Genomic DNA, 55914 nt, shown 5'->3' on the forward strand with positions numbered 1-55914 from the left:
CCCGGCCCGGGCGGCACGGGTGCCACGGAAGCCGGCATCCCCGCGACCGTCCTCGACGCCTACAAGAAGGCCGAGACCGCGCTGCGCGAGAAGAAGCCCGGCTGCAACCTTCCCTGGCAACTCCTCGCGGCCATCGGCCGGGTGGAGTCCGGACAGGCTCGTGGCGGCCAGGTCAGGGCCGACGGCACCACCATCAAGCCGATCCTGGGCCCCCAGCTCGACGGCAACGGCTTCGCCCTCATCAAGGACACCGACGACGGCGCGTACGACGGCAACAGCTCGTACGACCAGGCCGTCGGCCCCATGCAGTTCATCCCCTCCACCTGGGCCTGGGCCGGCCGCGACGGCAACGCCGACGGCAAGAAGGACCCCAACAACATCTACGACGCCGCGCTCGCCGCCGGCCACTACCTGTGCCGCAACAACTGGGACCTGTCCCAGCAGGGCGACCTCGACCGGGCGATCCTCAGCTACAACAACTCGCGGGACTACCTCAACCTCGTGATGAGGTGGCTGGAGTACTACCGCAAGGGCACTCACGAGGTCCCGGACGGCACGGGCACGCTGCCCGACAACCGCAGCGACGACGGCGCGGGCGCGAGCCCGACGCCCACCGTCCCGGGCACGACGACCCCGGCCGGTTCGACGCCCAAGCCCGGGCCCAAGCCCGAGAAGCCCGGGACACCGCAGAAGCCCGGCGGTGGCGGCACGACGACCCCGAAGCCGCCCACGACACCGCCTGACACGCCGTCCACGCCGCCGCCCACCACACCCCCCACCCCCACCGACACGGTGGACCACCTGGAGGACGCTGGAACCGGGAAGCTCACCGCCATGGCGGGCGACGCGTTCGACCGGCGGATCAGCACCCGCGCCGAGACCGAGGCGGGCAAGGCCGTCGCCAAGGTCAGGGTGCGCTTCACCATCGTCGGCGACACGGACACCACCTTCACCGGCGGCGAGAGCGTGGCCACGGTCGCCACCAACAGCTCCGGCGTGGCCGTGGCGCCCGCTCTCGAGGCGGGGGAGAAGACCGGCGCCGTCACCGTCCGCGCCACCGTGGTGGGGCGGGCCCTCCCGGGTCTCGACTACAAGGCCACCGTGACCGAGCGCGCGGCCGATGCCCTCGTCCGTACCGGTGACGCCGCGCTGACTTGTGCCCCGGGCGGCGAATTCGCGAACCGGGTCGAGGTGAAGGCCACCTACAAGGGCGCCGTCGCCGACGGCGTCGCGGCCACCGCCACCCTGATCAAGTCGGCGGACGACCCGACCGCCAACGTCAAGGGCCCCTACTTCAAGGACGCCGACGGCAAGACCGTCCGCACCCTCACGGGGCTGAAGACCGACGCGAAGGGCCTGCTGAAGCTGCCCGAGCTGTACGCCGACGACACGGCCGGCACGTTCCTGCTCCGCATCACCACGACAGGCGGGGCGACACTCACGGTCGAACTGACCGTGGCTGCGGCGGCGACGTCCTCGCCGAGCCCGTCGGCCGCCCCGAGCGCGTAGCTCTCAGGTACGACAGACGACGCCCCTCTCGCCCCTCCTGGAAAGGAGGGGCGTCGTTGTGTGTGCAACGTGTTCTCATCTCGGTCGCGCGTTGCTACGGTGCCGAGGAACCTGACGGTGCATCAGTTCTGCCCGTCGCGACCCGTGGGGAGGTTCCGCATGCGCGCCCTCATCGCCGCCGCCACCGGTCTGGCCCTCGCGTTCGCCGTGGTCCTGACACTGACCGCCCTCGGCTCCCCGTCAGGCGGGACGTCCCCGGAACCGCTGCTGACGACCGTGCCCGCACACCCCTGACCGCCCGCCCGGGAGGGAGGCCGAGATGCGCCGCAAGGCCGGCCTGGTCCTGCTCACCCTCGCCGTGTTCTTCGCGGCGCTGTCCCCGCTGCTGCGCTGGTACGCCTTCCCGCGCCTCGCCAAGGTCCCCGCGAACCAGTACCAGGACATGGTCCTGGAGGCGAAGAACGCCACCCTCCTCGACTACGGCACGATGAAGGCGAAGAAGGTCTCCAAGGTCACCATCGTCCAGACTCTCAAGGGCAACGTGGAGGCCTCCGAACGGATCGAGGAGTCGGCGGGCCGGGACGTCGTCGTCTGGGACGGCCTGTCCTACGTCGTCGGCCCCGACGGCAAGATGGTCTCCAAGATCCCCGAGCGCTACATCTTCGACGCCCACACCCAGGAACCCGTGCACGCCACCGGCGAGATGGTCGACGGCGACCCGGTGCGCCGCCAGGGCATCGAGTTCAAGTGGCCCTTCGCGACCGAGAAACGGGACTACGAGTACTTCGACGCCCAAGCCCGCGTCACCGCCCCCATCACCTACGAGGGCACCCGCGACTTCCGCGGCCTGGAGGTCTACTACTTCGAGCAGACCATCCCCTGGACCAAGGTGAAGATCCCCAAGACCCTGCCCGTCAAGGGCCTCACCCCCGAGGCGGTGGCCCAGACCGGCACGACCCGCTGGTACACCACGGTCCGCAAGTTCTGGGTCGAACCCCTCACCGGCGCCCCCGTGTACGGAGAGGAGATCCACCGGGAGGAACTGCGCGGCGGAGCTCTCCTCGGCGACCGCGACAAGGTGACCGCCTTCGCGGGCCACGTGAAGATGCGCGAGGACTACCTCACGCACACCGTCGACCTGGTGAAGTCCCAGCGCCTGCTCATCCTGCTCATGACGTCCTACCTGCCCTGGGGTTTCCTGACCCTCGGCGTCCTCCTGCTGGTCCTCTCGCTGTACCTGGAGGCCCGCGGCCGCCGCCCCTCCGGCCCGGCATCCACGACGGCCGAGGAACCGTCGTCGGTCAGCGCCTGAGCCGCGCGTTGGTGTGCCGCGTCGGCTCGGCACCCGCCGGGTCCTCGGGCCACGGATGCTTCGGATACCGCCCCCGCAGCTCCGCCCGTACGCCTCGGTAGCCGTCCCGCCAGAACGACGCGAGATCGGCGGTGACGGCGGCCGGGCGCCCGGCCGGGGACAGCAGGTGCACGAGCAGCGGCACCCCGGCGACCCGGGGCGACTCCTGGAGCCCGAACATCTCCTGCAGCTTCACCGCCAGCACGGGCTGCTCGGGCCGGGAGTAGTCGATCCGGATCCTCGAACCGCTGGGCACCGTCATCCGCTCCGGGGCCAGCTCGTCGAGCCGCCCCGCCTGACCGGAGGCCCAGGGGAGCAGCCGGGCGAGCGCCTCCCCGGCGTCGATCCGCGCCAGATCGGCCCGCCGCCGTGCCCGGCCGAGCTCCGGCTCCAGCCACTCCTCCACGCGCGCGTGCAGCGCCTCGTCGGACACGTCCGGCCAGGGCTCACCGAGGTGCAGCCGCAGGAACGCGAGCCGCTGCCGCAGAACGCCGGCCTCCGCCGACCATCGCAGCAGCCCGAACCCCTCGCGCCGCAGCCCGTCGAGCAGCGCGCCGCGCACGAGGCCCGGATCGGCGTCACGCAACGTCCGCACGGTCAGCTCGACGGCTCCCAGCCGCTCCACCCGCCGCGCCACGACGTCCCCGCCGTCCCACCCGACCTCGTCCCGCTCCTCCAGCAGGGCCCCCGCGGCGAGCCGGGCCACGTCCTCATCGACCACGGCACCGAGCCGCACCCGCGCGTGCCCCTTCCCGACGGGCCGGTCGGCGACGGCGCAAGCGATCCAGGGGACACCCCGCATCGCGCTTCCGTCGCCTACCTCGGCGCGGGTCCCGGAGACCATGAGGTACGATCCACCGTCACTCCTGGCGATGCGCTCGGGAAAGGCGAGGGCGGCGACGATCCCGACCTGACGCTCTTCCGGGGAGTCCGTCCAGGCCCCGACGCCGGCATCGTGCGGCCGGTTACGGCTGGGAGGGTGGGAAACGCCGGAAATGACGGCCTGCAGCCGCCGAACCTCACTCCGCCACCGCGAGGAATAGGCGTCACCCCCGCGCCGAGCACGACGCAAAGCACCGACCAGATCATCGCCGTACTCCCGCGGAGCCTCCTCGCTCAGCAGGGCGACTACCTCAGAGGCCCGCTCGGCCCCGACGAGGGGCGCGGAGTCGAGCAGCGCCCGCCCCAAGCGTGGATGCACCCCCACCCGGCTCAGCCGGACTCCCCGCTCCGTGGCCCGCCCGACGGAGTCCACCGCCCCCACCGCCGTCAAGACGCCCCGCGCCGCCGCCATCGCCCCACTCGGCGGCCCGTCCAGCAGCGCCAGCCCGGACGCGTCCGGATCCCCCCAGCACGCCACCTGCAGCGCGAACGCCGTCAGGTCGGCCACCTTGATCTCCGGCGACGGATACCGCGGCAGACGCGCGTCCTCGGCCTCCGCCCAGCAGCGGTACACCGCTCCCGGAGCCTCACGCCCGGCCCGCCCCGCCCGCTGCCGCCCGGCGGCCTGCGACGCCCTCACGGTCGTCAGCGCGCTCAGCCCGCGCGCGTGGTCCACCCTCGGCTCGCGCGCCAGACCCGAATCCACCACCACTCGCACCCCGGGCACCGTCAGCGACGACTCCGCGACGGACGTGGCCAGCACCACCCGCCGCCGCTCCCCGGGCACCAGCACCGCGTCCTGCACGGCCGCCGGCGCCCTCCCGTGCACCTGGAGCACCTCGACGTCCCCGAGCCCCCCGAGCTGCCCGGCGACCCGGGCGATCTCGCCCACGCCGGGCAGGAAACACAGCACGTCCCCGTCCCGCTCCGCCAGCGCACGCCGCACCACGGACGCCACATGCGTCAGCAGCGCCGGATCGACCCGCATCCCGTGCGGCGGGCGTACGGGCCGCGCCGGGGGCGCCCACACGGTCTCCACCGGGTGCGCGGTCCCCTGCGCCTTGACCACCGGCGCCCCGCCCAGCAGCCCCGCCCACCCCTGCGCGTCGGTCGTCGCCGAGGCGGCCACCAGCCGCAGATCCGGCCGCAGCGTCTGCCGTACGTCCCACAGGAACGCCGCCGCCGTGTCCGCGTCCAGATGCCGCTCGTGGCACTCGTCGAGCACCACCACGTCGACTCCGGCCAGCTCCTGGTCCCGTTGCAGGCGCTGCACCAGCACACCCGTCGTGACGACCTCCACGCGCGTGTGCCGCCCGACGACCCGCTCCCCGCGCACGGTGTAGCCGACGCTCTCGCCGGGCTTCTCGCCCAGCAGCCACGCCATCCGCCGCGCCGCCGCCCGGGCCGCGATCCGCCGCGGCTCGGCCACGATCACCCGCCGCCCGGGCCCTTCCCCGAGCAGCCCCGCAAGCGCCGGCGGCACCAGGGTCGTCTTGCCGGTACCGGGAGGCGCCACGAGGACGGCGGTGCCGTGCCCCTCCAGGGCGTCGGCCAGGGCGGGCAGGGCGCCGCGTACGGGCAGGGCTTCCAGGGCGTCGTAACGGATCACGCCCTCAGTGTCGTACGCCCGGGAAGACGTCCCACGCGCGCGTGCCTCAGCGCTGGCTGCTCATCGCCTGCATGACCCTCGCGAGAGAGGTCCCACCCGCGCGTGCCGCAGTCCCTCCCTCAGCCTTCGGCCGGGGATGCCCCCGTTTCGCTTCGCTCGCACACGAAGATCGCCGTGCCGGGGATCAGGTTCCCGCGCAACGGCGACCAGCCGCCCCACTCCGCGGTGTTCCAGGCGGGCCACTCCGGCTCCACCAGGTCGACCAGCCGGAAGCCCGACGCGACGACGTCCCGGACGCGGTCGCCGAGGGTGCGGTGGTGCTCGACGTAGACCGCCCGGCCCTCGTCGTCCTGCTCGACGTAGGGCGTGCGGTCGAAGTACGAGGCCGACACCGACAGCCCCTCGGGCCCCGGCTCGTCCGGGAAGGCCCAGCGGATCGGGTGCGTCACCGAGAAGACCAGACGTCCCCCGGGCCGGAGCACCCGGCGCACCTCCCGCAGGACCTGGCGCGGGTCGGCGACGAAGGGCAGCGCCCCGTACGCCGAGCAGGCCAGGTCGAACGAGGCGTCGGCGAAGGGGAGCGCACCGGCGTCGGCGCACACCAGGGGGAAGGAACCGCCGATGCGCAGCGCGTGCTGAAGCTGCCGGTGCGAGATGTCCAGGGCGACCGGGCGCGCTCCCTGGGCGGTCAGCCAGCGCGAGCACTGGGCGGCGCCGGCGCCGATCTCCAGGACGTCCCGGCCCTTCAGCTCCTCCGGCGGGCCGAGCAGCTCGGCCTCCACCTCGTCCAGACCCTCGGGGCCCCACACGAAGCGGTCGTCGCCGAGGAAGGTGCCGTGCTCGACCTGGTACTCGTCCGCGTTGCGGTCCCACCAGCCACGATTGGCCCGGGAGCTTTCCGTGACATCGGCATCGCGCCGGGTGGCCTCGGGTTCGGACGCTTCGGACTCTTGGATGATCGGCTCCCTCGTACTAGTGTGCGGGCTCTTCCGTCAGGCCGGTCCTGGCGGTGTCGCAAAGGGGGCGTCGCGCGCCGCGCGTGGCCTCGAACGACACGACTTGTGCCGGATATGCGGCGTTCGCCCCGCGTGGGCGGCTTCGCGCATTGACCCTGCCCGGCTGCCCCCGTATGCTACAAGTTGCGCTGCGGGCCTGCGCACCTCAGACGTAGCAGGCTGCGCTCGCATCTGTATGTATGTCCCCTCGGTTGTCGAGGCGCCACCGGTTCTGAGTGGCGCTTCCTTGGCTGTCCGGCTTCTGCAGAGCGAAACGGGCTCCCGGCGTAGCAGTACCTACGACTTCAATGTCCGTACCGGAGCCCTTTCCCACATGACGAGCAGCACCGAGACCACCGCCACCACCCCGCAGGTAGCGGTCAACGACATCGGTAACGAGGAAGCCTTCCTCGCCGCGATCGACGAGACGATCAAGTACTTCAACGACGGCGACATCGTCGACGGCGTCATCGTGAAGGTCGACCGGGACGAGGTCCTGCTCGACATCGGTTACAAGACCGAAGGTGTGATCCCGAGCCGCGAGCTCTCGATCAAGCACGACGTCGACCCCAACGAGGTCGTCGCCGTCGGTGACGAGATCGAGGCCCTTGTTCTCCAGAAGGAGGACAAGGAAGGCCGCCTGATCCTCTCGAAGAAGCGCGCCCAGTACGAGCGTGCCTGGGGCACCATCGAGAAGATCAAGGAAGAGGACGGGATCGTCACCGGTACCGTCATCGAGGTCGTCAAGGGTGGTCTCATCCTCGACATCGGCCTCCGTGGCTTCCTTCCGGCTTCCCTGGTCGAGATGCGCCGCGTCCGCGACCTCCAGCCCTACGTGGGCAAGGAGCTCGAGGCCAAGATCATCGAGCTGGACAAGAACCGCAACAACGTGGTCCTGTCCCGCCGTGCCTGGCTGGAGCAGACCCAGTCCGAGGTCCGCCAGACGTTCCTCACGACCCTCCAGAAGGGTCAGGTCCGTTCCGGTGTGGTCTCCTCGATCGTCAACTTCGGTGCCTTCGTGGACCTGGGTGGCGTCGACGGTCTGGTCCACGTCTCCGAGCTCTCCTGGAAGCACATCGACCACCCCTCCGAGGTTGTCGAGGTCGGCCAGGAAGTCACCGTCGAGGTCCTCGACGTCGACATGGACCGCGAGCGTGTCTCCCTGTCGCTGAAGGCGACCCAGGAAGACCCGTGGCAGCAGTTCGCCCGCACCCACCAGATCGGCCAGGTCGTGCCCGGCAAGGTCACGAAGCTGGTTCCGTTCGGTGCGTTCGTCCGCGTGGACGAGGGCATCGAGGGTCTGGTCCACATCTCCGAGCTGGCCGAGCGCCACGTGGAGATCCCGGAGCAGGTCGTCCAGGTCAACGACGAGATCTTCGTCAAGGTCATCGACATCGACCTCGAGCGCCGTCGCATCAGCCTCTCGCTGAAGCAGGCCAACGAGTCCTTCGGTTCGGACCCGGCCTCGGTCGAGTTCGACCCGACGCTCTACGGCATGGCCGCGTCGTACGACGACCAGGGCAACTACATCTACCCCGAGGGCTTCGACCCCGAGACCAACGACTGGCTCGAGGGCTACGAGACCCAGCGCGAGGCGTGGGAGACCCAGTACGCCGAGGCGCAGCAGCGCTTCGAGCAGCACCAGGCGCAGGTCATCAAGTCCCGCGAGGCGGACGAGAAGGCCGCCGCCGAGGGTGGCGAGGCTGCCGCTCCGGCCGCGTCCGGTGGTGGCGGTTCGTACTCCTCCGAGGGCCCGGACAACTCCGGCGCGCTGGCCTCGGACGAGGCGCTTGCCGCTCTGCGCGAGAAGCTGGCCGGTGGCCAGAGCTGAACGCTCGCCGCTGAGGCATAGCCGATAGCTGAGGGGCCGTACCTTTCGAGGTGCGGCCCCTTGGTGTTGCTGTGAGCGGGCCCGACGGCCGGCTGCCGGCCGGTGGGAGCTTCTCGCGCAGTTCCCCGCGTCCCTTCAGGGCGCGCTGTCCCGAGCCACAAGATCAATGCCCTCCTCCTTCCGGGAATGCCCACGCGCGCACCGGCGTTGTGCAGTGTGAACACGAGGAGGAGCGGTCACTGTGCTTGATCCGCAGGATTTGTACGCCTGGGAGCCGAAGGGGCTGGCGGTCGTCGACATGGCGCTTGCCCAGGAGTCGGCCGGACTTGTCATGCTCTACCACTTCGACGGATACATCGACGCGGGTGAGACGGGCGACCAGATCGTCGACCGGGTGCTCGACTCCCTGCCCCATCAGGTCGTCGCCCGCTTCGACCACGATCGGCTCGTCGACTACCGCGCCCGCCGCCCGCTTCTGACGTTCAAGCGCGACCGCTGGACCGACTACGAGGACCCCGCTCTCGAGGTGCGGCTCGTGCAGGACGCCACCGGCGCGCCCTTCCTGCTGCTGTCCGGACCCGAACCGGACGTGGAGTGGGAGCGCTTCGCCGCCGCTGTGAAGCAGATCGTGGAGCGGCTCGGCGTGCGCCTCTCCGTGAACTTCCACGGCATTCCCATGGGCGTCCCGCACACCCGGCCCGTCGGCCTCACCCCGCACGGCAACCGCACCGACCTCGTCCCGGGCCACCCCAGCCCCTTCGAGGAGGCACAGGTGCCCGGCAGCGCCGAGGCCCTCATCGAGTACCGCCTGCTCCAGGCCGGGCACGACGTCCTGGGCGTCGCCGCGCACGTCCCGCACTACATCGCCCGCTCCCAGTACCCGGACGCGGCCCTGACGGTCCTGGAGGCCATCACGGCGGCGACCGGACTGGTCCTGCCCGGCATCGCCCACAGCCTGCGGTCGGGCGCCCACCGCACCCAGACGGAGATCGACCGGCAGATCCGCGAGGGCGACGAGGACCTCACGGCGCTCATCGAGGGTCTCGAGCACCAGTACGACGCCGTCGCGGGCGCAGAGACCCGGGGCAACATGCTCGCCGAGCCGGTGGACATCCCGTCGGCGGACGAGATCGGCCAGGAGTTCGAGAAGTTCCTGGCGGAACGAGAAGGCGACAGCTGAACGAGGCGACGGCCGGACGGGCAGGCGACGGGCGGACGACGGTAGGACGGGCAAGCGACGGCTGGACGAGGCGACAGCTGAACGAGCCGGCGACGACCGATCCCCGGTCCGGCCCGGGCGAGGGTCGTGTCAGTGGCAGGGCCTAAGCTGCGGGGCATGCTGAAGGTGGGCCTGACCGGCGGGATCGGCGCCGGCAAGAGCGAGGTGTCACGGCTGCTCGTCGCGTGCGGGGCCGTGCTGATCGACGCGGACCGCATCGCGCGGGAGGTCGTCGCCCCGGGGACGCCGGGGCTCGCCTCGGTCGTCGAGGCCTTCGGGGAGGAGATCCTCGCCGCAGACGGCAGCCTGGACCGGCCCCGCCTCGGCGCCATCGTCTTCGCCGACCCGGAGAAGCTCGCCGTACTGAACTCGATCGTGCACCCCCTGGTGGGCGCCCGCTCCCGCGAGCTCGAGGAGGCCGCCGCCGAGGACGCGGTCGTCCTCCACGACGTCCCGCTCCTCACGGAGAACGGCCTGGCGCCGTTGTACGACCTGGTGATCGTCGTGGACGCGGCCCCCGAGACCCAGCTCGACCGGCTCGTGCGCCTGCGCGGCATGACCGAGGAGGACGCCCGCGCGCGGATGGCCGCCCAGGCGACGCGCGAGCAGCGCCGCGAGATCGCCGACATCGTGATCGACAACGACGTCCCGCTGGAGCGGCTGGAGCAGCGGGTGAGGGACGTGTGGGCCGAGCTGGTGCGCAGGTCGCGGACGCCCCGGCCGTCTCCCACGGAATAGCGGCACCCCGCGAGGGCGTTGAACCCGTGCAGTGAGGGAAGGACTCAGCCGTGCCCGAGACCAGCGGTCCGACCGGACGTACCCCGGAGACGCATGTCATCGACTTCCGTGCCGCCGAGCAACTGCTCGCCGCGCGGGACCCCAGGGGCGCGGTGAAGCTGCTCGACGGCGTCATCGCCACGCATCCGGAGAACACCGCGGCGCGACTGCTGCGGGCTCGTGCCTTCTTCGCGGCGGCGCAGCTGAGACCGGCGGAGCTGGAGTTCCAGATCGTCCTGGAGCGGGAGCCGGACAACGCGTTCGCCCACTTCGCGCTCGCCCGTACGTATGAGCGCCAGGGGCGACCCGACCAGGCGAAGCGCCACTTCCGCCTGGCGGCGGCGCTCGACCCGAACCCGGAGTTCCTGAAGGCCGCGCGCTTCGACTCGTGAGCTGCCTGCCGTGTGCGCCTCAGGGGCGTTCGTCCGGCGGCCGGTAGGGCGGGATGTCGGGGCCCGGCTGATAGTGCGGGCCCTGGCGGATGTGCCGCAGGACGACGGCCAGATCGATCGTGACGATCAGCAGCAGCACCCCGCAGGCGATCGCCCACCCGCTCCGCCCGGCGACGGCGAACGCCACCGTCCCGAAGAGCGCCCAGACCAGCCCCCACAGGCTCAGCCAGAAGCGCGCCCGCAAGGCACTGCGTGCGGTTCTCGGTTCACTGCCTGTACGCATCGTCGATCACCACTCCTGCTTGCAACGTACTCCTCGTGGCAGGGGTCCACCAAGGTCGACCAGGGCCGACACGTCGGCTCCGCGCCCTCACGCCTCGTTCACTCGGTCGGGTGAAGGCGGAGGTCGGCGGGAACGGGTGTGCGGGCGCGGTCCGTTGTGCGGGCATGGAGATGAGAATGCGTGAGGGGTACGAGGGGACGGGACCAGGGGCCATCACTCCGGACGGCTGCGCGGTGGAGCTGTACTCCCGGCTGCCCATCGGGGACGAACCGGATGTCATCGCGGCGGCGGTCCCCGAGGGCGCCCGCATCCTGGAGCTCGGCAGCGGGGTCGGACGCATGACCCACGCACTGCTGGAGCGGGGATTCACGGTCACGGCGGTGGACGAATCCGCCGCCATGCTGGAGCGCGTGCGCGGTGCGCGCACGATATGCGGCCCGATCGAGGAACTGGCTCTGGGCGAGACGTTCGACGTGGTGCTGCTGGCGTCGTTCCTCGTGCACGCGGGAGATGTCGAGGTGCGGCGCGGCTTGCTGCGCACGTGCGTGCGCCATGTGGCGAAGGGCGGCTGGGTGCTGATCCAGCGGGAGGGCGAGGGCTACCACGAGAACGTGCCGCGCGAGCGCAAAGACCCCAGCGGCTTCACCCTGCGGATCGCGTCGTCGGAGCCGGTCGGCGACGGAGTCAACTCGGTGCGCGCTGAGTACGAGTTCCCGGACGCGGTCTGGACCCAGACGTTCCGCGCCCGTCCCCTGACCCAGGAGCAGTTCGAGGAGGCGCTGGAGGAAGCGGGCCTGAAGGTGGACCGCTATCTGACAGAGGATCGGATATGGGTGCGGGCGGTGCCGACGGGCGAGGCCACCGGGAGTGTGTGAAAGCCGGCTCGGGGGAGTGGAACCAGGACGCCTGAGCCGGTACGACACGGTCGCGACCTCACTGGCGCTGCTCGGGGACGCCGAACTGCGCGAACTGGTGGACGCGGCCCGGCCACTGGGCACCGGCATCGGCGGGAAGTCGGCCCGGCTCGATGTGTCCGGCACACCGGTCTTCGTCAAGCGCGTCCCCCTCACGGACCTGGAGCAGCGGCCGGAGCATCAGCTGTCGACGGCCAACGTGTTCGGACTGCCCATGGTCTGCCAGTACGGCATCGGCGGGCCCTCGTTCGGGGCGTGGCGGGAGGTCGCCGCCCACGCCATGACCACCAACTGGGCGCTGTCCGGACAGTTCCAGGGCTGTCCGCTGATGTACCACTGGAGGGTGCTGCCGGACGAGGCGCCCCACCGGGCGCAGGAGCTCGCCGACGTGGAGAGGGTCGTGGCCTACTGGGGAGGGAACGCGGCGGTGAGACGGCGGGTCGAGGCCCTGCAACAGTCCTCGGCGAGCGTCGCGCTCTTCCTGGAGTACATACCCCGGACGCTGAACACCTGGCTCACGGAGCAGATGCGAGCCGGTGACGAGGCGCTCGACCGGGCGTGTGCCCTCGTGGAGAAGGAACTGACGTCCGGTACGTCCTTCATGAACAGCCGTGGGCTGCTCCACTTCGACGCCCACTTCGAGAACATCCTCACCGACGGCCGGCGCCTGTACTTCGCCGACTACGGCCTGGCCCTGTCCACCCGCTTCGACCTGACGCCCGCCGAGGCCGACTTCTACGACGAGCACGACGCCTACGACCGCTGCTACACGGCCAGTTACCTGGTGAACTGGCTGATCACCGCCCTGTACGGCGGGGACTGGGAGATTCGTGCAGAGCTGATACAAGCGTGGGCCCAAGGGAGGCCACCGGCCGGAGCGCCGCCGGGGACAGCCGAGATCCTCGCCCGCAACGCCCCGGTCGCGGCTGTGATGACCGACTTCTACCGCACCCCCAGGGGGAAAGCCGGACCACCCCCTACCCGAGGGAGAGGCTCCACCTGCTCTGTCCGTGACCGGTGGGGTGGGGCCGGCAGCGCCGCGGTGACCCTTCCGCTTCAGGTGCCCGGGCGGCGATGAGTTCCGGAGCGAGGGCCGGTCTACCTCTCCGACACCACCACGGACGCCCTGAACAGGAGACCCTCATGTCCGAGATCACCGCTGCCGTCCCGGCCGACGCCACCCCGGCCGGCGTCGTCATCGCCGAGTCCGTGACCGCTCGCGGGCGACGTGCGCGCATCGCCCTGCGCGCTCTACAGGTACTGCTCGCCCTCTTCTACGCGATCGCGAGCGCCCTGCCCAAGCTGATCGGACACGCGTCGGCTGCCGAGTCGTTCGAGCGGCTCGGCTGGGGCAGCGCGGGGATGTACACCATCGGCGCGCTCGAACTGGCCGGGGCGATCGCGCTGTTGATCCCGGTGCTCCAGTCGGTGGCGGCGATGGCGCTGAGCGCGTTGATGGTGGGCGCGTTCATCGTGCAGACAGCCGTCTTCGACGGGCAGTACGCGGCGACGCCGGTGATTCTGCTCGTGCCGCTCACCCTCATAGCGTGGGCGCGGCGACGGCACAACGCGGATCTGCTCCGGCTGCTGCGGCGCCGGATGTGACCGGCCGGGTCTCCGCCTGCCCATGGTGCCTTGGGTGTCTTGCCCAAGGCCCCTCCCCGGGTCGGCCTGTCCGTGCCGCTCGGTCAGGGCCTCGGTCTGCCCGAGCCGCTGCCGAAGGTTCCGCCGCCGGGAACAGGCCCGGGGCCGGATACGCTGCCGGGGCCCGTAGAGCCGCGGAGGCGTTCCATTTCGCGGCGGTCCCGCTTGGTCGGGCGGCCTGCGCCGCGGTCGCGGATGCCGGCGGGGGCGACGGCCTCGCGGGGCGGGGGCGGCGGGGAGTTGTCGATGTAGCACTGGGTGGCCACGGGGGCGCCGACCCGCTTGCGGATCAGCCGCGTGACGATGACGACCCGTTCGCGACCGTCGTGCCGCAGGCGCACCTCGTCCCCCACACGGACGGCGTGCGCGGGCTTCACACGCTCGCCGTTGACGCGCACGTGGCCGCCCCGGCAGGCGGTGGCTCCCATGGAGCGGCTCTTGACGAGGCGCACGGACCAGATCCAGCTGTCGACACGGACGGTCGTACCCGCCTGTGGGCCCGCGGCCTCGGCAGCGGTGATCGCCGCGGCGACCTTCGGATCCAGGGGCTGGGCCTCGCCCCCCTCGGAGGTGCCGACGGGCGTGGGGGATCCGGGCGCCGGGCCTTCCGCCCCGTCCGTCATGTCGTGCTGCGCACCCTGAGAAGCCATGCCTTCGACCTTAGTCCTCCGGAAGCCTTCCGAGAGCCCTCAGCGAGCCCTTCGAGGGCCCTCAGCGAGCCCTTCGAGAGTTCCGCGAGAGCCCTCCGGGTCGCCCGTGAGAGATGGCTGACCGCACCTCAGGCCACCGAAGAGGCCGCTCTGCCGAAGAACCCGCTCCGCCGGAGTAAAGCGCTGCTGCTGTCCGGGGCTCTGCTCTGGCTGCGCCGCGCCGGCACACGGCCCGCGCCGGGCGCGACCATCACCTCGGGGTCGCGTGCCGGCATGTCCTGAGGGTTCCGCACCCGGTGCGGGGAATGGTCCCCGCCGCCCCTACCGTGGAGGTATGGACGCCAGCGGCCTTCCCCTCCTCGACCGGCGCATCGCGGACTGCAGGGCCTGCCCGCGGCTGGTCTCCTGGCGTGAGGAGGCGGCCCGGACCAAACGGGCCGCCTTCACGGACTGGACGTACTGGGGCCGGCCCGTGCCCGGTTTCGGGCCGGCGGACGCCCGGCTGCTGATCGTCGGACTCGCCCCGGCCGCGCACGGCGGCAACCGCACCGGCCGGATGTTCACCGGCGACCGCTCCGGGGACGTGCTCTACGAGGCGCTGTACGACGTGGGCCTCGCTTCCCAGCCGACCGCCGTGCACGCCGACGACGGCCTGGAGCTGCACGGCGTGCGCGTCACCTCGCCCGTGCACTGCGCCCCGCCCGCCAACAAGCCGACCCCCGAGGAGCGGGACACCTGCCGTCCCTGGCTCGTGCAGGAACTGCGGCTGTTGCGCCCGACGCTGCGGGCCGTGGTGGTGCTCGGCGGTTTCGGCTGGCAGGCGGCGCTGCCCGCGTTCGCCGAGGCAGGCTGGTCCGTGCCCCGGCCACGCCCCGCCTTCTCCCACGGCGCCCGGTTCCACCTCGACGGCCTGGAACTCTTCGGCTGTTTCCACGTCAGCCAGCGCAACACCTTCACCGGCCGGCTCACCCCCACCATGCTGCGCGACGTCCTGCGGACGGCCGGACGCGCGGCGGAGCTGCCGGTCCGCGGCGGTCAGGGAGCGGCCTCTGCCCCGGGCGGCCAGGGAGGGGCCTCTTCCCCCGGCGGTCAGGGAGGGGCCTCTTCCCCCGGCGGTCAGGGAGCGGCCTCCTCGCCGAACAGGTGGCGAACCGTGGAGCGGTAGTTGGTCCGCACGTGCGTCAGCGCGTGCGCGCGGGCCCTGTCCGGGTCGCCCGAGGCGATGGCCTCGTACAGCTCGCGGTGTTCCACGAGGAGCTGGGGCCACTCCTCGTTGCGCCGCGTCATCCAGCGCAGCCGCCCGGCGACCGGTTCCAGAGCCTCGGTCAGCAGGCTGTTGCCGGCCATCGCCACGATGCGGTCGTGCAGCCGGCTGTTGACGTCGGTGATCGCCTCTGCGTCCCCGGCCTCGGTGGCGGCGGCCGCGCGGTCGATCAGCTCCCGGACCTCGGCCAGATCCTGCGGGGTCGCTCGGGAGGCGGCGAGTCCGGCGGCGTAGACCTCCAGAGCTTCTCGCAGTTCGAACAGTTCTTTGACGTCGGTCGGGGTGAGACGGCGTACTACCGTGCGGCGGGGCGTCTCGAAATGGACGAACCCCTCGGCCACAAGGGCCCGGATCGCCTCCCGGACCGGCACGCGCGAGACGCCGAACCGCTCCGCCAGCTCGCGTTCGACCAGGCGGTCGCCGGGAAGCAGGCCGCCCGCGATGATCTGCTGCCGCAGCTCGGACGTGACGCGTTCGCGCACCGCTCCCAGGGGTTCGATCTTCGTCATGCAGCCCATCTTCGCCGACGCGAGGGGTCTTTTACGGAGCGTTAACAGGAGCGATATCCGTCAGAACTGTTGACGGCGAGACCATGACGGCAGTTTGGTATACCAAACACGCTCGCCGTGCGGCCCCCCCCGCAGCGCAGCCCTCCGTCGTCCCCTTGCTCTGGAGGCCCCGTGTCCCTCGCCGACCGTGCCGCGACCACCGGCACCCCAGCGTTCGTCCCCGATCCCCGGCTCACCAACGAAGACCTCGCGCCCGCCGGCAAGCGCAACTGGAAGGTCTTCGACCTCTTCGCCATGTGGATGTCCGACGTCCACAACCTCGGCAACTACACGTTCGCCGCCGGACTGCTCTTCCTGGGCATGAACGTCTGGCAGATCTTCACGTCCCTGCTCGTCGGGTTCGTGATCATCTACATCGGCATGAACTGGATGGGGAAGATCGGCCAGCGCCACGGAGTGCCCTTCCCGGTGGTCAGCCGCATCGCCTTCGGCATCTGGGGTGCCAACATCCCGGCGCTGATCAGGGCCGTGATCGCCATCATGTGGTACGGCATCCAGACCTACCTCGCCTCCGTCGCCGTCAACGTGATGCTGCTGGCGGCCTGGCCCGGCCTCGAGTCGTGGACGCACAACTCCTTCCTCGGCCTGGACGCCCTCGGCTGGGTCTCCTTCATCGCCCTGTGGCTGGTCCAGGCGGCGATCATCAGCAGGGGCATGGAGTCGGTGCGCAAGTTCCAGGACTTCTGCGGCCCGGCGATCTGGCTCGTGATGATCGCGCTGGCCGTCTGGATCCTCGCCAAGGCCGGCTGGACGATCTCGCTCACCTCCACTCCGCACCCGGTGTCGGTCGGCGAGCAGTGGCGTCAGTGGTTCGGCGCGATCGGCCTGGTCCTCGCCACGTACGGCACGCTGATGCTCAACTTCTGCGACTTCTCCCGCTTCGCGCCCGACTACAAGTCCGTCAAGCGCGGCAACTTCTGGGGCCTGCCCATCAACTCCACGGCCTTCGTGATCGTGTCGGTCATCGTCACCGCGGGCGCCTTCGAGGTCTTCGGCAAGGAGATCACCGACCCCGCCTACCTCGTCGCCGAGATCGGCAACACCTGGGTACTGGTCGTGGGCGCGCTGACCTTCGCCATCGCCACCATGGGCGTCAACATCGTCGCCAACTTCGTCTCACCGGCGTACGATCTGGCCAACGTGTGGCCACAGAAGATCACCTTCAAGGTCGGCGGCATGATCAGCACCGTCGCGGCGCTGCTCGTCACCCCCTGGAACCTCTTCTCCAACCCGACCGTCGTGAACTACTTCCTCGGGGGCCTGGGCGCCTTCCTCGGACCGCTGTTCGGTGTGATCATGGTCGACTACTACTGGGTCAAGCGTGGCCGCGTGAACGTCGACGAGCTGTTCGACGTCTCTCCCGGCGCCCGCTACCACTACCGCAAGGGCTTCAACCCCAAGGCACTGTGGGCGTTCCTGCCCGCGGCCGGGGTCGCGGCGGTGCTCGCGCTGGTGAAGACCTTCAGCGACGTCGCCCCGTATTCCTGGTTCATCGGCACGGGGCTCGCCGCCGGGCTGTACGCGGCCCTGTGCCGTCCCGAGCGCGCCACCGCGGAGGTCTGAGAGACGTGCGGATCGTCGTCACCAACTGCAACACCACGCAGGAGATGACCGAGGAGATCGTACGAGGTGCCCGGGCCGCCGCAGGTCCGGGCACCACCGTGACCGGACTGACCCCCACGTGGGGGCCCGAGTCGGCGGAGGGCTGGCTCGACAGCTACCTGTCCGCCGCCGCCGTCCTGGACACGCTGCGGACCTACGACGGACCGCAGTACGACGCCGTGGTCCTGGCCGGCTTCGGGGAGCACGGGAGGGAGGGCGTGCGCGAACTGGTCGACGTACCGGTTGTCGACATCACCGAGGCCGCGGCGCATCTCGCCTGCCTCGTGGGCCGCCGCTACGGCGTCGTGACCACTCTGGAGCGCTCGTGCGGCCAGATCGAGGACAGCCTGGAGACGGCCGGCGTGGCGCGCAACTGCGCGGCGATCGTCGGCACCGGCCTGAACGTGCTCGACCTCGGTGACGAGGAGCGGACCGAGACGGCGTTCCTGGCCGCCGCCGAACGGGCCTGCGCGGCCGGAGCGGAGGTGCTCGTCCTGGGCTGCGCCGGCATGACGGGGCTGCAGAGGGCCCTGGGCCAGAAGCTGGGGCTGCCGGTCGTCGACGGGGTCGCCGCGGCGGTCAGACTGGCGGAGTCGCTGGTGGCGCTGGGCCTGACCACGAGCCGGGTGGGGAGCTACGCCGGTCCGCTGCCGAAACGGAGGCTGTGGGGGAGGCCCGCGGGGCAGTAGCTCGTGCCGGGCCGCCCGGACCGTCCGGTGTGACGTCGTGGTGACGGGCCCCGCGAGTGCGGGCCGACGAGCACCGCGTCACCGATCAACGTGGCGGACCTCGCCTACTCGGGAACGACGGCTGTCGCCGTGATCTCCACCAACTGGCCGGTGTACCCGAGACACGCCACGCCGATCAGCGTCGACGAGTGCGGACCCGCACTGAGACCGGACGCCTCGACCACGCTCCAGACGGCGGACAGCACGGCCGGCTCGCCGCTCACCACGTACACGTCGGTCGCCACGACGTGCCCCAGGTCGCTGCCGACGGCCGCCAGTTGCTCGCGCAGGTTGTCGATGACCTGTTCCGCCTGCCGTACGGGATCGCCGGGTCCCACGAGCGTGCCGTCCGGGCCCAGCGGTACGGACCCGGCGAGGAACGCCAGCCGCGTGCCGGCCTCCACGACAGACGCGTGGGAGTAGGTGGGCGGCGGGAAGAGGCTCGGGACGGTGACGCGGCGGATCACGTGAGGGCTCCGATCTGCGGGCGGCGGCACGACGACCACCGATCATGCGGGCCGCGGGACGTGCGCGCACCCGTATTTCGGTACCCGCCGACCGTGCCACCCCTCTACGCTGCCGAGGTTCCGCCTGCCCAGGCCCGGCTGCCCAGAGATCCCGGCTGCGGCTGTCCGAGTCCCGCCCGTCCGAGTCCCGCCCGTCCGAGTCCCGCCCGTCCGAGTCCCGCCCGTCCGAGTCCCGCCCGTCCGAGTTCCGCCCGTCCGAGTTCCGCCCGTCCGGGTTCCGCCCGTCCAGGGCCCGTCTGCCCAGGAGCCGCCGTGCCCGTCCTCCCGGACCACACCTTCCTCGCCGCCACCGCCGACCGCCTGGCCGCCCTGCCCGCCGTCGAGGCCGTCACCCTCGGCGGCTCCCGGGCCCAGGGCACCGAACGTCCCGACAGCGACTGGGACCTGGCGGTCTACTACCGCGGCGCCTTCGACCCGGCGGACCTCCGCGCGGTCGGCTGGGAGGGCGAGGTCTGCGAGCTCGGCGCCTGGGGCGGCGGCGTCTTCAACTCGGGTGCGTGGCTGACGATCGAGGGCCGTTCGGTGGACGTCCACTACCGCGATCTGGACGTGGTCGAGCACGAGGCGGCCGAAGCGGAGGCGGGCCGTTTCCGTGTCGAGCCTCTCATGTTTCCACCTGGCGGGCATCCCGACGTACCTGCTCGTCGCCGAACTCGCGGTCAACCGGGTGCTGCGGGGCGAACTGCCCCACCCGGGCACCTATCCGCGGGCCCTGCGCGAGAGCGCCCCCGCGCACTGGCACGGCATGGCCGCGGCCACCCTCGCCTACGCCAAGGCCGGCCACGCCCCGAAGGGCGCCGTCACCCAGGTCGCGGGCGCGATCGCGCTCGCCGCGGCCCAGACCGCGCACGCGGTGCTGGCCGCGCGCGGGGAGTGGGTCACCAACGAGAAGGGCCTGGTCGCGCGGGCGGGGTTGCGCCAGGTGGACGCCGTTCTCGGCGACCTGACGGACGATCCGGCCGCGCTCGCCCGGGCCGTCACCGACACGGAGGCCCTCCTCGCCCGGGCCGTGGAAGCCGTCACCGCCGGGTGAACTGGACGCGGGTCGGCTGGACGGTGTCCGGGCGGATCGCGATGCCGTCGACGGTGAGCTGTTCGCCGTAGATGTCGGTGAGCCGGAGGGGACCGCCGCAGCCGTTGCCGCCGGGGGAGAGGAAGTAGTTGTACTCGGTGCGGGTCAGCCGGGTCCAGCCGCTGCCGGTCCTGACCTCCAGCCGGGCCAGCGGGTTGCGGTGGCCCAGTGCCTGGATGCCGCACCAGTGGCTGCTGGAGCCGGTCTTGTAGCGGATCGAGAGCGTCTGCGACACGTCGGGGCTCTGCAGACTCCAGGTGATCGGTATCCGGCCCGCGGAGAGTCCGGCGAGCTTCGCGAACGCCTCCTTGCTGAGGTCGATCTGCCCGGGTGCGCAGGGCAGGGGGCACTCGTTGGTGATCCGGACGGTGACGGAGGCGCCGCTCGCCGCGCGGACCAGGATGTACGCCCCGCACGCCTGGGACGTCTCGTAGTCGGTGTGGTTCATCGCCGCGACCATGAGGTCGGGGCTCGGGCCGTAGAGGCACGCCCCGTCGCCGTCATTGGCGTCGTAGTGGGTGGCGACGCCGTTGTAGGTGGTGCCGGGCTTGATCCTCCCCGCCAGGGGTGCCGTGCCGGACGCCGGACGCGGTGCGGCGGGCCCGGTGGCGGTGGGCGAGGGCCGCGCCGAAGGGGTGGTCGCGGCGGGCTTCGGGGCCCGGGACGTCTTGGCAGCCTTGGGTGGCTTGGAGGTCTTCGACGCGGGTGTGGCCTTGTGGGTCGTCGGCGGGGCGGTCGGCCGGGCGCCGGCGGTGGCCTGGGCCGCGGTGCGCACCGTGTCCGGTTCGCCGCCGGGGCGCAGGGCGATCACGAGGGAGACGAGGAGACCCACGGCTGCCGCGGCGACCGCGAAGACGAGGGCCGTGCGCCGCTTGCGGACGGGGCGGCGGTGGGACGGTGTTGCCACGGATGAGTCCTTCGGGTCCTTGCGTGGTTCGGGAGAACGCGCGCTCACGACTCACCAGTGGCCGCCGGGCCCGAAAAGGTTGCCGCGGCCCGTCTCCTGATCGCCTACCTCGTGATCGCGCCTCGGGCCTGCGTACCTCGGGCCTGCGTACCTTGGGCCTGCGTACCTTGGGCCTGCGTACCTCGGGCCTGCGCACCTCGGGCCTGCGTACCTCTTGATTGCGTACATAAAGAACACCGGTTCCGAGCCGTCCGACACGTTCCGGAAACCTGTCCTCCAGGAACCCCGCCTACCGTGGGCAGCCACACCCCGCCCCGGCCGCCGTCGCCCGAAGGCTCACCACTGCCCTCGCCGAGACGACAGGAGCTCCGTGTCCCGCCGCATCGCCCCGAAGCTTCCGCCCTGGTTCGCGCACGCCCTGCGTGCCCAGCGGGGGCCGGTGCCCTGGAACGCGGTGACGCGGGGGGCCCTGTCCGCCGGACCCGTCCTGCTCGTGGCCGTCCAGACCGGTCACACCTCCCTCGGAGTCGTCGCCGCCGTCGCCGCCATGCTCGCCGGGATCAACGACCGGCCCGGGAGCCGGCGCCTCTCGGTCAAACGGATCGGAGCGCCCGCCCTGGGCGGTGCGGCGGGCCTTCTGGTCGGGACGTACAGCGGGCAGGGGGCCGGGGCGGTCGTCCTCACCGTCGTGCTCACCGTCGTCGGGCTCGTCGCCGGGGGGATGAGTGCCGTCGGGCCCGTCGCGTCCGCCGCCGGAACGCAGGTGCTGGTCGGCGCGGCGATCGGGGCCGGGATGCCCCTGCCGGAACCCGGCTGGGAGCGGGCGCTCGCCTTTCTCGCCGGCGCGGGGTGGCTGCTCGTACTGCGGCTCGTCCTGCCCACGCCCGGCTCCCTCGCGGGCGACTTCCGGTTCGACGGGGAGCGGCAGGCCGTGGCGGGTGTGTACGAGGCCGTCGCCGATCTGCTCGACGCCGTCGGCGGGCCGGACGCCATCCGCCGCCGGGCCGCGCTCACCGCCGCCCTCGACCATGCCCAGGACGCCCTCGACGGGCCCCGGCTGCGGAAGTACGCCTCCTCCTCCGCCGAGCGGCGGCTGCACGCGCAGTACGCCGCGGCGCTGCCCCTCGCGGAGGCCGCCACCGCCCTCGCCTGGGCCGAGGAGGCCGTCGCCGAACGGGCCTCAGAAGGTCCGCGGCGGCTCGCCGCCGCCGTGCGCGACAACACCCACACCGGGCCGCTGCCCGCACCCTCCCGTTCGGCTCCCGCCCTGCGCGCCCTCGACGACGCGCTCCTGCACGCCGCCGAGGCGTTCGACCAGGGCCGGGGCGGCGACCTGCACACCCGGCCCCGCAGCGCCCGGGACCGGCTGCGCGCCGTCTTCGGGAGCGCCGGCCGCGAGTACGGGCTGCGCGTCGCCCTCTGCTTCGGCGCCAGCTCTGCGGTGGCCCAGGCGCTGCACCGAGGCCAGTGGTACGGGCAGCACGAGCACTGGTACTGGCTGCCCGCCACGGCCGTCTTCCTCGTCAAGCCCGACCTCGGGCCGCTGGCCTCGCGCGTGCTGAACCGGGCCGCCGGGACCGTCCTCGGGGCGCTGCTCTTCGCCGGGCTCGCCGCCGTCCTGCCCCACCCCCAAGGGCTCATCGCGCTCGTCGCCCTCAGCGGAGCGCTGATACCCGTGGCCACCCGGCACTTCGCCGCCCAGACCGCCGTCGTCACCGTCCTGGTCCTCGCGCTCGTCATGGTCGGCGGCGAGCCCCAGGCCTCCGCCGGCCGGATCGGCGAGACGCTGCTGGCCTGCGCGATCGTGCTGATCGTCGGGCACCTGCCGATGCCCGGCCAGCGCGGCGGGGGAGTGCGCGCCCGGCTCGTGGCGGCGAACGAGGCAGCGTACGCCTACCTCACGCACGTGCTCGACGAGGCCGACGCCCCGCGCATCGGGACCTCCGGCACACCCTCCGGCCACCGCGCCACCCGCTGGACCCTGCGCCGCGAGGCCTACCGCACCCTGGCCGAGGCCCGTGCGGCCATTTCCCGCGCCGCCCACGAACTGCCCGCCCTCGCCCGGCACACCGAAGGCGCGGACGAGGTGGCCGACCTCCTCGAACGCCTCGTCGACACCACGACCGCCTGCGCCGTGCACCTCGACGACACGGGCCGGATCGGGCCCCGCCACCAGGAGCGCCTCACGGCCGTCCTCGACGAACTCGCCGGACGGGGCGAACGGGTGGGCCTGCGGTCGCCCCGGACACCCCTCGCCGGCTAGCCCGCCCGGTACGGTCCCGGTGCTCAGCCGCCGACCCGCACCCACACCGGAGCGTGGTCCGATCCGGGCTCGCCCCGCCGCTCCACCGGGTCCGAGCCGACCGACGGCAGGCCGGGCGGGCCCTCGCCCGGCAGACCCGTGCCCGCCGCCGTCGCCCGGCGCACCAGGCGGTGGCTCAGCAGGATGTGGTCGATCAGCTCGCGCCGCCCGGAGTTCACCCGGGACCAGCGCTGCCCGGGCGGGATGAGCGGGGCCACGTCCCACAGCCGCGTCGCATCGTCGTGGTCGGGCCGGTCGTAGCCCGGTGTGCCGAGCTCCGAGCCGGGCGGGCCGAGCAGGATCTGCGTGGTCGCCGCCTGCACCTCGTCGTTCAGGTCGCCCAGCACCGCCACGTCCCGCCCCTGCCCGTCCCCGGCCAGCAGCCGGTCGGCGAGGGCGCGCAGGGCCGTCGCCTCGGCGGCCCGCCGGTACAGGGCATAGGCGCCGTAGCGGGCGCGTTCGCCCTCATCGCGGGGCTGGAAACGGCCGTTCGGGTACGACAGCAGCTTGGACTTCAGATGGCATACGGCCACCCGCAGCGGCCCGCCCCCGCCCCCGCCCTCACCCTCGACCTCGACCGCCAGAACGCCCCGCCCCGCCTCCCCCGCCGTCAGCCCCGCATCGTCCGCCTGGACGGGACGCAGCTCCGCCGGGAACGCCCGCGTGTCGGCCACCACCGTCATCGCGACACGGCTGAGGAACCCGACTCGTGTCCCCCGGCTGTCCGGGTGCTCGGACAGGGCGACATGCCAGTCGTCGTCGAGCATCCCGGCCAGATCCTTCAGAGCCTCCGGGTCCCCGACCTCCTGCACGCCGAGCAGGGCCGGATCGAGTTCCGTGATCACGGCGGCGAGCGCGGCGAGCTTCGCTTCGTACCCGGCCTCGTCCCGCGGGCCGTACGGGCCGCCGGGCCGGTAGAGATTCTCCAGATTCCAGGTGCCGAGGAGCATGCCGGGCTCCTTTCAGAAGCCGACAGTCGGGGTGGTGAGGCCAGGGTGCGCGCCCGGCCCGCCCCGCGACAGAGCCGTGACGGGATGTGCGGTTCGGCTCATGCCGCCCTACGACGCCGTCGTACGTTGGCGTGGTGACGCCTTCTGCCGCGGACAGTCCCGCCGAGCTCATCATCAGCGCATGTACCGTCCTCGTGCACGACGATCAAGAGCGGATCGGGTTCGCGGAGGATGCCGCGATCGTCGTACGGAACGGTGTCGTCGAGGCGGTCACGACCACCGCGGAGGTCGCGGACCTGCCCGCCGCCGAGCGCATCGACGCCCCCGGACAGGTCGCCCTGCCCGGTCTGATCAACTGCCACACGCACGCCCCGATGGTCGCGCTGCGCGGCCTCGCCGAGGACCTGCCGACCGAGGAGTGGTTCAACGACGTCGTCTGGCCCCTCGAGTCCAACCTCACGGCCAGGGACGTCGAGTTGGGGGCGCGGCTGGCCTGCGCCGAGATGATCCGCGCGGGCGTCACCTGCTTCGCCGACCACTACTTCGCCATGGACGCGGTCGCACGAGTGGTCGCGGACTCCGGCATGCGGGCCCTGCTCGGGGAGACCTTCTTCTCCTCGCAGGGGCCCGAAGGCCGGGAGCGGTCACTGGAGTTCGCCCTGCGCCACCGCGGAACGGCCGACGGCCGGATCACCACCGCGCTCGCGCCCCACGCCCCCTACACGGTCGACGACACCGACCTCGCCGCCACCGCCGAGCTCGCCGGCACGCACGGCCTGCCCGTGCACCTCCACGCCGCCGAGAACCGCGACCAGACCGAGACCGGCCTCGCCCGCCACGGCGTCACCCCGATCGAGGTCCTGGAACGCACCGGCGTCCTCGCCACGGACGTTCTTCTCGCCCACGGCACCGGCATCATCGACCGTGATCTGCCCGTCCTTCAGCGGGCGGCCGGTCGTACGGCCGTCGCCAGCGCGCCCCGCGGCTACCTCAAGTTCGCCTGGCCCGACACCACACCCGTGCGCGCCCTGCGCGACATCGGCGTCGACGTCGGACTCGCCACCGACGGCGCCGCCTCCAACAACAACCTCGACGTGTGGGAGGCCATGGCTCTCACCTCGCTGGTCCAGAAGTCGGCCGAGGGCGACCCCCGCTGGCTGACCTCCCGCCAGGCGCTGCACCACGCGACCCTGCAGAGCGCCCGGGCCGTGGGGCTCGGGGACCGCGTCGGGAGCATCGCGCCCGGCCGGAAGGCCGACATCGTCCTGGTCGACCTCACCGGCCCCCACACCCGGCCCGTCCACGACCTGGCCGCCACTCTCGTGCACAGTGCCCGCTCCGCCGACGTGCGCACCACGATCGTCGACGGACGGATCCTGATGCGGGACCGGGAACTGCTGACGATCGACGTGCCGGAGGTGGTGCGGGAACTGGAGGAGCGACTGCCCGCCCTCGTCGACCGCAGCCACGGCCGGCGCGTCCAGCGCTACGACACCTGACGGCATCGCGAAGCACGATCCCAAGGGGCGCGCGTCGACATTCGGGGCGCCTGCGAAAAGTGAGAGCGTGCGGCATCACGAGGGGTACGACGACTGATACGGAAAGTGAACACATGCGCCAAGAGGCTGAGAGGTTGGTCACACTTGGCGGTGAACGCGTGTCAAGTACGTCTCAGAACCGTCACTTCGCGAGCCGTTCACCCCATGGTTGGCGTTTAACTCTACGAGTACAGCGCTACATGGAGGTGCAGGGTGAACGGGCGAACGGTGCTCGAGCGCTTTCCCGCCGGTGGGCCCCGTGGCTCCTGGCCTGCGGAGGAATTCGCGCAGGCGCGGCGCAGCGAGGGCCTGCCTGCCGAGGTCGTCATGGACCTCGCCACGGACATGTTCCTGGTGATCGTGCGCAGCGGGGACGCGGCCGACGCCACGGCCTGACGTGTGCCGTCAGCCCGCCTTCGGCGCCGGAACCTTCCTCACCGGCGCGGGTGACGAGGCGAACTGCTCCGCCTGGAGCGCGTACAGCTCGGCGTAGAGCCCGCCGGTCGCCAGCAGCTCGTCCGGCGTCCCCGACTCCACGAGCCGGCCCTGGTCCAGGACGTGCACCAGATCCGCGTGCCGCACGGACGCCAGCCGGTGGGTGATCAGCACGACCGTCTGGCCGCTGTCGGCCAGGGCGCGGATCCGCTCGAAGACCTCCAGCTCGGCCCGGGCGTCCAGGGCCGCCGTCGGCTCGTCCACGATCAGGATGCGGCCCCTGCGATAGGCCGCACGGGCGATACCGAGCCGCTGCCACTGGCCGCCCGACAGTTCGTGCCCGCCGCTGAAGTTGCGGGCGAGCAGCGTGTCCAGCCCGCGCGGCAGGTCCGCGACCACCGTCTCCGCCCCGGCCTCGGCGATCGACGCGGCCAGCCGGTCCTCGCTCACGGGCACCGACGTACGTCCCAGGGCGACGTTCACCCGGGCCGTGAAGGGCCACCGCTTGAAGTCCTGCGCCACCATCGCGATTCGTTCGGCCAGCAGGTGCCGGTCCGCGGTCGCCGCGTCCACGCCGTCCCACAGGATCCGCCCCCGCTCCGGCGTGTAGAGCCCGGCGAGCAGTTTGACCAGGGTGGTCTTGCCGGAGCCGTTCTCCCCGACCAGCGCCACGATCCGGCCCAGCGGCAGGGTGAGCGTCACGTCGTCGAGGGCCGGGCGGGCGGACTCGCCCGGGTAGCGGAAGGTGACGTTCTCGAAGCGGATCTCGCGCGGATCCTCCGGCAGCCGTGTGCCGCCCGCCGGGATCGCCCACTGGTCCGCCTCGGTGTACAGCCGGTGCAGATCGCCGACGAAGAGCGCCTCCTCGTGCAGCGCGTTGACCTCCACCACGAGCGTGTCCAGGCTCTGCGAGCCGGTCCGGATCGCGATCACGGCCGTACCCGCCACCGACAGGGCCATCGCGCCCGCCAGCAGCAGCCCGCCCAGCGTCGCGTACGTCGCCACCGTCGCCAGGCCCGTCCACGCCGCCGCGATCAGGCCGGTGCGCGCGGCGAGCCTCGCCAGGCGGGCCTGCTCGGCCTCGGCCGTCTCCGACATCGCGCGGAAGTGCCGCAGCAGGAAGGAGCCCACTCCGTGCACCCGGATCTCGGGGGCCGCCTCGGGCTCGATCAGCAGGCTGCCGAGCAGTCGGCCCGCGCGGGCGTGCTGCACCCAGGCGTGGAAGGACTCGTAGCGGCGCCGGGCCACGGTCAGCGCGCTCCAGGCGCTCGGCAGGGTCATCGTGACCAGCAGCGGCAGCAGGGCGGGGTGCAGCACGGTCAGCACGCCCGCCGCCGCGACCAGCGAGATCATCGCGTTGATCACGCGTGTCCCGTAGGAGATCATCCGGCGCGCGGAGGCGGCGCCGTACTGCGCGGTGTCCAGCAGCTTGTGAAAGGCGTGGTCCTCGATCGCCGCCAGCTCCACGGCCGCGGCCCGCTCCAGGTACTGCTCGGTCGCCACCCGCTCGACCTTGGGCTCCAGACGGCCGGTGGCGTAGGTGCTCGCGGCCCGCAGCAGGGCTGCGAGGAACATCACGACGGCAACGGTGACCAGGGCGGGGACGGCTCCGCGCAGCCGGTCGTCGATCGGGCCGCCGCCCATCAGCCGGGCCAGCACGCTGTTCACGGCGAGCAGGCTCACCGCCTGCGCCACGCCCCGGCCCGCCTCGGCGGCCAGCACGATCCGCGCGGCGCCCCGGTCGGCCTGCCGGGCGAGCCGGAGGCTGGCCGAGAGCAGGGACGGCAGCCGGGTGATCATGGCGCGGAAGTTCAGCTCCAGGAACGCGTCGGAGTGACTGTTCCAGCCCATGTCGTAGCGCAGCGGCCCGCCGAAGAGCAGCTGCTCCGACTCGGACACCTCCGGCGCGGTCCGCTTCTTCCCCACAGTCGACCGACCTCCCCGCTCGGACCCGCTCCTGAACGAACGGCCACTATCGCGGGGCGGACACCGCCCAGGGCAGGGCGTAGCCCGGGGCGCCGGATGCGCGCGGGCGCACGACCTGGCCGGAGGGGGTGCGGGGCGGCGCGGGGGTGTGGGGTGGTGGGGTGACGGGGGCACACGCTGGGGCGAGGGCAGCGGCCGGAAGGAGGGGCGCGCCGGCGGTGCGAAGGCCGGTCGTGCGGGGCCAGGTGCGCGGGGTGGCGACGGCCGGTCGTGTGGGGTCGGCGGGCCGAGGGGAGTGAGCGACGGCCGGTCGTGCGGGTCGGGCGGGTCCGCCTACGCGCTGACCGGACGGGACCAGGACGGTGCCGTCCCCGTCGCGCGGCAGAGTGCCAGATAGAGGGGTATCGGCGGGGTGTACGGAAGGGTGCCGTCCGGGCGGTGGATCAGGTCGGGGATCTCCGGCAGGTCCGGGACGGCCGCGCCGGTGACGTACCGCGCCGGAGCGGGCCACTCCAGGGCGTGGTCGGAGTCGGACGGCACCAGCCACCACCAGTGCGTCTCGTCGGCGTAGACGCAGCCCACGCGGGGCAGCCGCGGCATGACCAGCGGGCCGAGGGCGGCGGGGACGGCGACCGCGTCACAGCCCAGGGGGGCCGTCATGCCGTCGGGCACGGGCAGCCGCAGGGCCGGACCGGGTGTCCGCAGCTCGCGGCGGACGCGCAGCAGCGTGTCCAGGTTCAGCACGCGGCCTCCCGGTGCGGGGCTCATGCATGCCCCCGCTCTCGGCGGCGCTTCTGCGGCGGGACCTCCGGGGCTCCGCAGGTGTGGCGGGCCTCCTGACGGGTTCCGTCTTCGTCGTCCGAGTCATCGGACGGGCCGCGCTTCGGGCGGGTGCCCCAGCCCAGGTCGGCGCAGGGCTCGGCCGGATCGTTCGGCAGGTCCGCCGTGCGTGGCAGCTCGGCCCAGACCAGCAGCCCGAGACCGTTCTCATGGGCGCCCCAGGAATGACAGAGGGCGTCGACGAGGAGCAGTCCCCTCCCGTGCTCCTCCTCGGGCCGTGTCCGGCTGGCGGCGTGCGGCTGACCAGGGGCGCAGCCCTCGTCGCGCACGGCTATCCGCACCAGGTCGTCACCGTCGTGCAGCTCGCACACTATGTGGGTGCTCGCCGTGTGCACGATGGCGTTGGTGACCAGCTCGGAAACCACCAGGGCCGCGCTGTCGCACGTGTCCTCGCACACCGACCAGCCCGTCAGCCGGGCTCGGGTCAGGCGTCTGGCCTGCGCGGGAGAACCCGGATGTGCGGCCAGCTCGAAACGGAACCGGCGCTCGGCAGCGGCCCCGAGGGGGACCTCTTCCGTGGCGGCGTCAAGCCCGAGAGGGCCTTCGGCGGCGTCTGTTCCTAAGGGCGCGGACGGAATCACGCTTGCCACTATCGCCCCGCCGTGAACACTTGGCAAGTGTCACTCTGAAAATTGCAGAGTGCTGTGTGACGGTCTGGAAGGCCGTGGCACACTGCTCGCAACAGCACCCCGCGCGGCGCCAGTTGAGATCGTCGAAGATTCGTTCGAAACCTTTGTTCGAGTCGGTTCTTCGAAAAGGTCCTCGAATGGCGCCGCCGGGCTGTCGCGTTCTTTTGTGACCGGCACGTCAGAACTCTTTCCTGGAGGTGGAGCGTGAGTGAACCGCGGTCCGCGCCGACGGTCGGTCAGGTCGTTCTCGGCCGACGCCTGTTGGACCTGAGGGAACGCGCCGGGATGAAGCGCGAGGAGGCCGCGCGCATCCTCCGCGTCGCTCCCGCCACGGTCCGCCGTATGGAAATGGCCGAGGTCGCGCTCAAAATCCCGTACCTGCAACTGCTCCTCAAGGCCTACGGAATCTCCGACGAGGAGGCCGAGGCCTTCGTCCTGCTGGCCGAGGAGGCCAACCGGCCCGGCTGGTGGCAGCGTTTCCACGACATCCTGCCCGGCTGGTTCTCGATGTACGTGAGCCTGGAGGGCGCGGCGAGCGTCATCCGCAGCTACGAGCCCCACTTCGTCCCCGGGCTGCTGCAGACCGAGGACTACGCGCGCGGAGTGCTCCGGTCGGGCGCCATCGGCCAGACCCGGCCCGAGGACATCGAGCGCCATGTCGCCCTGCGCATGCAGCGCCAGGACCTGCTCACCCGCGAGGACGCGCCCCGGCTGTGGGTCGTGATGGACGAGACCGCGCTGCGGCGCCCGGTCGGCGGACCGGAGGTGATGCGGGCCCAGATCGACAAGCTGCTCGACGCCATGAAGCTGCCCCATGTGACGCTGCAGATCGCCCCGTTCGCCAACGGGCCGCATCCGGGCACGTACGGGCCGTTCGTGCTGTTCCGATTCGCCATGCCCGAACTGCCGGACATGGTCTACAGCGAGTACCTGACCGGCGCGGTCTATCTCGACGCGCGCACCGAGGTGGCGACCCATCTCGAGGTCATGGACCGCATGGCGGCGCAGGCCGCTACGGCACATCGCACGAAGGAGATCCTCCGGGATCTCCGCAAGGAGCTGTGAATGGATCGCATCAAGCCGCGCAAACACGTCTACAACGGCATGCCCGCGCGCGACTTGGGCAGCGAAGGCTGGCACAAGCCGTGGAGCGGCGGGAACGGAGGCAACTGCCTGGAGGCGATGAAACTCGCCGACGGCCGGATCGCCCTCCGTCAGTCCACCGACCCGGACGGACCGGCACTGATCTACACCACCGACGAGATGACGGCCTTCATCGAAGGGGCGAAGTCGGGCGAGGCTGACTTCCTGCTGTCCTGATGCGTACCTGCCGCTTTTCGTGTCCAACCTTCCTACGCTGGTGCTGAATTGACCGCCCCCTGCGCCTTACGGAGTGCCTCATGACCGGGCATGACCCCACGCCGGCCGTCCAGATCGACACGACCAGACCCCATCCCGCGCGGATGTACGACTGGTACCTCGGCGGCAAGGACAACTACCCGGTCGACGAGGAGATGGGCCGGCAGATGCTCGCCCTCGACCCCAGGGTGCCGGTGATGGCCCGGGTCAACCGCGCCTTCATGCACCGCGCCACACGCTGGCTGGCCCGCGACGGCGTACGGCAGTTCCTGGACGTCGGCACCGGCATCCCGACCGAGCCCAACCTCCACCAGCTCGCCCAGGAGACGGCGCCCGGCGCCCGGGTCGTCTACTGCGACAACGACCCCGTCGTCCTGGCCCACGCGGCGGCCCTGCTGCGCGGCACGGACGAGGGCGCGACCGAGTACCTCCAGGCCGACGTGCGCGACCCGGACGCCATCCTGGAGGGCGCGAGGAAGGTCCTGGACTTCAGCCGGCCCGTCGCCCTGTCGCTCGTCGCGCTGCTGCACTTCGTCTCCGACGAGGACGGCGCCCACCACCTGGTCCGCCGCTTGCTCGCCGAACTGCCCTCCGGCAGCTACCTGGTGATGACCCACGCCACCGCCGACTTCACCCCGGAGGAGTCGAAGGCGGCCACCGAGAAGCTGCGCGCCGCCGGCGTCACGCTGGCCCTGCGCTCCCGCGAGGAGTTCACCCGCTTCTTCGACGGCCTCGAACTCGTCGAGCCGGGCGTCGAGGTGCCCCACCGCTGGCACCCCGAGCTGGGCGAGCCCGTGCCCGGGCAGGACGACGGGGTGATCCCGGGCTACGGGGCGGTCGGGCGCAAGGCCTAGGCGTTCCCAGGTCCGCCAGGGTTCCGCTCCGGGCCGGTTACGGCGGCGGCAGTGCACCGCACAGCGCCTCCAGGGCCGGCCCGTAGGCGTGCTCGGAGGGGGTCGCGTACCCCACGACGAGCCCGTCGCCCACCGGCATGTCGGTCTCCGGGTGCCGGAACGCTGCGAGACCGTCGAGGGCGATGCCCTGCCAGGCGGCGGCCTTGACCGCAGACGCCTCGGTGCCGGGCGGCAGCCGCAGCACCGCGTGCAGTCCGGCCGCGATGCCCGTGGCCTCGATGTGCGGCGCGTGCTCGGCGAGCGCCGAGACGAGCCGGTCCCGGCGGCCGCGGTACCGCTGCCGCATCCGCCGCACGTGCCGGTCGTACGCCCCCGAGGCGATGAAGTCCGCCAGGCTCAGCTGGTCGAGGACGCTCGCCCACGCCTCGCGTTCGCCCTTGGCGTCCAGCACGGCGCCGACGTACCGCTCCGGGAGCACCATCCAGCCCAGCCGCACCGCCGGGGACAGGCTCTTGCTCACCGAGCCGATGTGGACGACGTGCTCGGGGTCGAGCCCCTGGACCGCGCCGACCGGCTTGCGGTCGTAGCGGAACTCCCCGTCGTAGTCGTCCTCCAGGACCAGCCCGTCACGCGTCCGTGCCCAGTCGATCACGGCGGCCCGGCGCGCGGGGTGCAGCGGGCCGCCGGTCGGGAACTGGTGCGCCGGCGTGAGCAGTACGGCCCGCTCGCGCCCCAACCGGTCGACCTGTGCGCCGTTCTCGTCGAGGGGGAGCGGCACGGTCCGCACTCCGGCCGCGGCCAGGAGCTCCCGGTGGAACCCGAGCCCGTACGCCTCCACCGCCAAGGGCCCGCGCAGGACGCCCCCGCCGAACAGCAGCCGCAGCGCGTGCGCGAAACCGGAGCAGATCACGATCCGGCCCGGCGCGGTCCGCACCCCCCGTGCGCGTGCCAGGTACTCCGTGAGCGCCTCCCGCAGTTCCGGCCGCCCGGCGGGGTCGCCCGGACCGAACACCTCGTGGGGTGCCCGCTGGAGGGCCCGCCGGTAGGAGGTCAGCCAGGCGGTACGCGGAAAGGCCGAGGCGTCCGGCGTGCCCTGCGTCAGGTCGTGCCGGGGACCACGCGCGCGTGAAGGCGCCTTCGCGGGCACGCGGGCGGCGGGCCGCAGCGGATCGGCCCGCTCTGCGACCCGGGTGCCAGAGCCCTGCCGGGCGGTGAGCCAGCCCTCCGCTACGAGTTCCGCGTACGCGTCCGCCACCGTGTTGCGGGCGACGCCGAGGTCCGCCGCGAGCGAGCGGTACGGCGGCAGCCGTGTGCCCGGAGCGAGCCGCCCGCTGCGGACGGCCTCGCGCAGGGCCCGGATCAGCGCCGCCCGGCGGCCACCCGGCCCGGTCAGCTCCAGATGCAGGTCGGACCCGATCCCCTCCGCCGTATTGACCCACGAATCCACCATGGAAATGCACTCTACAGCGGGTCTTTCCGGCCCGTAGGTTGAAGGACATGACGACGAACACGAGCACGAAGAGCACCCACGGGACGGCGAACCGGCTGGACTTCGGCGCCTCCGCCCCGAAGGCCTTCCGGGCCCTCATCGCCTTCGACGCCGCCGCCCGCGAGGGCCTCGACCCGGCCCTGGTCGAGCTGATCCAGATCCGTTCCTCGCACCTCAACCACTGCGCGTACTGCCTCCACATGCACACCAACGACGCCCGCAAGGCCGGTGAGAGCGAGGACCGGCTCCACATGGTCGCCGTGTGGCGCGAGGCCCGTCACTTCTTCTCCGAGCGGGAGCAGGCGGCCCTCGCCCTCACGGACGCGCTGACGCTCGTCGCCGACGCCGGCGTCCCCGACGACGTCTACGCGCAGGCGGCCGCACGGTTCGACGAGCGGGAACTGGCCCGGGTCATCGCCCTGATCTGCACGATCAACACGTGGAACCGGGTGGCGCTGTCGACGGGGAAGGTCGCGGGGACGGACGAGCGGTGATCGTCCGGCGGGTGGACGGTGCGAATGGGCGGAGATCGTCCGGCGGGTGGACGGTGCGAATGGGCGGTGATCGTCCGGCGGGCGGACGGTGCGAATGAGCGGAGATCGTCCGGCGGGCGGACGGTGCGAATGAGCGGAGATCGTCCGGCGGGTGGGTCGGCTGACTACACCGCCATGGGCCGGTCGTACGGCCCGATCGGCGCCGGCAGCCTCGAACTGCCCGTCAGATGACGGTCGACGGCCGCCGCCACCGCCCGCCCCTCGGCGATCGCCCACACGATGAGCGACTGCCCCCGCGCCGCGTCGCCCGCGGCGAACACCCCGGGCACGTTCGTGGCGAATCCGGAGTCCCGAGCGATCGTCCCGCGGGGCTCCATCTCGAGACCCAGCTGGTCGACGAGCCCGTCCCGCCGGTCGGGCCCGGAGAAGCCGAGGGCGAGCAGCACGAGGTCGGCGGGGAGCGTCCGCCCGGTGCCGTCCACCGGGCGGCGCCGCGCGTCCACCTCGACCAGGTGCAGTGACCGCACATGCCCTCGCGCGTCGCCGTCGAAGCGCAGGGTGGACGCCGCGAACAGCCGCGCGTCCGCGTTCGCGACCGGGGCGGTCCGCAGGTCACGGGCCTCTTCATGAGCGGCCGACAGCCGGTAGACCCGCATCGGGTACGTCGGCCAGGGCTCGGTGTCCTCGTCACGCTCCGCGTCCGGCAGCGCGTAGATGTCCAGCTGGGTCACGGACGCCGCGCCCTCCCGGACCGCCGTGCCCAGGCAGTCCGCCCCGGTGTCGCCGCCACCGACGATGACCACGTGCTTCCCCGCGGCCGACAGCGGAGACGTCTCCAGGTCACCTTCGCGCACCCGGTTGGCCAGTGGAAGGTACTCCATGGCCTGGTGAATCCCCGTCAGCTCCCGCCCGGGCACCTGGAGTTCACGCCAGGCGGTCGCCCCGGTGGCGAGCACGACGGCGTCATAGCGGGTGCGCAACTCCTCGGCCCCGATGTCCCGCCCGACCGCCGTCGACGTCCGGAACTTCGTCCCCTCGGCCCGCATCTGCTCCAGCCGCCGCTCCAGATGGTGCTTCTCCATCTTGAACGCCGGGATGCCGTACCGCATCAGTCCGCCGAGCCGGTCGTCCCTCTCGTACACGGCGACCGTGTGCCCGGCCCGCGTCAGCTGCTGGGCCGCGGCCAGCCCGGTCGGGCCCGAGCCGATCACCGCGACCGTCTTGCCGGACAGCCGCTCCGGCGGCCTCGGCGGTGCGAAGCCCTCCTCTTGGGCCCGGTCGGCGATGGCACACTCGACGTTCTTGATCGTGACGGCCGGCTGGTTGATCGCCAGCACACACCCCGCCTCGCACGGAGCCGGGCACAACCGGCCGGTGAACTCCGGAAAGTTGTTGGTGGCGTGCAACCGGTCGGAGGCCGCCCGCCAGTCCTCCCGGGAGACCAGGTCGTTCCACTCGGGGATCAGATTGCCCAGCGGACAGGCGTCGTGGCAGAACGGGATGCCGCAGTCCATGCAACGATCGGCCTGCTCGCTGATGATCGGCAGCAGCGCCCCGGGGACATAGACCTCGTCCCAGTCCCGCGCCCGTTCCTCGACCGGCCTGCGCGGCCAGTCCTGGCGGGGCGTGGTCATGAAACCCTTGGGATCGGCCATGGCCGTCTTCCTTGCGTGCGCGTGTGACGGGCCGTACGTCGTCGGGCCGCACTCTTCTGCTGCGTCGTGCGTCGTGCGTCGTGCGTCGTGCGTCGTGCGTCGTGCTTCCTGCTTCGTGCGGGATTCCTTTCGCCACGATACGTCCGCCTCCCGGCCGGTGCCCGTCGCCGCGTGGCGCTATATCCGGTTGAGCCGCCGGCGTCAGGTGAGCGCCAGTACGTACGCCACCGCCGCCCCGGCCGAGGCGGCCGTGCGGACGTGGTTCCACAGCGTCCACTCCCGCAGATATACCGGCCAGTACGCCGCCGCCTCCGGTGTGCCCGGCTCCAGCCGGGCCAGCGCGTCGTTGCGCGGCACGTTCGCGACCATGGTCAGCCCGAACGACCCGAACAGGTACAGGGCACTGCCCACCAGCAGCTCCACCGTTCCCTCGTCGGGCCACAGCACGAACGTCACCACGGCGATCACCGCGCACAACGCGGCCGATCCGAGGAACAGGATCATGAAGGGCAGAGTCACCGCCGCCACGTTGATCGCGTTCATCGCGGCGACCCCCTGCGCGGGCGGCAGCATGCCGAGGCCCCGCATCACGAAGGTCGAGAACCCGCAGAACACCCCGGCCACCAGGCCCGTCCCGAGCACCCCCAGCACCGTCAGCACGAAGTACGGTCCGTCGATCATGTCCCTCTCCCACCCGTCGAGCCGGGGTCTGCCCGGCGCCCTTCCTCACCACCAGTGAAATCTCGCACGGGCAGAGTGACCATGGTCGAGCGGCGCGGGGCCGTAAGCACACGTCCACGGTCCGCCGGACGGCCCTGCCCGCACGGCCCGCCGAACGGCCGGGGAGGCCGCGCGGCGGCTCTGCGCCGGGAGCGTCACATCACCCCGTGGAATCGAGTCCCTCCTCGGTCCACCCCCTCAGCACCGTCGCCACCGCCGCCGCGATCCGCCGCCGGGCCTCGTGCCGCGGCACGCCGCTCATCAGCAGCCGGTCGTATGGCGTGTCGAGGTGCCGTACGGACGCCACGACCGCCGAGGTCACCGCACCCTCGGTGAGCGCACGTCCGGCCGCGCTGCGGCCCACCCGTCCGCTGCCCCGCTCCGAGGCGTGCAGGGCGATGGCCCGCGCCCGATCGGCCGGGCACCCCGGAAAGAGCCGGAGTATCTCCGTCGCGAACGCTCGGGCGAAGAGGGCGTCCTGAGCCGCCCGACGCCGCGCGTCCCGCACCCGGCGTCGCCGTCTCGCTTCGGTGTCCGCGAGGCACCGCTGCTCGGCCCGCGCGAGCGCCGCCTCCTCGACCAGAACACCCTGTCGCTCGTACCGGCTCTTGCGCCGGTTGAACCGCACGACCACCGCCGACAGCGCGCTCTCCTCCCGCGACCTGCGCGTCAGCGCGGTGTCGCCGCTCGGCAGGAACACCAGATGCGCGAGGTCGGCGCAGTCCAGGCAGCGCGGGGCGCCGTCCTCCAGGACCAGCAGCGGCAGTGGCCCCCGTCGGCACTCGGCGCAGTACCGCCGCTTGAGGGGCTGGAAGACGAGGAGTCCGGTGCGGGGCGGAAGCGAGGAGCCGGGGGCCATACCTGATTCATTCCCCGTGACGGCAGCCCGAACTGCGCACTTCAGGACGGACCCAGGCGATCCGGCCACTGCTCCGCCCAGGCGCCGGCCGGTGCGACGCCCCCTGCCCCGGCCTGACGCATCATGGGCCGTGTGCGACTCGAAGCGATCACCTGGGAACGGCTCGGCCATCTGCTCGCCGAGCGCCTGCTCGATCTGAAGCCCGCCGACGGCAGTCCCTGGCCCCGCGTCGCCTTCGACGGCGCCCCGGCCGCCTGCCCGGGAGACCTCGCCCGCCGCGTCTGCGAGGCGCTGCGCATACGCGGCCGCCCCTCGCTCGTCGTGGGCACCGAGGGCTTCCTGCGCCCCGCCTCCGTACGGCTGGAGTACGGCCACCAGGACGTCGAGGCCTACTACAGCGGCTGGTACGACACGGGCGCCCTGTGGCGCGAGGTGTTCGGGCCGCTCGAAGCCGACGGCGACGGCCGCGTCCTGCCCGACCTGTGGGACCCGACCGCCGACCGCGCCACGCGCAGCCCCTACGTCGAACTCCCGCCCGGCGGTGTGCTGTTGATGCATGGTCCCTTCCTCCTCCGGCACTGGTTCCCCTTCGATCTGAGCGTCCACGTCCTCCTTTCCCGGGGAGCCCTGCGCCGCCGCACCCCCGAGGCCGAGCACTGGACCCTCCCCGCCTTCGAGCGCTACCAGCACGAGACGGGCCCGGTGGAGGCGGCGGACGTCCTGGTACGGGCCGACGATCCGCGTCATCCGGCGTGGAACGGCTGAGGCGGGGCCGTGCTCGCCGACCGGTGTTCGCCGGCGGCCGGTGTCCGGTGGCGACCGGTGTCCGTCGGCGGCTCGTGTTCGGTGCCGACCACTGTTCGCTGCCGACCAGGCCGTCGGCTTCCGTATGCGGGCATCCCGCTGCGCGGCGAGAATGAAGGGCGCCGGGACTCGCGGTGCGTCCCGCTCCGCGCCGGCCGTCCGGCCTCGGGAGGTACGCCATGACCACCGCCGGAGACATCATGCACCGCGGCGCCCAGTGGATCCCCGCTCACGAAACACTCGACCGCGCCGCCCAGCTCATGCGCGAACTCAATGTCGGCGCCCTGCCCATCAGCGACGAGAACGAGCGGCTCTGCGGCATCCTCACCGACCGCGACATCGTCGTCGGCTGCGTCGCCGTGGGCCACGACCCCGCCAGGACCACCGCGGGCGAGATGGCCAAGGGCACGCCCCGCTGGATCGACGCGGACGCCGATGTCGGCGAGGTGCTGCACGAGATGCAGGAGCACCAGATCCGCCGGCTGCCCGTGATCCGGGACAAACGCCTGGTCGGCATGATCAGCGAAGCCGACCTGGCCCGGCATCTCGCGAAGGACCAGATCGCCTCCTGGGCCGAGAGCGTCTACGCCACGACCGCTGTGCACTGACCGCCTGGATCACCCCGGCAGGCACCCGCACGCGCCCCTCGGGCCCTCACAGGCCACGGCCCGTGTCAGAGCCAGCCGCTGCGCCGGAACCCCCGGTACAGGGCGAAGCACGCGACGGATATCACGCCGATGACCATGCCGTAGCCGTACCGCCAGTGCAGCTCCGGCATGTGGTCGAAGTTCATGCCGTAGACCCCGCAGACCATCGTCGGCACCGCGACGATCGCGGCCCAGGCCGTGATCTTCCGCATGTCCTCGTTCTGCGCGACCGTGACCTGCGCGAGGTGCGCCTGGAGGATGGAGTTGAGCAGTTCGTCGAAGGCGGCGATCTGCTCCTTCGCCCGCAGCAGATGGTCCGAGACGTCGCGGAAGTACGCCTGTATCTCCGGATCGACCACCCGGATCGGCCGGGTGGCGAGATCCTCCAGCGGCCGGCTGAGCGGCACCACCGCCCGCTTCAGCTCCAGCAGTTCACGCTTGAGCTGGTAGATGCGCCCCGGGTCGGCCCGCGCGCCGGCCTCCGAGAACACGTCCGTCTCGACCTGGTCGATGTCCGCCTGCACCGAGTCCGTGACCGTCAGGTAGTCGTCCACCACATGGTCCGCGAGCGCGTGCAGCACCGCCGACGGGCCCTTGGCGAGCTGGCCGGGATCGGACTCCAGCTCCTCGCGCAGCGGGCCCAGCGAGCCGTGCCGGCCGTGCCGCACCGTGATCACGAAGTCCGCGCCGACGAACACCATGATCTCGCCGGTGTTCACCACTTCACTGGTGGCCGTCAGCTCCTCGTGCTCGACGTAGCAGACCGTCTTGAACACCGCGAAGAGCGTCTCGCCGTAGCGCTCCAGCTTGGGCCGCTGGTGGGCCTCGATCGCGTCCTCGACGGCCAGCGGATGCAGGTCGAAGAGCTCGGCGATGCCCGCGAACTCCTGGTCCGTGGGCTCGTGCAGACCGAGCCAGACGAAGCCCTCCCGGCTCTTGCGCACCCGCTCCACGGTGTCCACCAGATCGCCGCGCGCGGAGGTGCGGACGCCGTCCCGGTACGTCACACAGTTCACCACCGAGGAGCCCAGGGGGGACCGGGCCGGGTGACTCAGATCGACGCGTGGACGTCGCCGGGCCAGCCGAGCCACCTTGCGAAGGCCACCGACCCCGCCGAGGCTCGTGACCTTCCGCAGATTCCCTGCCATGGACATCCGGCTCTCCTTGCGTGGAACTTTTCGCGCCGTTCCTGCGCCTTGGCCCGCCAGTCTGCCAGGCCCATGTGAGCTGCGGGTAAGCCTGTGGGCAGGGCTGGTTCCGATTCGTTCCCGCCTGTGGACGAACGACGCGCAGGCGCCGCGGCCCTGCCGTATCGACGCAAGTCAGGGCGGGATGGTTCTCGTGCGGAAGCAGCCGTGTGGACGCCTGTCCGGAGCGGGTGGTTCTCGTGCGGAAGCAGCCGTGTGGACGCCTGTCCGGAGCGGGTGGTTCTCGTACGGACGCAGCCGTGTGGACGCCTGTCCGGAGCAGGTGGTTCTCGGACGGGTGCCTCGATGGTTCTCCGTCGCGAAAGCATCCGACGCGGTGCTCCGTGCCGGAGCGTCGACGAGTAACGGCAAGTCGGACAAATGGGATGATCGCCGTATGATGCGAACCGACGGGTACCTCGCGGCCAACCGGCAGACCGAGGCGGCCGAGCACTTCAGTGCCTTCGCCGCCCTCTTCGACCCCACGACGTTCCGGCACCTCGAAGCGCTCGGCATCGGATCCGGCTGGCGGTGCTGGGAGGTCGGCGCAGGCACCTCGGTGGTGTCCTGGCTGGCCAAGAAAGTCGGCCCGACGGGACGCGTCGTCGCGACCGACACCGACCCCTCTCGGCTCGCCCCCGCCGCCCGGCCGCCGGTCGAGGTGCGGCTCCACGACCTCGGCGCGCAGGAGCCGCCGGGGGAGGACTTCGACCTGGTGCACGCCCGCCTCGCCCTCGTCCACGTGACCGACCGGGAAGGGGCGTTGCGCTCCATGGCCAAGGCACTGCGCCCCGGCGGGCGCCTCCTCGTCGAGGACGCCGACCCCGCGCTGCAGCCCCTCCTCTGCCCCGACGAGTACGGTTCCGAGCAGCAGCTCGCGAACCGGCTGCGGCAGGGCTTCCGCCGACTGCTCGCCGACCGCGGGACCGACCTGCCCTGCGGCCGCACCCTGCCGCGGCTGCTCCGCAACGCCGGACTGACCCGGGTCCAGGCCGACGCCTACTTCCCCCTCGCCTCCCCGGCTTGCGCGGCCCTGGAGGCCGTCACGATCCGCCAGATCCGCGACCAGCTCGTCACCGCCGGTCTCGCCACGGACCAGGACATCGACCGGCACTTGGAGAACGTCACATCCGGTGCGCTCGATCTGACGACGGCCCCGATGATCTCGGCGTGGGGGCGTAAGCAGTAGCAGTGGCAGTGGCAGTGGCGGGGTGAGGTGGTCAGCCCGGCACGGGCGGTCTGCCGCCCACATGCTCCACCGCTCGTGCGCCCGCCCGGCAGCCCTCCGCGGCCGCGTCCTCCGGCCCGGCACCCGCGAGCAGGGCGGCGAGGAACGCGCCGGTGAAGGCGTCCCCCGCCCCCGTGGTGTCCCGTGGTGTCGCGGGTACGGCCGGGACGTGGGCGCTCACCTTCCCCGAGCGGGCCACGAGTGCCCCCTCATGGCCCTGCTTGGCGACGACCAGTGGCACCCGCAGGCTCAGCTCGGCCGCCGCCTCGGCCGCGTCCGCCAGCCCCGTCAGCAGGCACGCCTCGTCCCGGCTGGGAAGCAGCACGTCCACGCCCTCGACGAGCTGGAGGAACCGCTCGGCGCCCAGTTCCGCAAGGAAACCGGCTGAAGCCGGGTCCAGGCTCACCGGCACGCCCCGCGCGCGTGCGGCGGTGAGGGCCACCGTGACCAGGGCTCGGCTCGGGTCGGAGAACAGCAGGTAGCCCGAGAGGTGCAGCCGGGCCACGCCGTCGAGCAGCGCGTCCGACCAGTCGGCGGGTCCGAGCCGCACCGACGCGCCGCTGTCGGTGAGGAACGTCCGTTCCGCCGCGGCGCCCCCGTCGACCATGCAGATCACCGTGCCGGTCGGCGCCAGCGGGTCGACGACGAGCTGCGGACGCACCCCCTGGGCGACCAGCTCCCGCTCGTGCCAGGCCGCCGCATCCGCCCCGACGCGTCCGAGCAGCCGTACGTCCACTGCTCCCCGGTGGGCCGCCCAGCACGCCACGTTGGCGCCCGCTCCGCCGGCCACCGTCCGGATCGAGGCGGCCGTGTCCGTGCCGGCCGCGAGCGGCCCTCGGTGCCGCGCGACGACATCCGTGATGACGTCCCCGACGACCAGCAACCCCCGGCCCACCTCGGCGCCCGTGCTCCCGGAGCCCGTCCCCCCGCCCGGCCCCGCGCCGCCGGCCGCCGTCATCCCCGGGTCCAGGCCGCCGCGATCCGTGCCGCCAGGCGTACGTTCCCCCGGACCGCCGCCAGGTTGGCGCTCAAAGAGGCGCCGTCCGTGTGCCGCACCAGGTGATCGAGCAGGAAGGGAGTGACCGCCTGGCCGGTGATGCCCTCCTCCGCGCACGCGCGCAGCGCCTCCGCGAGCACCCGCGCGTGCAGGTCCGGGTCCAGCTGCTCGTCCTCGGGCACCGGGTTGGCGACGATCAGCGCCGACTCCGGCCCGTCGAGCGCGTCCTGGGCCCGCATGACGTCCGCCACCTGCCCTGGCGTTTCCAGCGTCCAGTCCACCGGATGCCCGGAGTCCGAGAGGTAGAAGCCCGGGAACCGGCCGGTGCCGTAACCGGCCACGGCGACCCCCAGCGTCTCCAGCCGCTGCAGGGTCGCCGGCACGTCCAGGATCGACTTCACCCCGGCACACACCACCGTGATGCGGGTGCGCGCCAGCAGCCCCAGGTCGGCCGACTCGTCCTGCGTCGCGGTCCACTCACGGTGCACTCCGCCGAGCCCACCCGTCGCGAAGACCCGTACGCCCGCAAGCGCCGCCAGCAGCGCCGTCGCCGACACCGTGGTGGCCCCGCTCGCCCCGGTCGCCACCGCGAGCGGAAGGTCACGGTGGCCGAGCTTGCGGATCCCGTCCTCGTTGGCGACTCGTTCCAGCTGCTCCTTGTCCAGGCCCACACAAGGGCGCCCGTCCAGCACGGCGATCGTGGCGGGCACCGCGCCCTCCTGCCGAACGGCCGTCTCCAGCTCCAGCGCCACCTGGAGGTTGCGCGGCCGTGGCAGCCCGTGGGCGATGATCGTGGATTCCAGGGCCACGACGGGCCGGCGCGCGTCGATCGCCTCCCGCACTTCTTCGGACACCACCAGCACCACGCGCCTGCCTCCTGCCAGTCGGTCAGTCGTCTTCCCTCATCTCTGGCGAGCGGCGGACCCGGCCAAACCCTTGCGGGCAGCCGGAGTCGTCACGAGCCTGGGGGCATGACCGACCACACATCTCGTCTCGACCATGTCGTCCTCTGGGTGCGCGACCCGCTCGCCGCCGCCGACTTCTACGAGAAGGCCGTCGGACTGGAGGCGGTCCGGCTCGCGGAATTCGCGGCGGGCGAGGCGCCGTTCCCCTCCGTGCGCGTCAACGGCGAGACCATCCTCGACCTCATGCCGCTGAGCTACGCGGAGCGCATGACGATGCTGCCCGGCTCCGCCGACAGCGCGGGGCACCCGGTCAACCACGTCTGCCTGTCGTTGCCTCGCGGCGACTTCGACGCCCTCCTCAGTCGTCTCGAAGAACGCTCCGTGCCGATGTCGGACCTCGCGCACGGCTCTTTCGGAGCCCAGGGCAAGGCCGCCCGCAGCTTCTACTTCCGCGACCCGGACGGCAACGTCTTCGAGGCCCGGCACTACGACTGATCAAGCCCGGAACCCGTCGGCCTGCAGCAAAGCGGTGGCTTCGAAGGAGCGGCGGCTTCAGAAGAGCGGCTCGGGAAGCACCCCCTCCAGGGCGAGCAGCCTCCGCTTGGTCTCCAGGCCGCCCCCGAAGCCGCCGATGCCGCCGTCGCTCTCCACCACCCGGTGACAGGGCACCACCACCGGCAGCGGATTGGCGCCCATCGCCATGCCCACGGCCTGGGCGGCACCCGGCCGGCCGACGCGCCCGGCCAGGTCGCCGTACCCGACGACCTGGCCGTACGGCACGCCCGAGGCCAGTTCGCGCAGGACCGCCCGGTTGAAGCCGGAGATCAGCGACCAGTCCAGAGGCAGATCGAAGTCGCGCCGCTCACCCGCGAAGTACGCCTCGAACTGGCGTATCGCCTCGGCCAGCAGCGGGGAGCCGGGCGCCTCGACCGGCTCGGTGCCCAGCCGCGACGCCAGCCGCTCGACGGCCCGGTCCCGAACGGCGTCCGCGGCGTGGAATACGACGTTGACCAGCCCGCCCCGGCTCGCGGCCAGCAGCAACGGCCCGATCCCGCTGTCGACGACCGCCCACACGACGGGCGGCTCGACCTGCTCTCGGCTGTCCATGCGCCCACAGTAGGACCCGCCACTGACAACGCCGCCGGAGCGGAACGCCGGATCAGCCGAGCACGGCCTGTCGCACCACGTCAGGCTTGTTCGTGATGATCCCGTCGACCCCGTAGCCGGCCACCCGCCGGGCCGTCTTCGCGTCGTCGACCGTCCAGGCGAAGACCTTCATCGGCCTGCCGTGCGGTCCGTCGAACGCCTGGACGGAGGACACGTACGCCGGGGTGAGCGAGCTGTAGGAGGGGTTGATCTGATCGACGAACTCGGCGCAGTCGAGCAGGTCCGGCAATCGTGGCGTCCCCAAGAGGCCCGTCTTCACGCCGGGCTTCAGCTCGTGCACCGTCCGCACGCTGTCCGCGCTGAAGCTCTGCACGATCAGCCGGCCCGTCAGGTGCGACCGGTCGAGCCAGCCCTCGTTGCTGAGGACCTTAAGCGTCTGCCGCTCGATGCCCGGGTACAGCTCCGGATTCTTGATCTCCAGGAGCAACTTCTGACGATGACGCTCCAGGCGGTGCACGAACTGCTCCAGCGTCGGCACGCGCACGCCCGCGTACGCGGGACCGAACCAGCTGCCCGCGTCCAGACGGGCGATCTCCGCGGCGGTGAAGTCCTCCACCTTCCAGGGGGCCCGGTCCGGAAACACCTCCTCGACGTCGGTGGTACGCCGGAGGTTGTCGTCGTGGATGACGACCAGTTCGCCGTCCCTCGTCCGCTGCACGTCGTTCTCCACCCAGCGGATGCCCAGCTCCGCAGCTCTGTCGAGTGAGGCCAGGGTGTTCTCGGGCGCATACGCGGAGGCCCCCCGGTGCCCGATGACCAGTGGGGGCGTGCCACCACCCGCGGCCTGTGCGGGGGAGACGGGGAACAGGAGAGCGGCGGTCCCCAGGAGTGCGGTGGTCGAGGCGGCGACAGCGCGCGCGTGCATGCGTACTCCTCGCGACGAGCGAACGGCAACATCACAGACAGCACAACTGTGACAGCAGAGGGTCAACGCGAGAGGGGTGAAGGATGGCCACACGTTGAACGGAGATCGCCCAACTCCGCTCACTGGTACCGCACAACTGCGGCAAGGCCGTGTTTCTTTGCCGGAAAGTCGTTCGACCATTCCGGTGGGGGTCATACTCTCTGCGTCAACCCTGACCGCTCGTGCGGTCCTGGGAGGGGGCGCACATCAGGAATTCCGGGACGTACGAGGGCGGGAAGGGCAGCCGCGCATGCAGGGCACGGTCGACGGATTCAGCTACGGCCTGGTCACACCCCTGGTGGCCTACTTCATGGCCTGCCTCGGCGGCGCACTGGGCCTGCGGTGCACCACGAGATCCATGCTCGTCGCCCAGTCCTGGCGCCCCGGCTGGCTCGCCCTCGGCTCCGCCGCCATCGGCTCCGGCATATGGACCATGCACTTCGTCGCCATGATGGGGTTCACGGTCCGCGGCACCCCGATCCACTACGACAAGGCGATGACCTTCGCGAGCCTGGCCGTCGCGATCATCATGGTGGGCATCGGGATCTTCATCGTCGGCTACAAGGGCGCGCGCGGTACGGCCCTGTTCACCGGCGGCACCATCACCGGCCTGGGCATCGCCTCGATGCACTACCTGGGCATGGCCAGCATGAGCCTGGACGGCAAGCTGGAGTACAACACCGTCACCGTGGGCATCTCCGTCGCCATCGCCATGGGCGCCGCCACCGCCGCCCTGTGGGCCGCCGGCCAGGTCAGGGGCTTCCTGTGGAGCGTGGGCGCCAGCCTCGTCATGGGGCTCGCCGTCAGCGGCATGCACTACACGGGCATGGCCGCCCTCAGCGTCCACCTGCACGGCACGGCCGAACCCACCACGGGGGAGTCGCCCGCGACACTGCTCGCGCCCATGCTGATCGGCCCGCTCGCCTTCCTGCTCCTCGCGGGCGTCGTGGTGATGTTCGACCCGCTGATGGTCATGGGGAAGCCGACCGTCGTCCCCACCGAGCACAAGCCCGGCGTCCCCGCCCACACCCACGTCCGCCACTCCGCCCACCGCCTGCGGTTCCGACCCCGCCGCACCATGGAGCACCGCGGGTCCCGCACCCCGCAGAACCGCTGATCAGAGCCCGTTGTCAGTGCGGGGTCGTACGGTGGAACCCATGCGGCCCGTTTCAAAGATCGAACGCACGGTGGCGCCCTTCGAGGTCGTCAGCCCCTACCAGCCGAACGGCGACCAGCCGACGGCCATCGCCGACCTGGCCCGGCGCATCGAGGCGGGCGAGAAGGACGTCGTGCTGCTCGGCGCGACCGGCACCGGCAAGTCCGCCACCACGGCGTGGATGATCGAGAAGCTCCAGCGCCCCACGCTCGTGATGGCGCCGAACAAGACGCTGGCCGCACAGCTGGCGAACGAGTTCCGCGAGCTGCTGCCGAACAACGCAGTCGAATACTTCGTCTCGTACTACGACTACTACCAGCCCGAGGCCTACGTCCCGCAGTCGGACACCTACATCGAGAAGGACTCCTCGATCAACGAGGAGGTCGAGCGTCTGCGCCACTCCGCGACGAACTCGCTGCTCACCCGCCGCGATGTCGTCGTGGTCGCCTCGGTCTCCTGCATCTACGGCCTCGGCACCCCGCAGGAGTACGTGGACCGCATGGTCCCCCTCAAGGTCGGCGAGGAGATCGACCGCGACGAGCTGCTGCGCCGCTTCGTGGACATCCAGTACACGCGCAACGACATGGCCTTCACCCGCGGCACCTTCCGCGTGCGCGGCGACACCATCGAGATCTTCCCGGTCTACGAGGAGCTGGCCGTCCGCATCGAGATGTTCGGCGACGAGATCGAGGCGCTGTCCACCCTGCACCCGCTCACCGGCGAGATCATCAGCGACGACGAGCACCTCTACGTCTTCCCGGCCTCCCACTACGTCGCGGGCCCAGAGCGCCTGGAGCGTGCCGTCAACGACATCGAGAAGGAACTGGCCGAGCGCCTGACGGAGCTGGAGAAGCAGGGCAAGCTGCTGGAGGCCCAGCGCCTGCGCATGCGGACCACGTACGACATCGAGATGCTGCGCCAGATCGGCAGCTGCTCCGGCGTGGAGAACTACTCGATGCACTTCGACGGCCGCTCGCCCGGCTCCCCGCCCAACACCCTGCTGGACTACTTCCCGGACGACTTCCTCCTCGTCATCGACGAGTCCCACGTCACCGTCCCGCAGATCGGCGCCATGTACGAGGGCGACGCCTCCCGCAAGCGCACCCTGGTCGACCACGGCTTCCGGCTGCCCTCCGCCCTGGACAACCGCCCCCTGAAGTGGGAGGAGTTCCAGGAGCGCATCGGCCAGACCGTCTACCTGTCGGCCACGCCGGGCACCTACGAGATGTCCCGCTCGGACGGCTTCGTCGAGCAGATCATCCGCCCCACCGGCCTCGTCGACCCCGAGGTCGTCGTCAAGCCCACCGAGGGCCAGATCGACGACCTGGTGCACGAGATCCGGCAGCGCACCGAGAAGGACGAGCGCGTCCTGGTCACCACGCTCACCAAGAAGATGGCCGAGGACCTCACGGACTACTTCCTGGAGCTGGGCATCCAGGTGCGCTACCTGCACAGCGACGTCGACACCCTGCGCCGCGTCGAACTGCTGCGTGAACTGCGCGCCGGCGAGTACGACGTCCTGGTCGGCATCAACCTCCTGCGCGAGGGCCTCGACCTGCCCGAGGTGTCCCTGGTGGCGATCCTGGACGCCGACAAGGAAGGCTTCCTGCGCTCCGGCACGTCCCTGATCCAGACCATCGGCCGCGCCGCGCGCAACGTCTCCGGCCAGGTCCACATGTACGCCGACAAGATCACCCCGGCGATGGAGAAGGCCATCGACGAGACCAACCGGCGCCGCGAGAAGCAGATCGCGTACAACACCGAGCGTGGCATCGACCCCCAGCCGCTCCGCAAGAAGATCAACGACATCGTCGCCCAGATCGCCCGCGAGGACATCGACACCGAGCAGCTGCTCGGCTCCGGTTACCGCAAGGCCAAGAAGGACGGCGGTGGCACCAAGGCGCCGGTGCCGTCCCTCGGCAAGGCGGCCGGGATCGCCAAGTCCGCCAAGGGCAAGGGCAAGGCCGAGGAGACCGTGCCGACCGACCGTCCCGCGGCAGAACTGGCCGGGCAGATCGAGGAGCTGACCGCGCGGATGCGGGCCGCTGCCGCGGAGCTCCAGTTCGAGATCGCGGCCCGGCTGCGCGACGAGGTCTCCGAGATGAAGAAGGAGCTGCGCCAGATGAAGGAGGCGGGCCTGGCCTGACAGCGTGCCGCGTACGCGCAGTGTTGCAAGACCGACACAAAGCGCGGACCGGGGTACATCGCTGTCAGTGCCCCTGCGTAGGGTTCTGGTCAACCGCGACCACGCGGCAACAGGGGACGTTCGAGAGGGGAATCAGCGCGTGACCGTCAACATGACCAAGGGTCAGGCCATCAGTCTGCAGAAGAACGACGGCGGCAGCCTGACTTCGGTTCGTATGGGTCTCGGCTGGCAGGCGGCTCCCCGGCGCGGCCTGTTCGGCTCGCGCACGCGAGAGATCGACCTCGACGCCTCCGCCGTCCTGTTCGCGGACAAGCAGCCGGTCGACGTCGTCTTCTTCCGTCACCTGGTGAGTGACGACGGTTCGGTTCGCCACACCGGTGACAACCTCGTCGGCGGTGTCGGCCAGGGCGGCGACGACGAGGCGATCCTCGTCGACCTCGCGCGGGTCCCGGTCCACATCGACCAGATCGTCTTCACCGTGAACTCCTTCACGGGCCAGACGTTCCAGGAGGTGCAGAACGCGTTCTGCCGCCTGGTCGACGAGACCAACGGCCAGGAGCTCGCCCGCTACACGCTCGCCGGCGGCGGCCAGTACACGGCCCAGATCATGGCCAAGGTCCACCGCTCCGGCCAGGGCTGGACGATGACGGCCCTGGGCAACCCGGCCAACGGCCGCACCTTCCAGGACCTGATGCCGGCGATCCTGCCGGTGCTCTGAGCGCACCCGGGCCCGGAGTGGCGGGGCCCGGCGAGCAGCACCCGACTCCACACAACGACACAGGGGGACCAAGGCGATGACGGCCGAGCTGGTGCGGGGGCAGAACCACCCGCTCTCCCAGGCCCGTCTCGAGATCCGGATCTCGGCCGGTACGCCGATCGTGGCCGTGGCCGCACTCGGCGACGACAACGGCCGGATCCACGGCGTGGAGTGGGTGGCACACCCGGGCGCACCCACCCAGCCGGGTCTCGAGGTCCCCCGGCAGGCCGCCGCCGACCACCGTCTCGCGGTGGACCTCGACGCCGTGCCGGAGGCCGTCCACCGGGTCAGTGTGCTGCTCGCCCTGCCCGTCGGCGGGACCGGCCCGGCCCGTTTCGGCGCCGTGGCGGCCCCCTTCGTCGCCGTCACCGGTCTCGACGGCGGTGAGGTCGCCAGCTACACCATCACCGGTCTGGAGGCCGAATCGGCCGTCGTCGCCCTGGAGCTCTACCGTCGGCAGGGCGCCTGGAAGGTGCGCGCCGTCGGCCAGGGGTACGCGGGCGGCCTCGCCGAGCTCCTCACCGACCAGGGCCTGCCGCAGGCCCACCAGCTCGCCGGCAGCATCAACGACGCGGTGGCTCAGGGGCTGGCGCGTTCCGTGCAGGCGCCGCCGCCCCGCACGGCGGACGGCGACCGCTCCCGGCAGGCGGCGGCTCCCGCCCTCGGCCCGGACCAGGGCGGCACCGCGCCTCAGCCCGGCCCCGTCTCACCGATGTCCCCGTACGGCGGCCGGACGCCCGGCGGTCCCGGGCAGTCCGGCCCTCAGCAGCCGTCGTACCCCGGCGCCACGCCGGACCCCAACGCCGTCACGCAGCCGTCCGCGCCCACGGCCGGCGGTCCGATCGACTACAGCCACCCGCGCCGCCAGAACGCCGCCCCGCCGCCGCCCCCGCCCACCGCGCCCCCGGCCGCCCCCGGGCAGCCCGCACAGCCCGTCGCGGGCGACGCGACCGGCTGGTCGATGGAGGAGCGGCTCTACAACCAGGTGTGGGGCATGTTCGAGGACCTGGCCCGCACCACCGCCGCCTACCGCAGCGCCGTCGACTTCGCCGAGTCACGTATGGACAAGGAGCTGGAGCAGGTCCTCTCCGACCCGCGCAGCCGGATGGGCGGGCAGGGCGACGCCGCTCGCGAGGCGGCGCGGACCCGGCACGCCGAGCTCGTGGCCCAGGCCCGGGAGGCCCTGGACCGGGATCTGACCCAGCTCGCCGCCGAGGCCGACGTGGTGGAACCGGCCCTGCCACCGGCATACGCCCGCTGGGACAACCCGGTGTGGCACTCCTACCGGGTGCCGATGGAGAACCCCATGGCCCTGCGCCTGGGCGACCTCCATCTCCCCGAGGCCGACCGGATCCGCATCCCGATGCTGGTCCGGCTGCCGCTGGAGCGGGGCCTGTGGATCGACAGCGGAGCGGCCGGATCGTCCGACGGTTCCTTCACCGATTCCCACACCATGAGCCGTCTCGCGATGGAAACGGCGGTCGCGCACGCGGCCCGCCTGCTCGCCGTCTACCCGGCGGGCGAGTTCACCGTCCACGTCATCGACGCGGCCGGTTCGGGGGCACAGTCGCTGGTGCCCCTCGTGCAGACCGGGGTGCTCGCGGCCCCGCCCGCGCTCGGCGCCGCCGGTGTGGCGGACGTGCTGGGCCGGCTCACCCAGCGGGTCGACCTGGTGCAGATGGCGGTCCGGGGCGGCGCCGCCGACTCCCTCCCGCCCGGCTTCGACACCTCCCAGCAGCTCCTGGTCGTCAACGACTTCCCGCACGGTTTCGACGACCGGGCCGTGAACCAGCTGCGCTACCTCGCCGACGAGGGCCCCGCCTTCGGCGTCCACCTGATGATGGTGGCCGACCGGGAGGAGTCCTCCGGGTACGGGCCTTTGCTCGACCCGCTGTGGCGTTCACTGCTGCGACTGACGCCGGTGGCCGACGATCACCTCGCCGACCCGTGGGTCGGTCATGCCTGGACGTACGAGCCGGCGCTCGTGCCGCCCGGCAGCCAGGTCCTCCAGCAGGTGCTCAGCCAGGTGGCCGCCGCCCGCACCAAGTTCATGTAAAGCCCCCTGATCTGGGGTTTTGGTCTTTCTTTTGCCAAGCACTTTACCTGTTCTTGGTGATTGGGTACTGTTGAGGGCACGGAGGGGAGTACTCCCTGTCTGCTGCGGCGTACCCGTCAATACGGATCAGGCCAGATCCCGGGGCGTCGGCCCGTCTTCGGGTGGAAGAGACCTCCGGCAGCGACGACGCTGACATTTGCCGTTACGACTGCCGGAGGCGCAGTGGATGTTTCCGTGACCCTATGGGTCCTGACGATCGTGGGCCTCGCCGCCCTCATCGCGGTCGACTTCTTCATCGGCCGCAAGCCGCACGACGTGTCGATCAAGGAAGCCGGAATCTGGACGGTCGTCTGGATCGTGCTGGCCGCGCTCTTCGGATTCGGCCTGCTCCTGTTCGCGGGTGGCCAGCCCGCCGGTGAGTTCTTCGCCGGATTCATCACCGAGAAGTCGCTCAGCGTCGACAATCTCTTCGTCTTCGTCCTGATCATGGCGAAGTTCGCGGTGCCGTCGCAGTATCAGCAGCGCGTGCTGCTGATCGGTGTTCTCATCGCCCTGGTCCTGCGAGCGATCTTCATCGCGGCCGGTGCGGCGATCCTCGCCAGCTTCTCCTGGGTCTTCTACATCTTCGGTGCCTTCCTCATCTGGACCGCCTGGAAGCTCATCCAGGAGGCCCGTGCCGACGAGGAGGACGAGGACTGGGAGGAGAACAAGCTGCTCAAGGCCGCCGAGCGCCGCTTCGGCGTGGCCGACCGCTACCACGGCACCAAGCTGTGGATCCAGGAGAACGGCAAGCGGGTCATGACCCCGATGCTGGTCGTGATGCTGGCCATCGGCACCACCGATGTGCTCTTCGCCCTCGACTCCATCCCCGCGATCTTCGGCCTGACGCAGGACCCGTACATCGTCTTCACGGCCAACGCGTTCGCCCTGATGGGTCTTCGCCAGCTGTACTTCCTCATCGGTGGCCTGCTGAAGAAGCTGGTCCACCTCTCCTACGGCCTGTCGATCATCCTGGGCTTCATCGGCGTGAAGCTGGTGCTGCACGCCCTGCACGAGTCCGGGGTGCATGTCCCCGAGATCAGCATTCCGGTCTCGCTCGGCGTGATCTGCGCCGTCCTGATCGTCACCACGATCACCAGCCTGCGAGCGTCCAAGAAGCAGGCGGCGGCCGAGGCGGCACAGGGCGGGAGCGGAGGCGCTCCGAAGGACAGCATCGACGCCTGACCGCGTCGGGCGTAGGAACAACCATCATCGGGACCGGTGCTCCGCGAATTGCCGACCACCGGTCCCGGTGCTTGCTTGTTCCTGAGCGCGTTCCCCGGCCCGGGGACGCCGTGGCCGGCTGGAGGTGCCATGAAGTTCGTGCAGATCATCGAGTTCGAGACCGAGCGTCTGGAAGAGATGCTGCAGGTGCTCGAGGAAGCGGGTCGGCGCAATCCCGACCGCACGAACGGCCCGACCCACAGCATGCTGCTGAAGGACCGGGAGAAGCCCAGCCGCTATCTGGCGCTGATCGAGTTCGAATCGTACGAGGAGGCCATGCGCAACAATGAGGACCCCGAGACCAGCGCGATGGCGGAGCGGCTGGACGCGCTCAGCACGGGGGAGCGGGTGTTCACCAACTGCGACCTCCTGGACGCGCGTGACCTCAAGTAGCTCCTCAGGGCCCTCCCGGGGGCCCGGCCCGACCGGAGTGCGGGGCCCCGGCCCGTCTGCGACGATCGCGTCATGATCGCTAGGCTCAGGCGGTTCGCGGCACGGTGGACGACCCTGGTGCCCCTGCTGGCGATCGTGCTGCTGGTCCTGACCTGGGGTCGGAATCTGCCGGTCGTGGTCGTCGCCCTGGTGACCCTGGTCCTCGCGGGAGCCGTCCTGGCCGCTGTGCACCACGCCGAAGTGGTGGCTCACCGGGTCGGTGAACCGTTCGGCTCCCTCGTGCTCGCCGTCGCCGTCACGATCATCGAGGTCGCCCTCATCGTCACCCTCATGGCCGACGGCGGGGACAAGAGCTCGACCCTGGCGCGGGACACGGTCTTCGCGGCGGTGATGATCACCTGCAACGGCATCGTCGGCCTGTGCCTGCTCGTCGCCTCACTGCGGCACGGCACGGCCGTCTTCAACCCGGAGGGCACCGGCGCCGCACTGGCCACCGTCGCCACCCTGGCCACGCTCAGCCTGGTTCTGCCCACGTTCACCACGAGCAAGCCGGGACCGGAGTTCTCCACCGTCCAGCTGACCTTCGCGGCGCTGTCCTCACTCGTCCTGTACGGCCTGTTCGTCACCACGCAGACCGTGCGGCACCGGGACTACTTCCTGCCGATCACCCGGCACGGCGAGGTCATCACCACCGAGGAGCACGCCGAGGCGCCGACCGCCCTCACCGCCCGGATCAGCCTGGCCCTGCTCGGCCTGGCCCTGGTGGGCGTGGTCGGTCTGGCCAAGGGCGTCTCGCCCACCATCGAGTCGGGGGTAGCAGCCGCCGGGCTCCACCATGCCGTCGTCGGCGTGATCATCGCGCTGCTGGTGCTGCTCCCGGAGACCATCGCCGCGCTGCGTTCCGCCCGCCGCGACCGGGTGCAGACCAGCCTGAACCTCGCCCTCGGCTCGGCCATGGCCAGTATCGGCCTGACCATCCCCGCCGTGGCACTCGCGTCCTTGTGGCTCTCCGGCCCGCTCGTCCTCGGCCTCGGAGCCACGCACATGGTGCTGCTCGCCCTGACCGTGGTGGTGGCCTCGCTGACGGTAGTGCCGGGCCGGGCCACGCCGCTCCAGGGCGGAGTCCATCTGGTGCTGTTCGCGGCCTACCTGGAGCTGGCGATCAACCCGTGAGGTGTACCGGCTCAGGCACGCCAGTGCGTCTGCCGGGCACGGCGACGGCACCCACGAGTCACCCGGCGGCGACCTCGCGGCCGTGCCGGGCGACGGCACCACCGAATCACCCGGCGGTGGCCTCCGCGGTTGTCGTGCCCACCCGCACCGGGCGCGTCTCCGGCAGCAACGCGAAGCACCCCAGGCTGAACAGCGCGATCGCCGTCAGATACGCGGCCACGCCCCACGGCACCCGCCCGCCCTGCTCGGCGAGGGCCGTCGCCACGATCGGTGTGAGCGCTCCTCCGAGGACCCCGCCGAGGTTGTAGCCGACGGCGGCGCCGGTGCAGCGCACCCGCGGCTCGTACAGCTCCGGCAGATAGGCGGCGATCACGGCGAACATCGTGATGAACGCGAGCATCGCCCCGAGGAAGCCGAGGAACATCGGCAGCGGCGCCCCGGTGGCGAGGAGCGCGACCATCGGGAACATCCACAGGGCTGCGGCCGCACACCCGGCCAGGCACAGCGGGCGCCTGCCGTAGCGGTCACCGAGCAGCGCCACCAGCGGCGTGAGAGCACCCTTCACGAGCACCGCGCCCATGATGCAGATCAGCATGACGCTGCGGCTCACCCCGAGCCGCTCCGTGCCGTAGGCGAGGGACCAGGTCGTCACGGCGTAGAAGATCGCGTAGCCGATCGCGAGGCCGCCGCCGGTCAGCAGGAGGAGCCGCCAGTGGTTGCGGACGACCTCGGCGAGCGGCACGCGCGCGTGGTCGTCGATCTCGAGGAAGCTCGGGCTCTCGGTGAGAGACGACCGCAGCCACAGCCCCGCGACGGCCAGCACCCCCGCGACCCAGAACGGCACCCGCCATCCCCAGGCGGCGAACTGCGCCTCGGTCAGCGTCGAGGACAGCCCCAGGACCACACCGTTGGCGAGCAGGAACCCCAGCGCGGGCCCGACCTGCGGGAAGCTCGACCACAGCACCCGCCGTCGGGCCGGCGCATGCTCCACGGCCAGCAGCACCGCTCCGCCCCACTCCCCGCCGAGGCCCAGTCCCTGGAGGAAGCGCAGGGCCAGGAGCAGCAGCGGAGCGGCCACGCCGATCGACGCGTACGTCGGCACGCAGCCGACGGCGACCGTGGAGGCCCCGGTCAGCAGCAGGGAGGCGATGAGGACCGGCCGCCGCCCGCGCCGGTCCCCGATGTGCCCGAACAGGATCGATCCGAGCGGCCGGGCGACGAAGCCGACACCGAAGGTGGCGAAGGCGGCCAGCGTCCCGGCCATCGGAGAGAAGGTCGGGAAGAACAACGGCCCAAGGATCAGGGCCGCCGCGGTGCCGTAGACGAAGAAGTCGTAGAACTCGATGGCCGTGCCGGCGAGCGAGGCGGCCGCGAGGCGCGGCATGGAGGGTGCCCTTACGGTGCGTACGTCGTGCATGCCGCGTCAACTACCCACCGTGACCACCGGTTACGGGGGCGCGTGGAGGGCCCGGGGGGCCCTCAGTACGTGACCGTGATGCGCCGGGCGGGTCCGTCCACGCGCACGGTGCCGCCGTACGGGATCACCAGTTGTAGATCGGTGTGCCCGAAGTCCACGTCGAGATGGGACGCGATCGGGCGTGCTCAGCGGAGGGAGAGCCGCATACGCGTCGGCCAGGCGATCGGCGTGCTCAGCGGGGCGAGACCGGTACGGGCGCCGTGATAAACCGGCTGTGAGCAGCGGTCCGCCACGGGCCGCGCGACCCTCGACGGACCGGAGGAACCGTGCCCCGCACCCTGGCCCACGCCCCGATCATGATCCTCAACGGCCCCAATCTGAATCTGCTCGGCCAGCGCCAGCCGGAGATCTACGGCTCCGACACCCTCGCCGACGTCGAGGCCCTGTGCGCCAAGGCGGCGGCCGCGCACGGCGGTACCGTCGACTTCCGCCAGTCCAACCACGAGGGCGAACTGGTCGACTGGATTCACGAGGCGCGGCTGAACCACTGCGGGATCGTCATCAACCCGGGTGCCTACTCGCACACCTCGGTCGCCATCCTGGACGCCCTCAACACCTGCGACGGCCTGCCGGTGCTGGAGGTCCACATCTCCAACATCCACCAGCGCGAGTCGTTCCGGCACCACTCCTACGTCTCGCTGCGCGCCGACGGGGTCATCGCGGGCTGCGGCGTGCAGGGGTACGTGTTCGGCGTGGAGCGCGTCGCGGCGCTGGCCGGGGCGGGCAAGGCGGACGCGTGAGCCGTCCCGGGCAAGCCGCCGCCCACCAGGGCGGACGCGTGAGCCGTAGCCGGTGGGCCGCAGCCGACCAGGGCGGATGCGTGAGCCGTAGCCGGTGGGCCGCAGCCGACCAGGGCGGATGCGTGAGCCGTAGCCGGTA

At 71.8% G+C, this 55914-nt stretch carries 52 protein-coding genes and 2 pseudogenes (1 of these 54 running past the window's edge); 33 read left to right on the forward strand and 21 right to left on the reverse strand.

Annotated elements, in window-relative coordinates; genetic code table 11:
• The 3 genes from ACFY5B_RS16455 to ACFY5B_RS16465 all read left to right on the forward strand — a co-directional run.
• Positions 1 to 1509, forward strand: the 3' portion of a protein-coding gene (locus tag ACFY5B_RS16455) for a lytic transglycosylase domain-containing protein (protein ID WP_389969480.1). 243 nt of this gene lie to the left of the window's left edge; the window shows 1509 of its 1752 coding nt (coding positions 244–1752); the start codon falls outside the window, past its left edge; its stop codon occupies positions 1507 to 1509.
• A gap of 159 nt (positions 1510 to 1668) precedes the next feature.
• Positions 1669 to 1803 (forward strand): SPW_0924 family protein, encoded by a 135-nt coding sequence (locus ACFY5B_RS16460; protein WP_389969482.1) that lies wholly within the window; start codon positions 1669 to 1671, stop codon positions 1801 to 1803.
• A 25-nt stretch (positions 1804 to 1828) separates the two neighbouring features.
• Positions 1829 to 2821: a DUF3068 domain-containing protein gene (locus ACFY5B_RS16465; protein ID WP_389969484.1), complete on the forward strand. Its 993-nt coding sequence runs from the start codon at positions 1829 to 1831 to the stop codon at positions 2819 to 2821.
• On the opposite strand, the gene hrpB is transcribed toward ACFY5B_RS16465, so the two are convergent.
• Together hrpB and ACFY5B_RS16475 are read right to left on the reverse strand one after the other, a co-directional pair.
• Complete coding sequence (gene hrpB, locus ACFY5B_RS16470; protein ID WP_389969486.1) at positions 2811 to 5351, reverse strand: ATP-dependent helicase HrpB; 2541 nt, start codon at positions 5349 to 5351, stop codon at positions 2811 to 2813. The two genes, ACFY5B_RS16465 and hrpB, sit on opposite strands and share 11 nt — an antisense overlap.
• Before the next feature lie 119 nt (positions 5352 to 5470).
• Positions 5471 to 6310 (reverse strand): class I SAM-dependent methyltransferase, encoded by an 840-nt coding sequence (locus ACFY5B_RS16475; RefSeq protein WP_389969934.1) that lies wholly within the window; start codon positions 6308 to 6310, stop codon positions 5471 to 5473.
• Between the two features lie 370 nt (positions 6311 to 6680).
• Here ACFY5B_RS16475 and rpsA point away from each other — a divergent pair, with 370 nt between their 5' ends.
• The 4 genes from rpsA to ACFY5B_RS16495 all read left to right on the forward strand — a co-directional run bounded on the left by rpsA (position 6681) and on the right by ACFY5B_RS16495 (position 10565).
• Entirely contained in the window at positions 6681 to 8177 is a 1497-nt protein-coding gene (gene rpsA / locus ACFY5B_RS16480; RefSeq protein WP_062926262.1) for a 30S ribosomal protein S1, read from the forward strand.
• Positions 8178 to 8418: 241 nt separating this feature from the next.
• Entirely contained in the window at positions 8419 to 9357 is a 939-nt protein-coding gene (locus ACFY5B_RS16485) for a PAC2 family protein (RefSeq protein ID WP_389969488.1), read from the forward strand.
• 156 nt (positions 9358 to 9513) lie between these two features.
• Positions 9514 to 10134, forward strand: a complete 621-nt coding sequence (gene coaE, locus ACFY5B_RS16490) for a dephospho-CoA kinase (protein ID WP_389969490.1) — start codon at positions 9514 to 9516, stop codon at positions 10132 to 10134.
• 50 nt (positions 10135 to 10184) lie between these two features.
• Positions 10185 to 10565 carry a M48 family metallopeptidase gene (locus ACFY5B_RS16495; protein WP_104779441.1) on the forward strand — a complete coding sequence of 127 codons (381 nt, stop codon included), beginning with the start codon at positions 10185 to 10187 and terminating at the stop codon, positions 10563 to 10565.
• A 19-nt stretch (positions 10566 to 10584) separates the two neighbouring features.
• Here the strand turns inward: ACFY5B_RS16495 and ACFY5B_RS16500 are convergent, their stop codons facing one another.
• Entirely contained in the window at positions 10585 to 10848 is a 264-nt protein-coding gene (locus ACFY5B_RS16500) for a DUF6343 family protein (RefSeq protein WP_389969493.1), read from the reverse strand.
• Between the two features lie 176 nt (positions 10849 to 11024).
• On the opposite strand from ACFY5B_RS16500, the gene ACFY5B_RS16505 reads away from it, so the two are divergent.
• The 3 genes from ACFY5B_RS16505 to ACFY5B_RS16515 all read left to right on the forward strand — a co-directional run bounded on the left by ACFY5B_RS16505 (position 11025) and on the right by ACFY5B_RS16515 (position 13367).
• Complete coding sequence (locus ACFY5B_RS16505; RefSeq protein WP_389969495.1) at positions 11025 to 11723, forward strand: class I SAM-dependent methyltransferase; 699 nt, start codon at positions 11025 to 11027, stop codon at positions 11721 to 11723.
• Positions 11724 to 11739: 16 nt separating this feature from the next.
• Positions 11740 to 12840: a protein kinase family protein gene (locus ACFY5B_RS16510; protein WP_389969497.1), complete on the forward strand. Its 1101-nt coding sequence runs from the start codon at positions 11740 to 11742 to the stop codon at positions 12838 to 12840.
• Between the two features lie 65 nt (positions 12841 to 12905).
• Positions 12906 to 13367 (forward strand): DoxX family protein, encoded by a 462-nt coding sequence (locus tag ACFY5B_RS16515; protein ID WP_389969499.1) that lies wholly within the window; start codon positions 12906 to 12908, stop codon positions 13365 to 13367.
• 83 nt (positions 13368 to 13450) lie between these two features.
• On the opposite strand, the gene ACFY5B_RS16520 is transcribed toward ACFY5B_RS16515, so the two are convergent.
• Positions 13451 to 14056, reverse strand: a complete 606-nt coding sequence (locus ACFY5B_RS16520; protein WP_389969501.1) for an RNA-binding S4 domain-containing protein — start codon at positions 14054 to 14056, stop codon at positions 13451 to 13453.
• 334 nt (positions 14057 to 14390) lie between these two features.
• Here ACFY5B_RS16520 and ACFY5B_RS16525 point away from each other — a divergent pair.
• A pseudogene (locus ACFY5B_RS16525) lies at positions 14391 to 15086 on the forward strand (uracil-DNA glycosylase); the annotation flags it as partial.
• A gap of 86 nt (positions 15087 to 15172) precedes the next feature.
• On the opposite strand, the gene ACFY5B_RS16530 reads toward ACFY5B_RS16525, so the two are convergent.
• Positions 15173 to 15829: a GntR family transcriptional regulator gene (locus tag ACFY5B_RS16530; RefSeq protein WP_389969504.1), complete on the reverse strand. Its 657-nt coding sequence runs from the start codon at positions 15827 to 15829 to the stop codon at positions 15173 to 15175.
• A gap of 171 nt (positions 15830 to 16000) precedes the next feature.
• On the opposite strand from ACFY5B_RS16530, the gene ACFY5B_RS16535 reads away from it, so the two are divergent.
• Together ACFY5B_RS16535 and ACFY5B_RS16540 are read left to right on the forward strand one after the other, a co-directional pair.
• Positions 16001 to 17452 (forward strand): NCS1 family nucleobase:cation symporter-1, encoded by a 1452-nt coding sequence (locus tag ACFY5B_RS16535; protein WP_389969506.1) that lies wholly within the window; start codon positions 16001 to 16003, stop codon positions 17450 to 17452.
• 5 nt (positions 17453 to 17457) lie between these two features.
• Complete coding sequence (locus ACFY5B_RS16540) at positions 17458 to 18180, forward strand: aspartate/glutamate racemase family protein (RefSeq protein ID WP_389969508.1); 723 nt, start codon at positions 17458 to 17460, stop codon at positions 18178 to 18180.
• Positions 18181 to 18284: 104 nt separating this feature from the next.
• Here the strand turns inward: ACFY5B_RS16540 and ACFY5B_RS16545 are convergent, their stop codons facing one another.
• On the reverse strand, positions 18285 to 18686 hold the full coding sequence (locus ACFY5B_RS16545) for a RidA family protein (RefSeq protein WP_362224423.1): 402 nt from the start codon (positions 18684 to 18686) through the stop codon (positions 18285 to 18287).
• Between the two features lie 312 nt (positions 18687 to 18998).
• Between ACFY5B_RS16545 and ACFY5B_RS16550 the strand changes: the two are divergent.
• A pseudogene (locus ACFY5B_RS16550) lies at positions 18999 to 19779 on the forward strand (nucleotidyltransferase domain-containing protein).
• Here the strand turns inward: ACFY5B_RS16550 and ACFY5B_RS16555 are convergent.
• Complete coding sequence (locus tag ACFY5B_RS16555; protein ID WP_389969510.1) at positions 19766 to 20725, reverse strand: expansin EXLX1 family cellulose-binding protein; 960 nt, start codon at positions 20723 to 20725, stop codon at positions 19766 to 19768. The pseudogene ACFY5B_RS16550 and the gene ACFY5B_RS16555 sit on opposite strands and share 14 nt — an antisense overlap.
• 370 nt (positions 20726 to 21095) lie before the next feature.
• On the opposite strand from ACFY5B_RS16555, the gene ACFY5B_RS16560 reads away from it, so the two are divergent.
• A complete protein-coding gene (locus ACFY5B_RS16560; RefSeq protein WP_389969512.1) occupies positions 21096 to 22988 on the forward strand; it encodes an FUSC family protein in 1893 nt (630 codons plus the stop codon).
• Positions 22989 to 23011: 23 nt separating this feature from the next.
• Here ACFY5B_RS16560 and ACFY5B_RS16565 read toward each other — a convergent pair whose 3' ends face one another.
• The gene (locus tag ACFY5B_RS16565; RefSeq protein ID WP_389969514.1) at positions 23012 to 23977 is read right to left on the reverse strand and encodes an endonuclease/exonuclease/phosphatase family protein; all 966 of its coding nucleotides are present in this window, start codon (positions 23975 to 23977) and stop codon (positions 23012 to 23014) included.
• A gap of 134 nt (positions 23978 to 24111) precedes the next feature.
• Between ACFY5B_RS16565 and ACFY5B_RS16570 the strand changes: the two genes are divergently transcribed.
• Both ACFY5B_RS16570 and ACFY5B_RS16575 read left to right on the forward strand, forming a co-directional pair.
• Complete coding sequence (locus ACFY5B_RS16570; protein WP_389969516.1) at positions 24112 to 25476, forward strand: amidohydrolase; 1365 nt, start codon at positions 24112 to 24114, stop codon at positions 25474 to 25476.
• A gap of 252 nt (positions 25477 to 25728) precedes the next feature.
• Positions 25729 to 25911 carry a hypothetical protein gene (locus ACFY5B_RS16575; protein WP_053671240.1) on the forward strand — a complete coding sequence of 61 codons (183 nt, stop codon included), beginning with the start codon at positions 25729 to 25731 and terminating at the stop codon, positions 25909 to 25911.
• A gap of 9 nt (positions 25912 to 25920) precedes the next feature.
• Here the strand turns inward: ACFY5B_RS16575 and ACFY5B_RS16580 are convergent, their stop codons facing one another.
• From ACFY5B_RS16580 to ACFY5B_RS16590, 3 genes are all read right to left on the reverse strand, one after another.
• Positions 25921 to 27876, reverse strand: coding sequence for an ABC transporter ATP-binding protein (locus ACFY5B_RS16580; protein ID WP_389969519.1), 1956 nt, complete (start codon positions 27874 to 27876; stop codon positions 25921 to 25923).
• 333 nt (positions 27877 to 28209) lie between these two features.
• On the reverse strand, positions 28210 to 28644 hold the full coding sequence (locus tag ACFY5B_RS16585) for a hypothetical protein (protein WP_344456876.1): 435 nt from the start codon (positions 28642 to 28644) through the stop codon (positions 28210 to 28212).
• Positions 28641 to 29306, reverse strand: a complete 666-nt coding sequence (locus tag ACFY5B_RS16590) for an ATP-binding protein (protein ID WP_389969522.1) — start codon at positions 29304 to 29306, stop codon at positions 28641 to 28643. The genes ACFY5B_RS16585 and ACFY5B_RS16590 overlap by 4 nt, the downstream gene beginning before the upstream one ends.
• Before the next feature lie 243 nt (positions 29307 to 29549).
• On the opposite strand from ACFY5B_RS16590, the gene ACFY5B_RS16595 reads away from it, so the two are divergent.
• The 3 genes from ACFY5B_RS16595 (at position 29550) to ACFY5B_RS16605 (ending at position 31558) form a co-directional block, all read left to right on the forward strand.
• Positions 29550 to 30410: a helix-turn-helix transcriptional regulator gene (locus tag ACFY5B_RS16595; RefSeq protein ID WP_389969524.1), complete on the forward strand. Its 861-nt coding sequence runs from the start codon at positions 29550 to 29552 to the stop codon at positions 30408 to 30410.
• A complete protein-coding gene (locus ACFY5B_RS16600) occupies positions 30411 to 30665 on the forward strand; it encodes a DUF397 domain-containing protein (RefSeq protein ID WP_033310663.1) in 255 nt (84 codons plus the stop codon).
• Between the two features lie 80 nt (positions 30666 to 30745).
• Entirely contained in the window at positions 30746 to 31558 is an 813-nt protein-coding gene (locus tag ACFY5B_RS16605) for an SAM-dependent methyltransferase (protein ID WP_389969526.1), read from the forward strand.
• A gap of 37 nt (positions 31559 to 31595) precedes the next feature.
• Here ACFY5B_RS16605 and ACFY5B_RS16610 read toward each other — a convergent pair whose 3' ends face one another.
• Positions 31596 to 33008, reverse strand: a complete 1413-nt coding sequence (locus tag ACFY5B_RS16610; RefSeq protein WP_389969528.1) for a PLP-dependent aminotransferase family protein — start codon at positions 33006 to 33008, stop codon at positions 31596 to 31598.
• Between the two features lie 47 nt (positions 33009 to 33055).
• Here ACFY5B_RS16610 and ACFY5B_RS16615 point away from each other — a divergent pair, with 47 nt between their 5' ends.
• On the forward strand, positions 33056 to 33541 hold the full coding sequence (locus ACFY5B_RS16615; RefSeq protein ID WP_389969530.1) for a carboxymuconolactone decarboxylase family protein: 486 nt from the start codon (positions 33056 to 33058) through the stop codon (positions 33539 to 33541).
• A gap of 164 nt (positions 33542 to 33705) precedes the next feature.
• Here the strand turns inward: ACFY5B_RS16615 and ACFY5B_RS16620 are convergent, their stop codons facing one another.
• The 3 genes from ACFY5B_RS16620 to ACFY5B_RS16630 form a co-directional block, all read right to left on the reverse strand.
• Positions 33706 to 35196, reverse strand: coding sequence for a glutamate synthase subunit beta (locus ACFY5B_RS16620; protein ID WP_389969532.1), 1491 nt, complete (start codon positions 35194 to 35196; stop codon positions 33706 to 33708).
• A gap of 201 nt (positions 35197 to 35397) precedes the next feature.
• Entirely contained in the window at positions 35398 to 35877 is a 480-nt protein-coding gene (locus ACFY5B_RS16625; protein ID WP_389969534.1) for a DUF1772 domain-containing protein, read from the reverse strand.
• A 199-nt stretch (positions 35878 to 36076) separates the two neighbouring features.
• A complete protein-coding gene (locus tag ACFY5B_RS16630) occupies positions 36077 to 36775 on the reverse strand; it encodes a DUF2293 domain-containing protein (protein WP_389969536.1) in 699 nt (232 codons plus the stop codon).
• A gap of 123 nt (positions 36776 to 36898) precedes the next feature.
• Between ACFY5B_RS16630 and ACFY5B_RS16635 the strand changes: the two genes are divergently transcribed.
• The gene (locus ACFY5B_RS16635) at positions 36899 to 37540 is read left to right on the forward strand and encodes a uridine kinase (protein WP_389969538.1); all 642 of its coding nucleotides are present in this window, start codon (positions 36899 to 36901) and stop codon (positions 37538 to 37540) included.
• A 218-nt stretch (positions 37541 to 37758) separates the two neighbouring features.
• The gene (locus tag ACFY5B_RS16640; protein ID WP_389969540.1) at positions 37759 to 38187 is read left to right on the forward strand and encodes a CBS domain-containing protein; all 429 of its coding nucleotides are present in this window, start codon (positions 37759 to 37761) and stop codon (positions 38185 to 38187) included.
• A 65-nt stretch (positions 38188 to 38252) separates the two neighbouring features.
• Here ACFY5B_RS16640 and ACFY5B_RS16645 read toward each other — a convergent pair whose 3' ends face one another.
• Entirely contained in the window at positions 38253 to 39380 is a 1128-nt protein-coding gene (locus ACFY5B_RS16645; RefSeq protein WP_389969542.1) for a magnesium and cobalt transport protein CorA, read from the reverse strand.
• A 430-nt stretch (positions 39381 to 39810) separates the two neighbouring features.
• On the opposite strand from ACFY5B_RS16645, the gene ACFY5B_RS16650 reads away from it, so the two are divergent.
• The gene (locus tag ACFY5B_RS16650; protein ID WP_389969544.1) at positions 39811 to 40602 is read left to right on the forward strand and encodes a methyltransferase; all 792 of its coding nucleotides are present in this window, start codon (positions 39811 to 39813) and stop codon (positions 40600 to 40602) included.
• 31 nt (positions 40603 to 40633) lie between these two features.
• Here ACFY5B_RS16650 and ACFY5B_RS16655 read toward each other — a convergent pair whose 3' ends face one another.
• Complete coding sequence (locus tag ACFY5B_RS16655) at positions 40634 to 41599, reverse strand: carbohydrate kinase family protein (RefSeq protein ID WP_389969546.1); 966 nt, start codon at positions 41597 to 41599, stop codon at positions 40634 to 40636.
• A complete protein-coding gene (locus ACFY5B_RS16660; protein ID WP_389969548.1) occupies positions 41596 to 42504 on the reverse strand; it encodes a pseudouridine-5'-phosphate glycosidase in 909 nt (302 codons plus the stop codon). Before ACFY5B_RS16660 ends, ACFY5B_RS16655 begins: the two co-directional genes overlap by 4 nt.
• 105 nt (positions 42505 to 42609) lie before the next feature.
• Between ACFY5B_RS16660 and ACFY5B_RS16665 the strand changes: the two genes are divergently transcribed.
• Positions 42610 to 43038 carry a VOC family protein gene (locus tag ACFY5B_RS16665; protein WP_389969550.1) on the forward strand — a complete coding sequence of 143 codons (429 nt, stop codon included), beginning with the start codon at positions 42610 to 42612 and terminating at the stop codon, positions 43036 to 43038.
• Between the two features lie 57 nt (positions 43039 to 43095).
• Here ACFY5B_RS16665 and ACFY5B_RS16670 read toward each other — a convergent pair whose 3' ends face one another.
• Together ACFY5B_RS16670 and ACFY5B_RS16675 are read right to left on the reverse strand one after the other, a co-directional pair.
• Positions 43096 to 43650: a methylated-DNA--[protein]-cysteine S-methyltransferase gene (locus ACFY5B_RS16670; protein ID WP_389969552.1), complete on the reverse strand. Its 555-nt coding sequence runs from the start codon at positions 43648 to 43650 to the stop codon at positions 43096 to 43098.
• Positions 43651 to 43702: 52 nt separating this feature from the next.
• A complete protein-coding gene (locus ACFY5B_RS16675) occupies positions 43703 to 44575 on the reverse strand; it encodes a glycerophosphodiester phosphodiesterase (RefSeq protein ID WP_389969554.1) in 873 nt (290 codons plus the stop codon).
• A 289-nt stretch (positions 44576 to 44864) separates the two neighbouring features.
• Here ACFY5B_RS16675 and ACFY5B_RS16680 point away from each other — a divergent pair, with 289 nt between their 5' ends.
• The 7 genes from ACFY5B_RS16680 to ACFY5B_RS16710 all read left to right on the forward strand — a co-directional run bounded on the left by ACFY5B_RS16680 (position 44865) and on the right by ACFY5B_RS16710 (position 53558).
• Positions 44865 to 45731 (forward strand): MHYT domain-containing protein, encoded by an 867-nt coding sequence (locus tag ACFY5B_RS16680; RefSeq protein WP_389969556.1) that lies wholly within the window; start codon positions 44865 to 44867, stop codon positions 45729 to 45731.
• 40 nt (positions 45732 to 45771) lie between these two features.
• Complete coding sequence (gene uvrB, locus ACFY5B_RS16685) at positions 45772 to 47916, forward strand: excinuclease ABC subunit UvrB (protein WP_389969559.1); 2145 nt, start codon at positions 45772 to 45774, stop codon at positions 47914 to 47916.
• Positions 47917 to 48055: 139 nt separating this feature from the next.
• The gene (locus tag ACFY5B_RS16690) at positions 48056 to 48634 is read left to right on the forward strand and encodes a TerD family protein (protein ID WP_389969561.1); all 579 of its coding nucleotides are present in this window, start codon (positions 48056 to 48058) and stop codon (positions 48632 to 48634) included.
• Positions 48635 to 48710: 76 nt separating this feature from the next.
• Positions 48711 to 50729 (forward strand): TerD family protein, encoded by a 2019-nt coding sequence (locus ACFY5B_RS16695; RefSeq protein ID WP_389969563.1) that lies wholly within the window; start codon positions 48711 to 48713, stop codon positions 50727 to 50729.
• 222 nt (positions 50730 to 50951) lie between these two features.
• On the forward strand, positions 50952 to 51953 hold the full coding sequence (locus ACFY5B_RS16700; RefSeq protein WP_389969565.1) for a TerC family protein: 1002 nt from the start codon (positions 50952 to 50954) through the stop codon (positions 51951 to 51953).
• Positions 51954 to 52082: 129 nt separating this feature from the next.
• Positions 52083 to 52385 (forward strand): hypothetical protein, encoded by a 303-nt coding sequence (locus tag ACFY5B_RS16705; RefSeq protein WP_389969567.1) that lies wholly within the window; start codon positions 52083 to 52085, stop codon positions 52383 to 52385.
• 72 nt (positions 52386 to 52457) lie between these two features.
• Positions 52458 to 53558, forward strand: coding sequence for a calcium:proton antiporter (locus ACFY5B_RS16710; RefSeq protein ID WP_389969569.1), 1101 nt, complete (start codon positions 52458 to 52460; stop codon positions 53556 to 53558).
• Positions 53559 to 53664: 106 nt separating this feature from the next.
• On the opposite strand, the gene ACFY5B_RS16715 is transcribed toward ACFY5B_RS16710, so the two are convergent.
• Positions 53665 to 54942 (reverse strand): MFS transporter, encoded by a 1278-nt coding sequence (locus ACFY5B_RS16715; protein WP_389969571.1) that lies wholly within the window; start codon positions 54940 to 54942, stop codon positions 53665 to 53667.
• A 359-nt stretch (positions 54943 to 55301) separates the two neighbouring features.
• On the opposite strand from ACFY5B_RS16715, the gene aroQ reads away from it, so the two are divergent.
• A complete protein-coding gene (aroQ, locus tag ACFY5B_RS16720; RefSeq protein WP_142164611.1) occupies positions 55302 to 55775 on the forward strand; it encodes a type II 3-dehydroquinate dehydratase in 474 nt (157 codons plus the stop codon).
• The last annotated feature ends 139 nt before the right edge of the window (positions 55776 to 55914 follow it).

It is taken from the genome of Streptomyces sp. NPDC013187 (genome assembly GCF_042899705.1).
GTDB classification, from domain to species: domain Bacteria; phylum Actinomycetota; class Actinomycetes; order Streptomycetales; family Streptomycetaceae; genus Streptomyces; species Streptomyces hawaiiensis_A.

What these genes read in the sequence shown, in the direction of transcription:
- ACFY5B_RS16460 (WP_389969482.1), top strand. Translation starts at nt 1,669, where the DNA reads ATGCGCGCCCTCATCGCCGCCGCCACCGGTCTGGCCCTCGCGTTCGCC.
- ACFY5B_RS16465 (WP_389969484.1), top strand. Translation starts at nt 1,829, where the DNA reads ATGCGCCGCAAGGCCGGCCTGGTCCTGCTCACCCTCGCCGTGTTCTTC.
- rpsA (WP_062926262.1), top strand. Translation starts at nt 6,681, where the DNA reads ATGACGAGCAGCACCGAGACCACCGCCACCACCCCGCAGGTAGCGGTC.
- coaE (WP_389969490.1), top strand. Translation starts at nt 9,514, where the DNA reads ATGCTGAAGGTGGGCCTGACCGGCGGGATCGGCGCCGGCAAGAGCGAG.
- ACFY5B_RS16500 (WP_389969493.1), bottom strand. Translation starts at nt 10,848, where the DNA reads ATGCGTACAGGCAGTGAACCGAGAACCGCACGCAGTGCCTTGCGGGCG.
- ACFY5B_RS16505 (WP_389969495.1), top strand. Translation starts at nt 11,025, where the DNA reads ATGCGTGAGGGGTACGAGGGGACGGGACCAGGGGCCATCACTCCGGAC.
- ACFY5B_RS16515 (WP_389969499.1), top strand. Translation starts at nt 12,906, where the DNA reads ATGTCCGAGATCACCGCTGCCGTCCCGGCCGACGCCACCCCGGCCGGC.
- ACFY5B_RS16520 (WP_389969501.1), bottom strand. Translation starts at nt 14,056, where the DNA reads ATGGCTTCTCAGGGTGCGCAGCACGACATGACGGACGGGGCGGAAGGC.
- ACFY5B_RS16530 (WP_389969504.1), bottom strand. Translation starts at nt 15,829, where the DNA reads ATGACGAAGATCGAACCCCTGGGAGCGGTGCGCGAACGCGTCACGTCC.
- ACFY5B_RS16565 (WP_389969514.1), bottom strand. Translation starts at nt 23,977, where the DNA reads ATGCTCCTCGGCACCTGGAATCTGGAGAATCTCTACCGGCCCGGCGGC.
- ACFY5B_RS16585 (WP_344456876.1), bottom strand. Translation starts at nt 28,644, where the DNA reads ATGAGCCCCGCACCGGGAGGCCGCGTGCTGAACCTGGACACGCTGCTG.
- ACFY5B_RS16600 (WP_033310663.1), top strand. Translation starts at nt 30,411, where the DNA reads ATGGATCGCATCAAGCCGCGCAAACACGTCTACAACGGCATGCCCGCG.
- ACFY5B_RS16605 (WP_389969526.1), top strand. Translation starts at nt 30,746, where the DNA reads ATGACCGGGCATGACCCCACGCCGGCCGTCCAGATCGACACGACCAGA.
- ACFY5B_RS16610 (WP_389969528.1), bottom strand. Translation starts at nt 33,008, where the DNA reads ATGGTGGATTCGTGGGTCAATACGGCGGAGGGGATCGGGTCCGACCTG.
- ACFY5B_RS16615 (WP_389969530.1), top strand. Translation starts at nt 33,056, where the DNA reads ATGACGACGAACACGAGCACGAAGAGCACCCACGGGACGGCGAACCGG.
- ACFY5B_RS16620 (WP_389969532.1), bottom strand. Translation starts at nt 35,196, where the DNA reads ATGGCCGATCCCAAGGGTTTCATGACCACGCCCCGCCAGGACTGGCCG.
- ACFY5B_RS16625 (WP_389969534.1), bottom strand. Translation starts at nt 35,877, where the DNA reads ATGATCGACGGACCGTACTTCGTGCTGACGGTGCTGGGGGTGCTCGGG.
- ACFY5B_RS16630 (WP_389969536.1), bottom strand. Translation starts at nt 36,775, where the DNA reads ATGGCCCCCGGCTCCTCGCTTCCGCCCCGCACCGGACTCCTCGTCTTC.
- ACFY5B_RS16635 (WP_389969538.1), top strand. Translation starts at nt 36,899, where the DNA reads ATGGGCCGTGTGCGACTCGAAGCGATCACCTGGGAACGGCTCGGCCAT.
- ACFY5B_RS16640 (WP_389969540.1), top strand. Translation starts at nt 37,759, where the DNA reads ATGACCACCGCCGGAGACATCATGCACCGCGGCGCCCAGTGGATCCCC.
- ACFY5B_RS16645 (WP_389969542.1), bottom strand. Translation starts at nt 39,380, where the DNA reads ATGTCCATGGCAGGGAATCTGCGGAAGGTCACGAGCCTCGGCGGGGTC.
- ACFY5B_RS16650 (WP_389969544.1), top strand. Translation starts at nt 39,811, where the DNA reads ATGATGCGAACCGACGGGTACCTCGCGGCCAACCGGCAGACCGAGGCG.
- ACFY5B_RS16655 (WP_389969546.1), bottom strand. Translation starts at nt 41,599, where the DNA reads ATGACGGCGGCCGGCGGCGCGGGGCCGGGCGGGGGGACGGGCTCCGGG.
- ACFY5B_RS16665 (WP_389969550.1), top strand. Translation starts at nt 42,610, where the DNA reads ATGACCGACCACACATCTCGTCTCGACCATGTCGTCCTCTGGGTGCGC.
- ACFY5B_RS16670 (WP_389969552.1), bottom strand. Translation starts at nt 43,650, where the DNA reads ATGGACAGCCGAGAGCAGGTCGAGCCGCCCGTCGTGTGGGCGGTCGTC.
- ACFY5B_RS16675 (WP_389969554.1), bottom strand. Translation starts at nt 44,575, where the DNA reads ATGCACGCGCGCGCTGTCGCCGCCTCGACCACCGCACTCCTGGGGACC.
- ACFY5B_RS16680 (WP_389969556.1), top strand. Translation starts at nt 44,865, where the DNA reads ATGCAGGGCACGGTCGACGGATTCAGCTACGGCCTGGTCACACCCCTG.
- uvrB (WP_389969559.1), top strand. Translation starts at nt 45,772, where the DNA reads ATGCGGCCCGTTTCAAAGATCGAACGCACGGTGGCGCCCTTCGAGGTC.
- ACFY5B_RS16695 (WP_389969563.1), top strand. Translation starts at nt 48,711, where the DNA reads ATGACGGCCGAGCTGGTGCGGGGGCAGAACCACCCGCTCTCCCAGGCC.
- ACFY5B_RS16705 (WP_389969567.1), top strand. Translation starts at nt 52,083, where the DNA reads ATGAAGTTCGTGCAGATCATCGAGTTCGAGACCGAGCGTCTGGAAGAG.
- ACFY5B_RS16710 (WP_389969569.1), top strand. Translation starts at nt 52,458, where the DNA reads ATGATCGCTAGGCTCAGGCGGTTCGCGGCACGGTGGACGACCCTGGTG.
- ACFY5B_RS16715 (WP_389969571.1), bottom strand. Translation starts at nt 54,942, where the DNA reads ATGCCGCGCCTCGCGGCCGCCTCGCTCGCCGGCACGGCCATCGAGTTC.